Raw genomic sequence first — 57,671 nt, forward strand, 5'->3', positions numbered from 1 at the left:
CTATTGCTTCCTTCAGACCCAACATTGCTGTTACGCCCTTGCCGTTGGCTAGCGGTTTTCTTTCAGAACTGTTCCCGCAGTGGACTTTCACCACCAAGTTAATACTCATGCAGAGCAAACAAAAAAACAGCCCTCAATAACTGAGAGCTGCTAGTAAGTAGTTTAATACTATTACTTAGGCTGCTTACCGATATAAGCAAGAATACCACCATCAACATAGAGAATGTGACCATTAACAAAGTTAGATGCATCACTTGCGAGGAATACTGCAGGTCCCTGAAGATCCTCTGGATTTCCCCAACGAGCTGCTGGAGTCTTTGCGATGATGAACTGATCAAATGGATGACGTGAACCATCTGGCTGGATCTCTCTGAGAGGTGCTGTCTGAGGAGTAGCAATATATCCAGGTCCAATACCGTTACACTGAATGTTGAATTCACCATATTCTGAAGCAATATTCTTTGTAAGCATCTTGAGACCGCCCTTAGCTGCTGCATAAGCACTTACAGTCTCACGTCCGAGCTCACTCATCATTGAACAGATGTTAATAATCTTACCGTGACCATTCTTGATCATTGATGGGATAACTGCCTTAGCACAGATGAATGGAGCATTGAGGTCTACATCGATAACCTGTCTGAATTCAGCTGCTGTCATATCACACATTGGAATTCTCTTAATGATTCCAGCGTTGTTTACAAGAATATCAATCTTACCGAGCTCATTGATAATCTGAGCAACAGTTGCATTTACCTGCTCTTCGTTTGTTACATCACATACATAACCCTTAGCATCAATACCTGCATCTGCATATGCCTTGAGTCCCTTGTCTACAAATTCCTGCTTAAGATCATTGAATACAATCTTTGCACCTGCAGCTGCAAAAGCTGAAGCGATAGCGAATCCAATACCATAAGAAGCACCTGTAACCCATGCTACCTTTCCCTCTAATGAGAAATCTTTCATATTCATAAGATTTTTCCTCCATTTAATAACTATCTAATTCTTTAATAGTATACTTTCGTATTTATTATCTTTCAAGTTAATTATTGAAACATTGTTTCACTTTTTAAAAAATTATTCCCTTATACAAAGCTGTACAAGGGAATACTTATCATAGCTTATCAATTAGCATTGAACACTTACCAGAAGGAATAGGAAGAGTTTTCTTCTTATTCTCATCTAGAATTAATATTGTAAAGTAGTAAAGCTTTTCACTTTCCAACCTAATTTCCCAGCCTCTAATATTCTTATTAGATAGGATTGTAATATTATTTCTTTTTAGTGAGAGCTTCTCAATACCCATTGATTCAAGAGAGGTCATAGTCCAGTCAACGGTCTTTCTTGGAAGAGAGATTTCTAGACCAATGATGTTTTCGATCATTAGCGTGATAGTAATCAAACTAATCATTGCTAGATTTCTCTTTTGGTTAACAAAGTCACCATCAAGTGAAATAGAAGCACCCTCTTTATTTGGCTTATATGACTCCCATACATCACCAACTGTTTCTCCATCTGGATGAAGAGTATCAAGGATAAAATACATATGTCTTATTGCACATTCTCTTGCAAATACAAATGAATCATATTTATTTAATCCCTTGATAACCATATAGGTATAGAAAGGAACTACACCGCCCTTATATCCATTACCCTCTTCACTGAAGACAGGATTTGAAACAGGAACACAAGGGAATGGGTTATCGGTTCCAAATTCAGCTGGATCCTTTAGAGCATCAATTAGGAAGCCTGCATATTCGTCGTTAGGAATCTCTGCAAGCATGGTCCAATAGGAACCGATGTGCTTGTTTTTAATTATTACCTCATTTTCATCTATATCATAGTAGAAGTGATCCTCATCACTCCACATCATACTATTGATACGAGTTTTAAGAGAGAAATAAACTCTCTTATATCTAAAGCTAAGCTCCTTATCATTTAAAATATCTCCAATATTAGACATATAAAGAGCTGCTACTGCCATCATAGCATTGAAATCAACAGGGTAATAGGTATTGTATCTTGGAACATTTCCAAGATGACAAGCACTTATTGGTACATGAAAAAGACCATTAGCACACTGGAAATTACTAACAATATAGTTAAAGTACTTTTCAAGATAAGGTACTACTTCCTTAAGTCTCTTCTTATTACCGATTTTATGGTAGAAGCAAAATTCTACATATGGTAAAAGAGGAGGACAAATACCCTTAGGGTTATCCTCTGAAACTATTGGCTTTAAGGTAGTGCTGTCATAACGATCAAAGATTTGTCCATCTTCTTTTTGCTGCTTATAAAAAAAATCGACTAATGAGTAGGCATCAAAATTCTGATTACTATATGAAAGAGATATTGAAGCCATACAGTTATCGAACAAATTAATTTCATTACTTTTGCAACCAACAAAAAAACCATTAGGGAAGAGCTCTTCTTCCTGTCTTTGAATCCAGTTCTCCTCGATCCAAACCCAGGAGCGGTCATACATGTCTACAAAATCCTGATCATAAAAATGCACACAAGGGACTAAATCTTTAACCACGAAAAACTCCCAATTTTATATAGAAAATGACCATTTAAGGCCTAGAAATTCAGTTTATAGAATACCCCATCCCAAGGCGGAAGTCAACAAGAATTTTACTACCTATATTTATTTTTGAAATAAAGATTTATTTTTTATAAATTAATTTTTCTTACTTTTTACCTATTATAAAATAACCTCAACCCTTTTTTAACCATTTCTATACGACAAAAAGCCGCATCTCTAGAAATTTCTTCGCCATCAACATGGATTTTCATCTCTGCTCTAGCACTCTTTATATCTACTACGCTTTCTGCATTTAGCATATCCATGTATTTACTCTTTAATTGTGTCCCGGAGAAAAATCTTAGTGCTAATCTTGTAATTTTTAAGCGCTTTAATGGTCTGTTTGCATATACAACATCGAGCTTACCATCATTTATAATAGCTCTAGGTCCCATAATAAATGCACCACCCATTCTTCTACCATTACAAATAGAGATTTGCTGTGTTTTAAGGTTAATGTTTTTATCATCAACCCTCATCTCAATATCATATGGCTTTGGTATAAAGCAAAAGCAATGTAAAAAGGCTAATAAATAGCTTGTAACACCATTAATATGCTTGTATGAGGAGGCTTTAAAGTTTACCTCAGGCTCAAAGCCTATGCCTGCTCCATTAATAAAGAATCTACCATCAGCTGCATCCTTTCCATATAAAAGACCAACATCTATATCAGTTGCTGGTGAGGATAAAATTAAATCTACTGCCTTATCGACATCACATGGGATATTAGCTGTATATGCAAAGTCATTTCCTCTTCCAATTGGTATAATTCCAAAGCTAGGACTTTTATCAGATTTCAATATTCCATTTGCAACCTCGTTAACGGTTCCGTCCCCACCAGCTGCAATAATAACATCATAACCTTCATCTGCACCCTGTAAGGCAAGCGTAATAGCCTGCTTTCTTTGGCTTGTAAAAATAATATCTACACTTTGGTTCCTTTTTCTGAAGGATTCTTTTATTTTATCAACCTTTGTAATTGCCTGTCCTTTAGAAGCATTAGGGTTCAAGATACAAAGGATATTACTAGTTTTTTTCATATCTGTTTTATCGTACTTCAGTTTTTCTTATGAGTGCAACAAAAGGATATTGCAAAAAAAGCTTTTTCCTTTAAATATTACTCAAATGGAACAAAGCAAATCGTTTTATAAGACATTAATGCTAATTGCATTTCCAATAATGCTCCAAAACCTGCTATCTACATCACTTTCCTTAGTAGATACACTTATGATCGGTCAGCTTGGAGCTAATCAAATTGCTGCTGTAGGAATTGCAAACCAAATATTCTTTTTAATTAACCTATTTATATTTGGAATTGCATCTGGTGCTTCTATTTTTTTTGCTCAATACTATGGAGCAAAGAAGTATGAGGAGCTAGAAAAAATCACAGCTCTAGCACTATCAATATCTCTTATAGCGTCTATACTTTTTACAATTGTATCTTTAATTGCACCTAATTATATAGTTTACTTATTCACAACTCAAACAGATGTAGTTGAAATAAGCTCTCAATATCAAAGATGGGTTGCAATAAGCTATATATTTTTTGCAATTTCATTTACACACGGCATCGCCTTTAGATCTATCGGTAAGGGTAATATCCCTTTAATAGCAACCTTTATATCTCTAGGTTTAAATGCAATTGGAAACTATTTATTAATCTTTGGTATAGGACCATTTCCAGAGCTAGGCGCAGAGGGTGCTGCAATCGCAACAACCTTTTCTAGATTTATTGAGATGGTAATTCTTTTAGCTGTCACATATATCAAAAAGGAGGACTTTAGAATAAGAAAGCTTACAGCCTTCAAATGGAATAAGTCCTTTATCAAAATATATTTTGTTACCTGTTTCCCTGTACTATTAAATGAGATGCTTTGGTCTCTTGGTATGACAGCTTATAAAATTGGATATTCAAGACTTGGTGTAGATACTCTTGCTTGTATAAATGTATCAGAGGCAATTGCAAACTTCTTCTTTGTTTTTGTTATGGGCCTTGGAAATGCGACAACTATTTTCCTTGGACAAATACTTGGACAGGGAGATATAAACAGAGCAAAGCTAGGTGCTAGAAAAACATTACAAATAGCACTATTTATTGGAACTATAATGGGCTTATTTATAGCATTATCTGCTAGTAGCTTTACTTCTCTATTCAAGGTATCAGAAGAGATAAAGCAAATGGCTACTAGGTGCTTATATGTCAAAGCTATCTTCCAGCCACTTTGTAGCTTAAATATGGTACTCTTTGTAGGAATACTACGTTCAGGCGGTGATACTCGTTACTCTCTTATTGCAGAAACCTCATGTGTTTGGTTTATTGGAGTTACAATGGCCTTTCTTGGAGCGGAATTTCTAAAGCTACCTATATATATTGTTGTTGCTATGACATCATTAGAGGAGATAGCAAAAATAATAGCTGTATATCCTCGTTATAAAAGTGGAAAATGGGTAAAATCCCTCGCAAAGCATTAGTTTTAGTTGTATCATTTCCACATGAGTATAAAATATGTATTAATCAATGGAACTATTATATCTGGTGTTGCTAGTATCAATGACTGTGCAATATCGATTGATGATGAAGGTAATATCGATGACGTAATTAGAATGCGTCGCTTTGATAGTACTCAATATAATGATTCTACTACAAAGATAATCGATGTAAAGGGAGCTTATATTACTCCAGGTTTAATTGATACCCACCTACATGGTATTGGAGGATATGGTACTGAAGATTGCTCCCCTGATTCTATTTTAGGAATGAGTGAAGCTCTTGCAGACTTTGGTGTTACCTCCTTCCTACCTACAGTTTATACAGATACACTTGATAAAATGATAGCTTCAACAAAGGCTATTGTCGCTGCAATGGGTAAGGAAAAGGGAGCTATAATAGAGGGTGTAAACCTTGAAGGACCTTTTATCTCACCTGAAAGAATTGGTGCTCAAGCTCCAGAGGGCTTGCAGGCAGTTAATCTTGATGTCTTTAACAAGCTCTATGAAGCAGGTGAAGGAAAGATAGTTGCAATGACTATTGCGCCAGAGCTTAAGCATATGAGAACTCTTGCTCTTGAGGCTCAAAAAAGAGGCATCGTTCTATTAGCTGGACACACAAATGCCACCTATGAAAACATCATGGATGGTATGCAATGTGGAATCCTACATACAACTCACTTTTTCAATGCGATGAGTAGACTCCACCATAGAAACCCTGGATGTGTTGGTGCAATTATGATACAGCAGGATATGAAGGCTGAAATCATTTGTGATGGTATTCATGTACACCCAGAATTGATTAAGCTCCTTCTAAGAGAAAAGCCAGTTAGTAATATCGTTATGGTAACAGACTCTCTAAAGCCTACAATGCAAAAGAAGGGAGAGCTAACTGCGAATGGTGTTCCTGCCCTACTAAAGGATGGTGCTTTTGTAAGTAGAGATAACCCAGATTTATTCCTAGGCTCATCATTAACTCTATTAAAGGGTATTGAGAATATGGTTTCTTGGGGAATTCCTATAGACCAAGTTATCCAAATGGCATCATCAAACCCAGCTAGAATTTATAACTTTACTCATAAAGGTGCTTTGATCCCTGGATATAAAGCAAATATTACTATTATTAATAAGGACTTCTCTCTCGGTGGACTTTTCATCAATGGTGAATTGAAAAGAGGATTATTAAGTAAGGAATTTGTAAATGTGGTACGATAAATTAGAAGAAAAAAAAGTTTGGAAATACTTTCAGGAAATATCTGAAATCCCTCGTGAATCAGGAAATGAAGAGGGTGTAAGACAATATCTAATCTCTTGGGCTAAGAAGCGTAATATAGATGTACAAACAGATAAAATTGGAAATGTAATCATGTTCAAAGAGGGAGCTAAGGGTAAGGACTCTATTTGCTTACAGGGACATATGGATATGGTTTGTGTAAAGAGAGAGGGCTCAAAACACGATTTTACTAAGGATCCAATTGAAATTGTATTAGATGGTAACTATATCAGAGCAAAGGATACATCTCTTGGTGCTGATAATGGTGTTGCTGTAGCCTTTGCACTCGCTTTATTAGAAGAGGATGACCCTGAAAGACCTTCTCTTGAGGCTCTATTCACAGTATGTGAGGAATCAAAGCTACTTGGTGCAAATAATGTTGAAGCAGATAAAATCAAATCAAGAAAGCTCATCAATATCGATAGTGAGGAGGAAGGTATCATCTACATAGGATGTGCTGGAGGTCTTCAGATAAATGCAGAGAAGAAGGTTAAATATAAGGATGTTGAAAAGGATAGTGTTCATCTTAAGCTTTCAATATCTGGTCTTTTAGGTGGTCATAGTGGTGGCGAAATCCATAAGGAAAGGGCAAATGCCAATAAGCTTCTTGCTAGAATTATGCACCGCTTCCCTATTTATTCCTTAACAGATATCCAAGGTGGAACTAGAAGTAATGTAATTCCATCTAGTGCATATGCAACCTTTGTTGTTAATAAAGAGGATGTGCAAACAATTAAAATCATTGTTGATAACATTTCAAAGGATATTCAAAATGAATATAAGGTCCAGGATCCTGGTATCAAGATTACTCTTGAGGAGCTTCCTGATGTGCCTAAGCAAGCAATAAAGAATAAAATCTCAGTTTCATTTATCGAGGCTATATACCTTGCACCATATGGTGTACAGGCAATGAGTCAATCCGTAAAGGGAGTTGTAGAGACATCAAATAACATTGCAATCATAAAGCTTGAGGATGATAAGTTTAAACTCCTTTCATCTACTAGATCTTTAGTTGAGAGTGCAAAGGAAGAAACAGCACTAAGAGTTGGAGCTGCCTTTGAAATTCTAGGCTTTAAAGTAATCTATAACGATTCATATCCATCTTGGGCTCCAAATCCAAATAGCCAATTAACAAAGAAGGTTGTAGCTGAATATAAAAAATATTCAGGAAAGGCACCTGTTGTAACTTGCATCCATGCAGGTCTCGAGTGTGGTATCATCAACTCCCTTGTTCCAGGAATGGATTCTGTCTCAATTGGTCCAAATCTATTCGATGTTCACTCAGTTAATGAGCACATTGAATATGATAGTGCTGTAAGAACAATGGGCTTCTTAAGGCATTTAATTAAAGCACTATGAGAAAACCAATAATTGGCATTGCGGCAGAAAAGGCAATTGAGAAACCAGGTGTTTTTCAATATCCTTGGTACTTTACTATTGAATCCTATGTTAGGGCTGTCACCTTAGTTGGTGGCACCCCTATACTTTTGTTACCAGGGTCCCCAGCAGATGAATTAATTAACATTGTTGATGGACTATTAATGCAAGGTGGTATGGATGTTACACCCTCTGAATATGGAGAAGCTAAGCTTCCAGAGTGTGGACGTACAGATTTAAAAGAGGATTCATTTCATGAGTCATTAATTAAAGCTGCCATAAAGCAAGAAAAACCTATATTAGGTATATGTCGTGGTATTCAGATAATTAATGTTACTCTTGGAGGAACTCTATATCAGGATTTAGAGTCTAAATGGCATAGACACTATGAGAATTATGAAGATCCTTGCCATATAATTAATATCAAAGAGGGCACAAAGCTTCACTCAATATTTGGTGATACACTATTAGTAAATAGTCTTCATCACCAAGGAATTAAAGAGCTTGCAAAGGGATTAATTCCTTCTGCATATAGCGAGGATGGGTTAATAGAAGCTGTAGAAAATGATTTAATTATGGCTATCCAATGTCATCCAGAGGCATTAAAAGAAAAGGATGAAAAGTATCTAAGATTATTTGAATATTTTATTGAAAAGTGTAAAAATTGATGAAATGAAAAAGTTACTCATCCTTCTTTTACTTCTTTTAGTATCCTTACCAATATTCTCAAAAAGTATAATAACAAACGTAAGTATTAATAGTGGTAAGGATACAATAAATGATAACAAAATATATGGTTCTACTGCATTAAGCTATTCAACAGATAAGTATCTTGCAGTATTAGCTTCTGAGCTGAAGGAGCATGAAACTACAATTTCTTTGTTATCACGTTGGAAAATTGGTAAACAAACAGATCTTAGAATAAACCAATATGAAAACTTAAGATTTAGAGAAAGCAGAGATATGTTCTCAATACTAGCCTTCTCTAATATGTATTTCTACTATGGAATTTCATCAACATATTCATTAGGTGTTGCTATAGCCTTTACCTTCGAGAATAAAGGTAATATTAGACTAGGTACTAATTTATTTGGTGGTGCATATGTTAAGACAAGTAGAATTAACTATATCGATAATCTAGTAACAAGCTTTGCTCCTTTTGCTGTAATTAATTTATATCTATCCTTATACGATAAGGTATATCTACAGTCACAGATATCAACAGGCTCATTGTTTTACCTACCATCAAACTTTGCCTATGACTTTACACTCATGGCAAGTGTTGCCATTTCTAACTCTCTGTCTCTTGGCTTTAGCTTAAGAACTGGACTTGCTGATAGCTTTGCTGAAACCTTCTTCTCAAATCGCTACGATTACTCTGTATTTATCAACTGGGAGTACTTGCTATGAAAAAATTATTATTTTTATTACTAGTATTACTATTGCTAATCTCTTGTAATAACATCATTCCAATACCTAATATTGATCAATATTCAAATCCTGGTATTAATTACTTTGAAACAGATTTAACATCTATTGGCTCAAGAAATATTAATATAGATGGAGACTTTGAGATTCTACTTATTTCAGATACACACTTTGGAAAAACAAAGAGTGGAACTGTATTTAAGATAGCAGAGTTTGAGGATTATATTAAAAGTAACGGTATACTGAATAATATAGACCTAGTAATAAATCTTGGTGATGTCTCAGACAATAGTGAGCAGGCTCAATTTGATAGCTATCAAAATTGGAGTACAAATTTATTTTCGGTTCCTATTATCAATGTTATAGGAAACCATGATAATAGAAATGGTGGTGTTGAGCGTTTTATTAATACTGTTGCTGGTACCGCTTCAACCTTTTACTGCTTTAAAGCTTCAGACATACACTTCTATGTCGTTGATTCAGCATACAGAACTCTAGGTAGACAGCAGTTAGGATATTTTATTGATGCTCTAGAAAAGGATAGTTCTTCTAAAAAGATTGTACTTACACATATTCCGCTATATGGTTCAATAACAAATTTCTATGCTTCCTTTGCAGATGAAAAGGAAAGAAATTTCTTATTATCTAACCTTTCTAAATTTGGTGTTGATCTTTTATTAACAGGCCATAAGCATGCAGATGAATCATATTATTCATATACTCAAAGCTTTACAGAAGTCGTTGTACACTCCTTTCATGGAGATGCAATGAGAAACTCTAGACCTTCATTTTATACTTGTACATATAAAAAGAATGCTTCCCTATTTACAATTAATTCATATTCATACAATGGATCAACATTTGAAAAAATAGGAGAGCATTCTTATACATTAAAATGACCCATCATTTGATGGGCCATACTTAATTATTTAATTGCTTCGATAAGCTTCTTAAAGCCATCCTCAATTTTCTGTCTATCAGCAGGAGTTCCCTTACCTCTAAACTCAATTGAATCAATAACCTCAAGCTTCATCTTCTCTGCATATGCATTAAATTCCTTTGCAGCACCACCAGACCAAAGAGATGAACCAAAGTATAGAACCTTTCTACCCTTTACAGCCTTTCTGTTTAATAAATCTAATGTGTGTGCCATTGATGGGAAGAGCTCCATCTCATAGGTTGGAGCAGCTACAACAAAGGCTTCACTTCTCCATACCTTCTCTAAGGCATAGGAATCATTTGTATCAGGGATTCTAACTGTATTTACAACAATACCTTCTTTCTTTGCGATCTGAACAAGATTTGAAATATAAGAAAGAGTATTTCCATACATACTAGAAATAAGAATTGTAATTTCCTTTTCTCTTGGTCCCTCAAGATATGTAGCGAGCTTTTGGTACCAGGCAACAACATAACCAGGATCCTTTCTCCATACGATTCCATGGCTTGGACAAATTGTCTTGATATCAAGTGCTGAGAGAGCCTTAATACCTCTTAATACGAAAGGTGAGAAGGATGCAACGATAGATGCATAGTATCTCTCTGTTTCAGGCTTTAATAAAGCCCATTCCTTTTCTGTGAGCTCATCATCAAATACACTCTGATAAGAACCGAATGCACCAAAGGCATCACAGGAGAAGAGAATACCATCCTCCTTGATATATGTCATCATTGTATCAGGCCAGTGGATATTTGGTGTTGCATAGAATACGAGTGTCTTTCCACCGATATTTAGCTCTTCACCATTTGTGATAACATGTACATTCTTATGGCCATATAAGGTCTCTGTCTCTGTTGCACCTAATCTTGTAGCATATACCTCGATATTAGGGCATCTAGTAAAAAGTACATTTAGAGCACCAGTATGGTCAGGCTCCATGTGGTTAAGTACGAGTATATCGATATCCTCTAATCTAAGTCCCATATCTGCTAAATCAGAGTCAAAGGAAGCTCCAGATTCTGTATAATCGATAAGAACCTTTTTTTCTGTTCCACAAACACAATATGCATTAATTGAAACACCATCCCTAATAGGCCAACATCCCTCAAAAAGGTCATCATGACTCTTTTCATATCTAAATAAAGTTACGTTTTCATTTATTACTGCTTTCATATAACTAAAGATAATTTTTTAATTATTTAAAAACAAGATTATTATTGCTATATATCACTATTTTTTCTAACCTATTTTCATGATATTCACATTAAATTTATCACATGAAATTACATACAAAGAGGAAACTATTTACTTCGATACAATAGAAGGCTTAGATATAGGTAGTGAAACCTGCTTTTGCTATCATTTTTACTTCGATGATGTATGCTTAAGAACCGACTTAATTTGGTCAGGAAGTAGGAAGCCTCTAACTAAAAAGGAAAAGGATATTATAGAAAGTGGTTTTCCACCTCTACCAAGAGATGATGAAAATCTCTTTATTCCTGTGGGAAGATATAGTCTTTTGCAAACACTCCCTGTTAGTGATAAATCAAAGCTTACAAGAGTAATACTTCCATTTACAAGCAAAAAACAGGAGGGAAAGCTATATGTTAGGTTCATTAAGGAAAATGTATTAGAGTGCGTTATGCAGCTTTTTTTCCCAGAATGATACCTTGCCGATGGTAATTTATTAATATATAGTTTTTATCATGCAACTAATAAATATCAGTGATACAGTACATAAGCTAATCTTAGATGATCAAGAAATAATCCTCGTTGGCACTGCTCATGTTAGCCAAAACAGTGTTGAAGAGGTAAAAGGTATTATAGAAACAGAAGCTCCTGATAGAGTTTGTATAGAGCTCGACGATGGAAGAATGAAGTCAAAGACCGAAAAGAAAACCTATGAGAATATGGATATTCGAAAGGTAATTAAGGAGGGTAAGGGCTTCTTTTTACTTGCTAATACGGCACTAGCCTCTTTCCAACGTCGTATGGGTGCTCAAACAGGTACTAAGCCAGGTGAAGAGATATTAGGAGCAGCAGAGGTAGCAAAGCAGGCAAACATCCCAGTATCACTTTGTGATAGAGATATTCAAACAACCTTTAAGCGTGCTTGGGCTAAAAGCTCTCTTTGGAATAAGTGTAAGCTTCTTGCAACCTTAATTTCTGCAGCCTTTTCTAATGAAGAAATAACAGCAGAAGAGCTTGAACAGCTAAAAAGCCAAGATACACTACAAACTCTAATGCAGGAGATGGCTAAGGAGCTTCCTATGGTTAAGGAGGTTTTAATTGATGAAAGAGACCAATACCTAGGAAGATCTATATTTGAAGCTCCTGGCAAAAAGAAGGTTGCAGTAATTGGAGCAGGTCATACTAATGGTGTTATCTCAACAATTAAGAGTTTAAGTGAAAATAAGCAAACACCTTCTCTTGAAGAGCTAACAGTAGTTCCAAAAGGAAAACCTATTGGAAAGGTTATTTCCTATTTAATTCCAATACTAATAGTAGTTTTAATAGTTGCAAGCTTTATCTCTTCTGGATGGGATCAAGGACTAAGAACCTTTTTATATTGGATTTTAGTAAACTGTAGCTGTACATTTATTATGACATTAATATCCTTAGCACACCCACTAAATATTTTAGCTTGTACAATTACGGCTCCATTCTTTGCACTAAATCCAGTTTTAGGAGTTGGTATGCTAGGAGGAATTGCAGAGGCTACCTTCAGAAAGCCAAAGGTAAAGGACTTTGAGGGTATAAATGATGATGCTATGAAGCTAAAGGGCTGGTACAAAAACAGAATACTTCATGCACTTCTAGTTTTCTTACTCTCATCAATTGGAAGTGCTTTTGGAACTCTAGTAGCATTCCCAATATTAATTTCACATCTATGATAATAGGCTCTGGGAGACCGGAGCTTTTTACCACCTAAAGGATGCTAAAAATTCTCTAACCTCATTTTCATCTCTATTTGAATTATTAAACTCTCCCGCAATTGAACCATCAACTAGATATAGTATTCTATCAGAATAAGAAGCAACCTTAGCATCGTGAGTAACCATTAGAATTGTATTACCCATCTCCTTCAGGCTCAAAAATAGCTCCATAGTCTCTTTTGATGCTGTTTGGTTTAAGGCTCCAGTTGGTTCATCTGCTAATATTATATCAGGCATATTAATTAAAGCTCTAGCAATAGCAACTCTCTGCTTCTCTCCTCCTGATAAGTTGTTCACACTTCGATTTTGATATCCAGCTAATCCTAACTTAGCTAATAGCTCCTCACCTCTTTGCTTTATCTCTCTTTTATTTGATAGAGCAGGAAGTAATATGTTACTTATTACATTTACCTCGGGTATTAGCTCAGGATTTTGAAAGACAAAGCCGATATGCTTTCTTCTGATATCAGATAATTCATTTTTTCTTATCCTGCTTAGATCTTTTCCAGCTATAATTACTTCTCCCTCATCAAAGCTCTCAATACCAGATAAAATGTAAAGAAGTGTTGATTTACCTGAACCTGAGGGACCCATAATTGACACAAACTCACCTTTATTTATTTTAAGTGATATATTTTTTATTAAACCTTCCTTAGATACATTTCTTGATTCAAGTACAATCATAAAATACCTCCTCTTATATCGTAGGCCTTAACCTTATGTATATTCATAAGCCCCAAAGCAGTAGCAATAGCAGCAATTAATAACATTAAAATCGGTAGAGTAAATAAGGAGTAGAGTATTGAAAATATAAATTCAATATTACTACCTCCTAAGAAAGAAAGCATAAAGGAAAGAATATTTCCTCCTGTCAGCATAGATAAAACAATTCCTAAGATAAGCCCTATAAAAAGAGTTAATAGAAATTTTTTAATATAGTTAAATAAGATATTTCCTCTTCTAATACCTATAGCAAGCTTTAATGCAATAGTCCTTGAATCTCTTTCTACTGTTAATGCAGATATTAAAGTGATCAAAACTAATTCAATGAAAAGGCACACAAATAGAGCGATATATTTTGCTTTGTTTATGCTATTTATAGTATTTCCATATAAGCTTATTACATAGTCCTCTATCTTACCTGTTTTTGCCTTTGAAAAGGCTGTTAGTAAAGCTGAAACTAAACTATCAGGTGAATTAGAGTTTATATAAGCAATAGACCAAATTGGAGTATCCTTGTCAATAGAGGTTACTTTAGCTGTCTTTCCTCCATTTGTTATATCACCATAGATTCCTTTAACTATGTATTCTTTTCCCAAGATATTTAGCTTATCACCTATTGCTACGCTACACTCGTTAGCTAAAAGCTGTGATAAAGCTATTTCATTTTCATTTATAGGCTCACACCCCTTAATATATTTTAATTGAAATAGACTATGATTTCCCTTTTCTATTAGCATTAATAGGGTTTGTTCCTTAGCTTCTACCTTAACTCTATAGGTATCATAAATCTCATAGCTATCAACTAATGAGCTACTAGATAGATATTCTTCGATATCACTTCTATTTTCTCCCTTTAAGTCCATTCTAATATCTGCATTTCCTATTCCCATAGAGGATACAAACTCCTTAGATGCTAAGGTTGAGGCTGCGCTAGCTGGAATAAATGCTAAGCAATACATGATAGCTGTAAGAATTGAAACTAAAGCGAGAGAAATAATTCCATTACTCTTTTTATTACTATTTCTTATTTCATCGAGAATATCTATTTTTGATATCCTCCTCATTATTAAGTAATCCCAAAGCGTAAGAATTATAAAGATTATTAAATGTCCTCCTAAAAGGATTAATATTGAAGCATTTTCTAGCATCAATAGAAGTGTTATTAGGGATAAAGTACTACCTAATAGCAACAATATTAAATATTTAAAAGAATATAATAATATGAGTCTATCTCTTCTTATTCCAATAGCTTGTATTAGTGCAATTCTCTTTCCATCTCTTTCAATTGAAATGAGAAAAATATAACGTAAAGCAACTAATGAAATAAGCATTGCTAATATTCCTGATATGATAATAAGGATTATCATCAAGCCATCAGAAAGTGCATTCATTAGCCTAATTAAAGAGTATGTTACTGCAGGTCCATCCTTTGGAAGCTCTGATAGTGCATATAAATTGGATATTGCATTAATATCATCAACACTTATAGCCCTAGCTTCAATTAAAAACTCTTCACTACCTTTATCTCTTAGCTTTTGATAACTCTCTTCGTTTATTAAAAAGCGTTTAGAGGATGAAAGAGAAGAACCCATTTGAGAATCTATTAGATAGCCTTTAACAATGAAGTCTTGACCACAGATTGTAAGCTTACTTCCAAGCTCCACACTATTTTTGTAGTAGGTAGGAACATATATTCCATCATCTACATTTATTATAGAGCCATCCTCAGCTAGTAAGAAATCAAAGCTCCTTGATTGTATAGTTACTCCATTATCATCAGAGGAGAAGATAAAGGGCTCTCCATCTACTAAAAACTCATTATTATCTATATTTAAAAAGGGTTGTATTTGAAAGTCCTCAACCATAGGATTTGAAGCAAAGGATGAGAAATCAATATTATCAATGCTTCCTGCATGCATCTGTAAAAAGTGCGGTGTCTTTCCTCTCTCCATAGTATCATCTATCTTGTTTAATAGCTCATTGGAGAGCAAAAGTCCTAAGCAAATAATAAAGGATGAGATAAATGCAAACGCTATTATAGAGCTTGCAATTAAAAGCTGCTTTTTTAAGTCAGAAAAAATAACATTAAGCACTTTCAAGTCTCCTAATAGAGGAAAAGGAAAGCATTATTAATGCTAGAATAGCGAGTATAATTCCTCCAAAAGCAATTATTAATGAGCAGCCTCTTCCAACTGAAACATTTATCATTTTTGCTAAATAGTCAGATGCATACCCAGATATTGAATATGAAAATACATAGCCAAGCTGAGAAATAAATCCAATTGCACCCCAGATACTTCCCTCCTCACTTCTTTCAATATTTGATCTAACGAGATAATCAAGGGATGTATTAGCATATGGTATAGATAAAAAGAAAATAAAGCCAAAAGGCACAATGATAAACATATTTAAGGTTGAGCCAAAGCCAACCATTGCTACTCCAGCTATAAATAGGGATAAACAAAGCGCTACTCTATAGCTATTTTTAATTCCTCGTTTAGAAATTAATGCTCCTGATACTATCATACCTGATGCACACATTACTTCTGTAATCGATAGTATTGTGGCTGTAGAGAAGGATAGTATCATTGGTTCAGAGAGTATTTGAATAGTTCCCATAAAGAAGGTTAATAGTGATGTATATATCGTTAATACTAATAGCCCTTTATTCTTTCTTAGAGCTTTAAAGCCTGTAAGCATTGAATCTTTATTACTCTTTATATTCTTCCTACTAATTCTTTTTCGAATCATTAAGGCAGCAATAATTGTAGGTATGAATGAAAGCATATCAATTATTAATAAAAGTCTAATTGAAGAAAAGGATAGTAATAGAGCAGCTAATAAGGGTGATATTATAAATCTTGCGCCAGAGGATAGCCCATTTAAGCCTCCTGCCTTAGCATATTCCTCCTTCGTAAGTAGATCTGAGATTGTTGCTTTAAATGCAGGCTCTAATAGAGCTGAAAATGCAGAAGAAATAATAGAACCTGTAATTATATGAATAAAGGGTAGCTTTAATGCTATAGCAATTAGGATATATAGTACACCAAGAGCAGAAATGCCATCACCAATAACCATTAAGGCTCTCCTATCATGCTTATCTGCTAAAATTCCTGCCGGAACCGATATAAGTAAAAATGGAAGAAAGGATGCTAATGCAATTAATGATACATAAAAGGCACTTCCAGTCTCTCTAAAGATATAAACAGATAAGCCAAAGGATGTTAAACCACTTCCAATTGCAGATATCATTTGGCCAAGCCACAGTATAATAAATAGTTTCAAATTATTACTCCTAGACCGGCTGCCTGTCGGTCTTATTATAAAAAATTTTTACTCAAATATTTTTAGGATAGAATTAACTAAAGATCCTTCAGCTACACCTAAAAGTCTTTCAATATTTACAATAAAGCCCTTAATTAAAAGCTTCTTATCTTCTAAGGAAATTTCTCTTGTGATATCAAAAGCAATATATGAGTAGGTTATTATCATATCAGCTACTGCAAAAGGATAGGAACAATTAAATAAGCCCTGCTCATTTCCTTCCTTAATCATTTGTTCAAATATTAATGCAATATTAGAAATCATAATATCCTGAACCTTTTGATGTAGGAGTGCATTTTCACTCTTATGTATTTCAGATAATAGCTCACGTCCAAGAGGTGTATCTGAGGAAAGAGATTTCATAGTTAACGAGATTCTATCTAATAGAGGAATAGAGGTATCTTTTGAAACCTCTCTAGCTTTTTTTATTAAATTATTAGTAAAACGCAATACAACGGCATCAAGGATTTCTTCCTTTGACTTAAAGTGATAATAAAGTGTTCCTCTTGCTATTCCAACCTTCTCAATAATATCGTTAGTACTAGTAGATACGTACCCCTTAGAGGCAAATAGCTCTTCAGAAACATCTAATATTTGTGTTCGTCTTTCTGCTGAATCCTTTACTATCCTCATACCGACAACCTGTCGGTATTATGAACTATCTTATATCCAAATGTCAAGCTTTCTATTTTAAAGCACTACTAATCATAATTGCTTGCTTAATATTTTTGCATGTACTCATCTTTAAATCAGGAAGCTTTGTAGGAGATAAAATATTAATAAAGCCTAAATCATTGCTTGCCTTTACTCTCTTTTCTAAAAAGGAAACAGGCCTTACCTCTCCAGCTAAGGAGAGCTCTCCAAAGCTTACTAAATCAGAGGATAGAGGCTTTCCATTTCGAGCAGAATAAAGAGCTAAAGCAACAGCTAATTCAATTGAAACCTCATTAATTTTCATACCACCAGCAACATTAATATAGATATCCTGGTCAGATAGCCTTATGCCTGCATGTCGCTCTAATATAGCTGCTATTCTATTTATTCTTGCTACATCTATTCTATCTGAATAAACACGAGATAAACCACTCTTTGCCGGAACTGTTAGCGCCTGGATTTCGACTAGAAAGGTTCTTGAGCCCTCTACAACTGCAGTATACGCTATACCGGCGGGTAGCTCTTCTCCCCTTTTCGTTGAGATGAAAAACTCAGAAGGGTCCTTTACAGCCTTCAAGCCATCACTATCCATCCTAAAGATTCCAATTTCATCAACAGATCCAAATCTATTCTTTACAGCTCTTAAGAACCTTACACCAGTTTCTGCATGTTCGAAATATAAAACTGTATCCACTAAATGCTCAACAATTTTAGGTCCTGCTAGGACTCCTTCCTTTGTTACATGACCAATAAAGAACATTGCAATATTCTTAGTTTTTGCAACCATGCTTAATGCATAGCAGCATGCTCTCATTTGATTAGGAGAGCCTGCAATAGATGGTACTGTTGAAGTAGATAATGTTTGTAGCGAGTCTATTACAACAACGGCTGGTGATATTTTTTCTATTACATCTAAAAGAGCCTCTAGACGTGTATCACAAAAAATATTGATACTTTTTAAATCTAATCCAAGTCTAATAGCTCTAAGCTTTACTTGTGATGGTGATTCCTCACCAGAAACATACAGCACACTTCCTTGTACAGCAGAGGATGATAGCATTTGAAGCATGATAGTGGATTTACCTATTCCGGGCTCACCACCAACCAATACAGAGCTAGGTCTCATAATTCCACCACCAAGCACTCTATCTAACTCACTAATGCCTGAATCAAAACGTGTTGCTTCATCTACAGCTACATCAGATAAGCTCTTAATCTCTTTATCAATAATAGGCATAACCTGCTGTGTTTTATTACTACTTGAAGCTATTACCTTTTCCTCAACAAAGGAATTCCAAGAGCCGCAGCTAGGACATCTTCCTAGCCACTTACTCTCTTCTCTGCCACACTCACTACAAACAAAGCGTACTGTATCTTTCTTCATATTTTTTAGAAATCTAAGAGCTCAACATCAAAGATTAATGTTGACTTAGGTGGAATAACTCCTGGGTATCCGTGGATACCATATCCAAGCTGATAAGGAATAATTAGAGTTCTCTTTTCTCCCTTTTTCATTGTCTGAAGTGCTTCATTCCAACCCTCAATTACCTGTCCAATCTTAAATGTAGCTGGTTCACCTCTTAAGATAGAGGAGTCAAATATTTTACCATTTAAGAATGTACCCTGGTAGTGAACAGTAACATTTTGACCATATTTAGGAGACTTATCACCACTACCTTCTTTGAGTACTACATATTTAAGTCCAGAAGGAGTTTTAATTGCACCTGGATAGCGGTTATCAATTTCTCTATCAATCTTTTTCTGTTCTTCAGCTTCTTTTTTATTTGCTTCCTCTTCTACCTTCTCAACTAAATCAGAAAAGGCTTGCTTAGTACAAACAAATTTTTCAGCATCCTCACCAACTCTAATGATAGTTACGCTTTCGATTCTATCACCAGTTTTGATCTTATTTACAACGTTTTGGCCTTCAACAACATGACCAAATACAGAATGCTTTCCATCCAACCATGGTGTTGCAACATGTGTAATAAAGAACTGGCTACCATTAGTTCCAGGACCAGCATTAGCCATAGAAAGAATACCTGGGCCTGTGTGCTTTAAGGAAGGATCAAATTCATCAGGGAATCTATAGCCTGGGCCACCTGTTCCATCGCCCTTTGGACATCCACCTTGAATCATGAAATCAGGGATTACTCTGTGGAAATTAAGGCCATCATAGAAAGGCTCTCCCTCATCCTGAAGATTTAATACACCTTCTGCAAGTCCAACGAAATTCATAACAGTCATTGGAACCTTCTTATATTCAAGCTCTAATAAAATATCGCCCTTACTTGTTTTGATCTCTGCATAGAGACCATCTTTTAAATCACTTTTTTCCATCTTACTTCCTTTATTCAAATAGGTCTTCACTCTTTCCAAGTACTTTATAAAGCCTCTCTAAATCAGCTCTACTAGAATATTGAATAACGAGCTTTCCCTTCTTCAAATTACCTTTTACTTCTACTTTAGTTCCAAAAGCCTCAAGGAACTTATCTTCAACTTCTTGAACATATGGATCCTTTGCTCTTGTACTCTTTTTAACTTTTATTTTCTTTCCTTGATTAAGCTGCTCAGCCTCTAATTCTGCTTCTCTTACAGATAACTCATTTTCAATGATTTTATCTCTGAGTAGTGCTCTATCACTTGGGTTAACAAGAGAAAGAATAGCTCTTGCATGACCAGCTGATAATACACCTGAAATAACATCATCCTTCATAGAATCTGGAAGCTGTAAAAGTCTTAAGCTATTTGCAACTGTACTTCTTTTCTTTCCAACCTTTTCAGCAACCTCTTCTTGAGTTAATCCAGATTTTTGAATTAGATATTGATAAGCAGCTGCTTCATCGATTGAATTTAGATTTTCTCTCTGAATATTCTCTATTAAGGCTACTTCAATTCTCTCAACCTCAGAAAAGCTTTTTACAATTACAGGAACTTCCTTAAGACCTGCAAGCTTAGCAGCACGATATCTTCGTTCACCTGCAACGATAACATATTTATCATCATTAATTTTCTCAACTAAAAGAGGCTGTAATACACCCTGATTTTTAATTGATTCAGCTAACTCCTGCAATGTATTATCGTCAAAGGATTTTCTTGGTTGCTCCTTATTTGCTTCAATTTTATCAATTGAAATAGAAAGAATTCTATCCTTTACATCTTCATCAGACATAGAAACAGTAATCTTTTCTTTTGGCTTTGATACAACATCAGGAGTAATATCAAAATCAAAATTGCCAAGTAAGGACCCCATTCCCTTGCCTAATCCATGTGTTTTTTTAGTTGACACGATCTAAGACCTCCTTAGCTAGGCTATGGTACGCTTTAGTACCAGAATTTGATGCATCATAGATGTTAATCGGCATTCCATATGATGGTGCTTCTGCAAGTCTAATACTTCTAGGAATTATTGTTTTAAAAACTAAATCTGGAAAGAAGTTAGATATATCCTCAACAACCTCATTATTTAATTTAGCTCTCTTAGTATACATAGTAAATAAAACACCAAGTATCTCAAGATTAGGATTCAATGTCTTTCTTACAGATGAAATAGTTCTCATTAACAAATTAAGACCTTCCATTGCAAAATATTCACATTGCATAGGTATTATTACTTTCTCAGCCCAACACATTGCATTCATTGTTATAAGTCCTAGTGATGGAGGACAATCAACAAAGATAAAATCAAAATCTGATGAGATGGGATCTAATGCCTTAGAAAGGAAAAATTCTCTATTTTCTTCATCAACCAACTCAACATTTAAACCAGCTAAATCCAAGGAACCAGGAATAACAAATAGATTTTGAAAAGGTGTTACTTGAATTGCTTCTTGAACAGAAACCTTACCTACAACAGCATCATAACAGGTTGGTTTTCGACTATCACCAGAAACAGATCCAGTTAAATTACCCTGAGAGTCAAAATCAACAAGCAAAACCTTATAACCAAGAGCTGCAAGAGCAGACCCTAGATTAACACAAGTAGTTGTTTTTCCAACACCACCTTTTTGATTTAAAAAGATTAACTTATGTGCACTCATATTGTCTTTAATATATTAATTATCTCTAAAATTGTCGACAGTAAAAAACAGTTTGACCGATTATCATAATATGTAGTATTTTAAGTGTATCAATTATTCGGAGGTTCATTAAATGGCAGAAATGACACTTGAAGAAAAAGTAATCGATGCAATTAATCAAATTAGACCTTCACTCCAAAATGATGGTGGTGATATCGAATTTGTAAGCATGGAAGGTAAAAATATATCTGTTAAGTTACTTGGTGCATGTGCTGGTTGTCCAATGTCTCAAGCAACTCTCAAAAATGGCGTAGAAAAGTATCTAAGACATGTAGTTGATCCAGAACTCGTTGTCGAAAACTCACTTCAGTTTTAATAATACTTTAAAAAATTAATCTGTCCAAATTGGACAGATTTTTTTATTGTTTCACGTGAAACAACAATCTAATAAAACAAATTAATTATTTATAATACAAAGAGTTAAATAAAATAATGTATTATAAAATAATAAAAAATTTTATTTCTTTTCATAAATCAAAAAGAAAATAGAAACAAAGACCTTTCTTTAAATAATTATAAAAGAGTAAACAAAATTTCCTATATAACGTGGTGATACTTACTATTACACAAAGAGCACTGGGTGCAGTAATAACTACAGGACACTATTAATTCAAAGTATTATTCAATAAGAATAGACAGTATCCAATAAAGCTCTTTCTTTTATAATTGAAGTAGTAAACCTACGTACAATATAGAAAATAATAATATCTTCAGGATCAAACACAGGCTTAAGAAAAATATAAAAGTCTTTTTATACTTAATAAAAAAAATCAATCTAATTATTAATCCAGCTTTTTAGGAGGTAATAATATTAAAATAACCTTTAATTCCATATTCAATACTTATTATCGTATATTAGCTCTACTAGTATTTAAAAATAGAAAGCATTTTCGATGTATTTTATAACAACTTTAAAATATTTTATTTAAAAGCCAGAGTATAAAACTAAAAAAATATGTTTTTCTTTTTAAAGATCATCCAAAAAATATTCGATGCTAAGATGTTAAAGTAAAAAAATAAAGAACTAATATCAGATATAAAACTAAGTAAATATTCATAATATTTAATTTTTAATTTTATTTATTAGAAAAGATGTTATTAAAACAAATAATTTGATGTTTCACGTGAAACAATAGCAATATATAAACTATTATAATTTTATCAAATTCTTCTAACACTAACCTCTAATATTATCTAAAGTTGACAATTGGATATTAACAATAAAAAATAACATCTTTCTTTATAAATACAATTGTTTATTGAAATACTAGTAAGCATTGCTGCTTTTAATATAATCAATAACATATATAAGATAATTTATAATTAGCAAATCTGTAAGTAATAACCTAATTTAACATTTTATTTTTAAATGAATTCATATTATTAAAACATTTCACTTAATTATATTTAAACAGATGTATTCCAATTAAGTAAAATGTTTTCATAATAAGCTGACATTAAAAGCTTTACTTTACAACTATAGTATCAAGCAAAAAAATAATTTTCTTTTTCACTGATAATCTAACTTCTTCAATTTCTGGTTAAATAAAAGAACTATCTAATTATGGAAGATAAAGTTTTATTATTCTTACTAATAAAAAAGTTAAATCTTTATTATTAAATACCCTTTTTCTTCATCTTAAATTACTAAAGCTAAAATATACAACTATTATTACATCTTATGATTTCTAATCTAAAAAATTTTGCTAATCAAAATAAAACATCCAAATCGTTTATATTATTAATTACATTATTGCTTTGTTAAAGTGTATTAAGAATTCAGGGAAATTATTTTTTTATTGTACTGATTGGAAGTTTAAGTATTAAAGAAAAGAATATTAACTTTACTTTTTTTCTTAATCATAATTAATATTTAAACCTTTTATTATTCATAAACGATGTCTGCAAAAATTTTTATTAAAAAATATTACTGTTTCACGTGAAACACTGATAACCAGAATCAAAGTTAAGTCTATACAATTCTATATCAGCATAAATTTATCATTAGTATTAATTTTTCATGTCCCTTCAAATGCATTAGCAAATTATATCTTCTTCTATTCTTACATCTCTTTTTCACTGCTATTTCATTAAGATAAGAGCCTTGGTGGACTTGTCATCATCACTATATATATTCAGATAGTCAATTAATAACATCCTAGTACTTAGTTTTTTTTATCATTTTTTATTTTTTCTAAAAACCTCATTTAAACGCGTAAAACGCGGTTTTTTACTCTTAAATTACTATATATAGAAACAGTTACATGTAGGGTTATACCCTAGTTTTATTATATTAAATACAATAATAAACACTTTTATTTTAGGGTAAAAAAAAGCTGCCAGTAATAATTTTACTGACAGCAAATCAAATTATCGTTTATTTATTATTCTTCTGTTTGATTATCATTTGTAGCATCATTAGAAGCTTCTGTTTCTTCTGCTGTTTCAGGGATTTCAACTTCCTCATCAGATTCTTCCTGATAATTAGTTGCAGCCATTGCTACAATGTAATCATCCTTTTTCTTGAAAGTAGCAACCTTAACGCCATGTGCAGTTCTGCCTTGAATAGAAATATCCTTTACATGAACTCTTATTGTTTGACCATTAAGAGAAACAAATACTACATCGTTATCATCATTAACAGCTAAGGCATTTACAAGATAACTTGTCTTCTCATCAACAGAGTAAATTTTTTGACCCATAGTAGCTCTACCATGAGAATTGAATTCTTCAAATCTTACCTGTTTACCCTTACCATTTTCAGTAACCATGAGAATACGTTTATCTTCTTCAACTCTTACAAGACCGATAATTTCATCATCATCTAAGAGCTTCATTGCTCTTACACCACGAGTAGAACGACCCATAGTTCTAATTGAATCAGAAGAAGTTCTTAATCCTTTACCTGTTTTTGAAACGATCATTACATCATCGCCTTCGTTTACAAATATAGATTGTACTAGGCTATCACCTTCATCAAGAATAATAGCTTTTACACCTCTCTTCTTTGCATTAACAAAAGCAGAAAGCTCAACCTTCTTAGTGATACCATACTTTGTAATCATCATTAGGTATTCACCATCCTTGAAGTCCTCAAAACAGATAATTGATGTTACCTTTTCCTGGTTTTCAATCTGAAGGAAGTTTTTAATATTAGCTCCCTTAGAGTTTTTAGCTCCCTCTGGAATTTCATATACATATGTGTAATATGCCTTTCCAAGGTTAGTAACATACATAACTATATCATGGCTTGATGCAATAAATAGGTGCTCAATAAAGTCTCCATCTGTAAGCTTTGCACCTCTTACACCCTTACCACCTCTACTCTGAGCCTTATATTCTTCAGCAGAAAGACGCTTAGCAAAGCCCTTGTTTGAAATAAGAACTACTACCTGTTCTTCCTTGATAAAGTCAGCATCTGTTGTACTATCAAGCTCTCTCTCTTGAATTTCAGTTCTTCTTCTATCACCATATTTTTGGCCGATTTCTTGAATTTCCTTCTTAACAACAGCTAAGATTTTGTTTCTATCAGAAAGAAGATCCTTAAAGTAAGCAATCTGAGCTTCAATTTCAGCTAACTCATCTAGAATCTTTTGGGTCTCTAAATGAGATAATCTACCAAGCTTCATATCGATAATAGCAAAGGCTTGCTTAGCATCAAGACCAAATCTCTTCTGAAGCTCAAGAGATGCAATATTGTTATCTTCACTTGCCTTAATAATTTCAATTACTTCATCGATATTATCAAGACCAATCTTTAAGCCCTCTAAAATATGAGCTCTTTCCTCTGCCTTTTGAAGGTCATAGCGAGTTCTTCTTTCAATAACAATCTCTCTATGATCAACATAAGAAGAAAGCATCTCCTTTAGAGTTAAAACCTTTGGTCTACCATCCTTAAGAGCTAGATTGTAGATATTGAAGTTTGATTGTAATGCAGTTCTGCTGAAAAGCATATTAAGAACAATATTTGGTACTGCTCCCTGCTTTAGCTCAACTACTATTCTAATACCATCTCTATCTGATTCATCTCTTACCTGAGAAATATTAGGAATAGCATTATCCTTTCTTAAATCATCAATCTTCTTTACAAGCTCTGCTTTGTTAACCTGATATGGAATTTCAGTGAAAATGATTCTATCATGTCCCTTATCATTTTCTTCAATTTCATAGCGTGAACGTATAACAACCTTACCTTTTCCTGTAGTAAATGCATCAACTATACCCTTTTTTCCACAAATAATACCGGCAGAAGGGAAGTCTGGGCCCTTTACATAATCTATCAACTCAAGAGATGAGATATCAGGGTTATCAATAAGAGCACATATACCATCTACAACCTCATTAAGGTTATGAGGAGCCATGTTTGTTGCCATACCTACAGCAATACCACTGGAACCATTAGTTAATAAAAATGGGAATGCAGCAGGAAGTACTGTTGGTTCTTCAAGAGAGTCATCGTAGTTTGGTCCAAAATCAACTGTATTTTTACCAATATCGGTGAGCATTTCCTCACCAATTTTACTCATCTTTGACTCTGTGTATCTCATTGCTGCTGGTGGGTCACCATCAATAGAACCAAAGTTACCTTGAGGTGTAACAACTGGATATCTAAGTGAGAAATCCTGAGCAAGTCTTACGAGAGCATCATATACAGAAGCATCACCATGTGGGTGATATTTACCAAGTACATCACCGACGATACGAGCACACTTCTTATATGGACCACTGGCCTTAAGACCCATCTCATACATATCGTATAAAATTCTTCTATGTACAGGCTTTAGACCATCACGTACATCAGGAAGGGCACGACTGATGATAACTGACATAGCATAATTCAGATAGCTGGTCTTCATCTCAGTCGATACATCAGCTATTATTGTACGGCTGTTAATATCATCAGCCTTTGTTATTTCATCATCCATACTTTCTTCCTTTATACATCAAGATTAGCTACATAAGTAGCATTCTGCTCGATAAAATCACGTCTTGGTTCTACATCCTCACCCATGAGCATTGAGAATACTCTATCTGCTTCCTCAGCATCCTCAAGATGAATCTTACTAATTAATCTTGTTTCTGGGTTCATAGTTGTTTCCCAAAGCTGCTCTGGGTTCATTTCACCAAGACCCTTATAACGTTGAATAGGTATCTTTGCTTCATCCATTCCAGCACAATTTTCTTCGATAATACGCTTCTTATCTGCTTCATCATAAGCATAGAAAATCTTCTTACCCAAAGTAATTTTGTATAGTGGAGGCATAGCAAAATAAATATATCCTGCTTCAATTAACGGTCTCATATATCTGAAGAAGAATGTGAGTAACAATGTCCTAATATGGGATCCATCGACATCGGCATCGGCCATAATAATGATTTTATGATATCGTGCCTTAGTAATATCGAAAGTTTGTTCACTATCCTCAATCTGGTTATTATACCTTGTTAAGCCTGCACCAATAGTAGAAATAACAGGCTGAAGCTTATCATTTCCAAGAACCTTATATTCTTGAGCCTTTTCTACATTGAGCATCTTACCCCAAAGAGGAAGAATAGCTTGGAATCTTCTATCTCTACCTTGCTTAGCAGAACCACCAGCAGAATCACCCTCTACGATAAATACTTCGCACTTTGCAGGATCCTTTTCAGAGCAATCTGCGAGCTTACCTGGAAGGCCACCACCTTCGCTCTTTTTTCTAATTTGTTCACGAGCCTTTCTTGCAGCAATACGTCCAAGAGCTGCACTAATTGCTTTATCAAGTAATAGCTCAATATCACCAGGGAATTCATCAAAGTAGTTATTTAGCTTTTCATATACTAATGACTGCACAATAAATCTTACATTAGCATTACCAAGCTTCATCTTTGTTTGACCCTCAAATTGAGGATTAGGAATCTTTATTGAAACAACACCTGTTAAGCCTTCTGAGATATCTGCTGATTCAAGCTTATCATTACCAAATTTCTTTAGCATTTTAGCATTCTTAGAAAGCTGGTTATTAATTGCCATTAGAATAGCAGTTTTAAATCCAGTTAAGTGTGTACCACCCTCACGTGTATTGATGTTATTTACAAATGAAAAAACCTTTTCATCGTATTTATCATTGTATTGAAGAGCTATTTCAACAACTACATCATCCTTTACACCTTCAAAGGATATTGGCTGGAATAATGTTTTCTTATACTCATTTAAATAAGAAACAAACTCACTTAAGCCACCATCAGAGTGGAAGGATTCTGTTTTTATTTCTTCCTCACGCTTATCAACAATAGTAATTCTAATACCATGATTTAAGTAACTTAATTCCCTAAATCTATTAGAAAGTGTTTCATAGCTGAAGCTATTTTTCTCCATGACTTCAAAATCAGGAGAGAAGCTAATTGTTGTTCCATGCTTATCTGGATCACAATGTCCTATTATCTTCACATCTTCAACAGGAACGCCTCTATGGTATACTTGGTTATAAATATTACCATCTCTATAAACTGTAGCCTCTAAATAGCAGGAAAGAGCGTTTACACAAGAAACACCAACGCCATGGAGTCCTCCAGATACCTTATAAGCACCTTTTCCGAACTTACCACCTGCATTGAGCTTTGTTAAACATACTTCAAGAGTACTCTTACCAACCTGTGGGTGTATATCGACAGGAATACCTCTACCATTATCCTCTACAGTACAAACCTCACCATATTCATTGTGGTCAAATGTAATTGTAATTTGATCACAGAATCCAGCCATAGCTTCATCAATACTATTATCAAGGACTTCATATACTAGATGGTGAAGACCATCGATACCGGTAGTACCAATGTACATACCTGGGCGAAGACGTACATGCTCTAGTCCTTCTAGTACTTGAATTTCACTACTATCATACTCCTCAGACCCATTTACTACTGTATCAATATTTGGTTCCTCGGTAAGCATGGTTTGATCTTCGTTTTTCTTTGTTTCATCCATAAAATTGACTCACCTTATTTGAGAGCTTTTTATAAAAAGCATAATACAATATATATAGTAACAATTTTTAAAGTTATCTTCAATAAGTCACCTTAATTTTTTATTCTTTATATTTACATGTAATGTAAATAAATACTATATATATTGATACAGAAAACACAATATATACACAAAGAGTAATTAAAAACAACGATTGTGAATCATCAATCAATGTGATAAATTGAACAAGAAGGACTATCTTATGCTAAAAGACTATTATCTTGAGGCCCTTGAAGAAACACAAAAAAGCTTACAAAAGGGTAAACAAATTTGGCTTACTAATGCTTCCTTTTTAAAAGAAGGAAATAATTCTATTACATTAGCTTTTCCATCAAAAATGTATCTTACAAACTTCAATAACTTTTGTAAGAGCGAATTACAATCAAAAATTGATAGTCTAACTGGCTCACATATTGATATTGAAACAATCATTGGTGAAGCAGATTTTTCTTCTGTAGAGGAAGATGATAAAAAAGAGGTAGAAGAGGAAGAAATTCAGAGAAAAAATTCTTATTTAAACCCTATTTATACCTTTGAAAACTTTATTCCTTGTGAAAACACAAATTTTGCATATAACGCTGCTAAAGCTATTGCCATGAACCCAGGTATAAACTACAACCCATGCTTGATATATGGTGGTGTAGGCCTTGGAAAAACACACCTACTTCAATCTGTAGGAAACTACATTGAAAAGGAAAATCCAAAGAAAAAAGTTATTTATGTAACTGCTGAAACTTTTACTAATGACTTTATTAATTCATTACAGCAAAAGAACGCTTCCTCATTCAGAATCAAATATAGAAAGGCTGATGTTCTCTTAATTGATGATATTCACTTTTTACAAGAAAAAATATCAACACAGGAAGAGCTTTTCCATACCTTTAATGACCTTTATGAAGCTAACAAACAGATTATTTTTACTTGTGATAGACCTATTAGTGAATTGAAGGGCTTTACAGATAGACTTAAATCTAGATTTACTAGAGGACTTAATTTAAATCTTACTGCTCCTGATTATGAAACAAGAGTAGCAATATTAAAAAAGAAATGTGAAGCTCAAAATGTAAGAATCTTTGATTCTGTAATTTCATACATGGCTGAAAACATAAAAACTAATGTTCGTGACCTTGAAGGATCACTTACTACATTAATAGCTTACTCTAAATTAATAAAAACTAATATTACTCTAGAAATAGCCCAGGAACAGCTTAAGAACCTAATTTCTGCACCAATGGCTAGTGAACAGGACATTTCTATCAGTACAATTGTTAAAGAAGTTGCTTCCTATTACAACGTAGAAATTAGTGAAATTAAAGGTAAAAAACGAACTGCAATCATTAAAGATGCAAGAAATTTGGCTATCTATTTAACAAGAAAAATTACTCAATATTCTACAACAGAAATTGGTAATTATTTTGATAGAGACCACTCTACAATTACCCACTCTATAGATAAGGTTGATCAGGAAAGAAAGCAAAATTCTGACATTGCTGCAGCATTAGATAGTCTAGAAAACACTATAAAATCAAAATCTAAATAATTATTTTATTCAATTACTCTTCTAGTTAGGTTAATTTAATAAAAAAGTAGGGAAATTCTCTTCGATTTTTAATAGAACAAACAACTAAAATCAGAGAATCCCTACATCATACATAATTTATGATTATTACTTTTATAGCTGAAGACATCTTACTTTTGTTGAAAACTTTGTTGATTTCTTGTTGATAACCTGTTTAAAACTATCTTAAAAGCTGTTGATAATTAAATGGTATTTTGTTGAAACTTTGGAAAACTTTTTTAATTTCTAAAACTTTTCCTAGTTTTCAACAATCTTAAATTCTCTTTCAACAACTTTTTAGTAGAACTTTTCAACAATGTAATCTTATTCTATATAATAAATAAAAGTAGTTTTCAACAATTAAAATCTTTATAATATTACTATTACTAAAATGAAATATACTTTATAATAACAGTATTAATAATCGAAGAGGAGTAGATATATATTTATGAAATTCATTTGCCAAAAAGATACAATACTAAAAGAAGTAGAATATGCTAGTAGTTTTACAAGTCAGAGAAATTCTCTCTCTATTTCTTCTAATATTTTGCTTGAAAACTATCAGAATATTCTCACTATTAAGGGTACTGATAATAAAATGGGTTTCATGACCTCTTTCCCTGTTTCAACAGAGGTCCCAGGCGCTACTACTGTTACTTGTGATAAGTTTCTTCAGGTTTTAAAATCACTTCCTTCAATGGATATCGAATTTTTAGAGGAAGATGGAAAATTAAAGATTACACCAATAAAGGATTCTAAGAGTATTAACTTTAATATTAGAACTATTCCTGCTGAAAACTTTCCACCTCTTTCTACTTTTGATGAAACTCAATTCTTCTCACTTTCTCAAAGAGATTTCTTTGATATGATAGATAAAACTTCGTTTGCAGTTGGTACAGATGAATCAAAATTCTTCTTAACTGGTGTTTACCTTGATAAGAAGGATGATGATGTTATAATGGTTGCAACTGATAGTAAGCGTCTTAGCTTTATTAGAAAGAAATTTGAACAAGATATTCCTGATTTTAAATCAGCAATCATTCCTGTTAAATTTTTACAGATTTTATCAAATATAGGTATTGGAGAGGGTCTTTTCTCCTTAATGATTACAGATACTCAAATTTTTGCCCAAATTAATGGACATTTAATTTATTCATCATTAATAACAGGAACTTATCCTGCTTATCAGAGAGTAATACCAGAAAGCTTCAAATATGAATGTAAAGTTAAAGTATCTGATATGCTGGAGGCTTTAAACAGAGTATCTATCTTCGTTGAGAATAATTCTAAGAAGGTTTTCCTAGAGCTTAAGGAAGATGGTATTATGGCTAGTGGTGAAACTAGTGATGTAGGTGATGCAAAGGAAATTATTTCTTGTGAATATTCTGGTGAGGATGTAAATATTACATTTAATAATGCATTCTTAGTAACATCTCTTAAGAAAATAGATTCAGAATACTTTAAGCTATGCTTTAATTCTGCAACAACAGCTATGGAAATAGTTCCTGATCCAGAGAAGGATTATATCTTCATAATAATGCCAATGCATGGTTAATTATGAGATTTAAATCAATAAAATATTATAATTTTAGAAATATAGATAATGGTGTCGTCCTTTTTAATAAGGACGATATCATTCTTGAAGGGATAAATGGACAAGGAAAAACAAATATCCTTGAATCTGTGTATACCCTATGCTATGGAAATTCATTTAGAACGCAGCTATCAAAGGAAATGATAAAGCATGGTGAAAGAGTAATGAATCTTACAGCTGTGCTTGAGGATGAAGAAGATAGCTATGATGTTTCATACTCTCTTGATGGTAATAAAAGAAAGATTTTATTAAATGGAAAGGAAGTAAAGGATAGAAAGGATTTAATATATTTATTTCCTTGCATTGTATTTATTCATGAGGATATAGATTTTATTAAGGGTGAGCCTGAGATGAGAAGAAAATTCTTTGATCAAACTCTTAGTATGTATGACCCTATCTATTTAAATTACATAAGAGCATATAGAAATGTCTTAGCACAAAGAAATGCAGCGATAAAAAATAATCAAACAACACTACTAGATATATATGATAAAAAGCTTGCTACCTATGGTTTTGAAATCATGAATAGTAGAAGAAATATGGTTTATGAATTCAATGAGATATTTCCAATTCTTTATAAAAAAATATCAGGGACTAATAAAAATATAACAGTTTCATATAAATCCTCTTGGGATGAATTAAATGATGTTTCTTCAATAATAGAGCACTTAAAGGAAACTCATGAAAGAGATATAAGGCTACTTACAACAACATCTGGTATTCATCGTGATAGGTTTACTGTTAATGATGAGAATGGTCCTTTAGTTGTAACAGGCTCAACAGGTCAAATAAGATTAGCTTCTCTTTTATTTAGAATTGCAGAGGCAAGAATATTTAAAGAAAAAACAGGTAAAGATCCTATTTTATTATTAGATGATGTTCTTTTAGAGCTTGATGATATAAAAAGAGCAAGATTTTTAGAGGAACTCACCTCTTATAGTCAGGCTTTTTATACTTTTCTTCCACGAGAAAGCTATTTTAATGAAAGAAAAGATGATCTTTTAGATTATAATGTTGTTGAAGGTAAACTATATGAAGTATGAGGTTCCAATAGGTTATTACGTAAAAAGCTTTCAAAAGAAGGTTGAAGAGAGTCTTGGAGAGGAAGTAGTAGTTTTTAAATGGAAGGAAATAGTTGGTCCAGCTTTATATCCTCATGTAATGTTAGACACTATTGATGTTGAAAATTTAGAGGTAAGTATAGACCATCCTGCATATAAAAGTGCCTTTATTTTGAGGCAGAATTTAATTTTAAATAAGATAAAGGAATTATTTCCTAGATATGATATAAAAAATGTCAAGATACACCTAGTGTAGATATTGACCATTTTTCTTATCTCATATAAAGTTACTAATCGGACATTTTTGTCTGTGAGTTATAAAATCTGCGCTTTAATGCGAAAAATATTGGAGTATATTCATGAGTTACAAAGGAAAAAGAACCTATCAGCCAAGTAAAGTAAAGAGAAATAGAACTTTTGGTTTCCGTGCACGCATGGCTACTAAGGGTGGTCGTTTAGTTCTTGCTCGCCGCAGAGCAAAGGGCAGACACAGCTTAACAGTTTCTGATGAGAAGAAGCCTTTCTAAGACAGAGATAATTCGTAAGAAGCAGGATATAGATCGCATTTTCAAGCAAGGAAAAAATATTTCTTGTATGGGAATGCGATTAGCCTTTTTAGAGAACAACTGTAATTTCGATCGTTTCATCATTATTCCTGCAAAGCATTATGGCAACGCAGTCGAAAGAAATAAATTAAGGCGAAGATGTAAGGAATTATTTAGGTTGTATCCTAATAGGGTAATGCTAGATGCTTCAGAAAATAGAAAAAGTCATGATATCGCCTTAGTAGTATATCCTGGAAAGGTTCTCAGTTTTTCTTTGCTTGAGTCTAAATTTTACTCTCTTTTAGACAGAATAAATTGAGAATTGTTCCTTTTCCTCATCTTGCAGAGTTCATATTCCTATCTTTCCTATTATTCTACGGGCCATCATCAAAGGAGATATAATGGATAGGAATACTATCATTGCGATTATTTTATCTGTAATAGTAATTACAGTTGGTATGACAGTACAAACTGTATTTTTCCCAATGGAAAATACTATTACTCAAACTGAGACAACAACTGAAGAGGTTGTACCAGTAGAGAATATAAGTTCAATAATTACAGAACCAGTTATTTCAAAAAATCAAGTAACAGATACATCGCCATTTACAGTAGAAACAGATGCACTATCAGTTACTTTTGATCCATATGGTGCTTCTGTTAGCAGTATTAAGATGAAGAAGCATCTTGATACATCAAAGGAACCTGTAGAAATTCTTTTAAAGGATGGAAATAGGGGTAATGCATTCTTAATGTATCAATCAAATGATACTTCAAAGCCAATTACAGAGGCCTTTAGTCATAGCATTGAAGAAAGAGATGATTTAATTTTAGTAATATTCTCACAGGTATTTGAACAAAGTGGTAGAGAATATGAAATTATTAAGAAATATGCATTTGCTAAGGATGAGGAGTATCTTTTCCAAATTGCAGTAACATTAAATTCTCTAGATGGCAATGCTCTTCCATTTACTGTATATACAATTGGTGTTGAGCCACAGGTTGGACCAGAGTTTGAAAGCTTAAATGGTAACTATGACTATAGAAGAATGTATTACAAGCTTAGTGATAAAAACAGTAAGAAAAATGTAAGCTTTAAAAATGGTGTAGCAACAGTAAATGAAAGTGTTTCATGGGTAGCTTTAGCAAGTAAGTACTTTACTATTATGGGTATTCCAGCAAGCGAAGCTGATTATTCTGTTAAATTTACACAAAATACTGAGGAAAAGCAGGAGAACTCCTTCTACTTAACAAGAAATGGTATTTCCTCATCTAGTGTTACAGATCTTTATAGCTTCTATTGTGGCCCAAAGCTTACTTCTTACTTAAATAAGTATGATATTGCTAATGATAATACCTTTAAGCTTACAAACCTACACCTTGCAAAGGTAATGGATAGCTCTACATGGCTTGGATGGCTTGAGACAATTCTTAAGTGGGTATTAACATTAATTTATAAGGTTATTCCAAACTATGGTGTAGCTATTATTATCCTCACACTATTAATTAAGCTAATGCTACAACCAATAAGCAAGAAGGGTATGGAATCAACAGCAAAGATGTCTGCACTAAATCCTAAGCTAGAAGAGCTTAAGGCTAAGTATGCTGATGATCCAAATGCACTTAATGCAGCAATGGCTAAGCTATATAAGGAAGAAGGTATTAACCCAATGGGCTCATGTCTTCCAATGCTTATCCAGTTCCCTGTATTCATTGCACTTTACGGACTATTAAATAACCACTTCGAGCTTCGTGGTGCTATGTTTATTCCTGGTTGGATCCCTGATCTTTCAATTCCAGATACAGTATTTACATTAGGATTTAACATTCCTTTAATTGGTAATCAAATTCACTTATTACCTATCATCTATACTGTTTCAATGATCTTCTCTATGAAGATTACTCAATCTGGTGCTACAGATTCTTCTCAGGCAGGAATGATGAACTTTATGACATATGGAATGCCTATAATATTCTTCTTTGTATTGTATAATGCACCATCAGGATTGCTAGTATATTGGACTGTAACTAATGCTATTTCTATCATTCAGCAAATCTATGTGAATGCAAAGAAAAAGAAGCAATTTGAAGAAGAGATGATTACTAAAAATGAAAGTAAAAATGTTAAGTTCAAAAGCAAAAAGAGAAAGTAAAAAAGGATTATATAATGATAAGAGAATTTGAAGGAAAGACTGAGCAAGAAGCCATAGATATGGCTATTAGCGAGTTAGGTCTAGAAAGAGATGATTTTGATGTTGAAATCATCGATCAACATAAAAAAACACTATTTAAAAGAGGTAGTGTAAAAATAAGAGTACATATTCCTGAGCCTGTATCAGAGGAAACCTATTCAAATGAGGTTCTTTCAAGTGAAAGCGAGAATGAAGAAAAGATTCTTGAGTTCATTCAAAACTTAATTACCAAGATGGGCTATGAATGTAAGGTCAATATTAATTTTAGAAAGGATCTTAAGCTTGGCTTTAATATTGATAGTCCTAATTCTTCAATTATTATTGGTAGAAAGGGTAAGAATCTTGATGCTATTCAGCTTCTTGCAAATGTATATGCAGCAAAGCTTGATGAGGACTATAAAATCATTATTGATAGTGAAGACTATCGTATGAGGCATGAAGAGTATATTGTGAGAAATGCTTTTAAGAATGCTGAATATGTTAGAAAGACAGGAAAGAGTAAGTTACTCGAACCAATGAATCCTTTCGAACGAAGATTAATTCATACAGCATTAAATGATTTTAATGGTGTAGAGACAAAGAGCGAAGGTGATGGTCTTTATAAGCAGGTTAGAATTATTCCTGTTAAAAACAAATAAAGGATAGTACCGATCATTTGATCGGTATTTTTATAATTATTGACATCTAAAAAGTTTTAATAATATTATTAGTAATAATTATTGATAAGGATTTATATGAAGGATATAAGAAATACAAAGCAGAGAGAAGAAGTATTAAATGCAGTATATACCCTCTGTAATCATCCGCGAGCAGAGGATGTGTATAATTGTGTCATTGAAAATAATCCTAATATCAGTAAAGGTACAGTTTATAGGAATTTAAACCTACTATCTGAGCTTGATGAAATAAGTAAAATTCAAATGCCTGGAAATGAACCAGATAGATTCGATGTTAGAATAGATGAGCACCACCATGCATATTGTAGGGTTTGTAAAAAGCTTTTTGATATCGATTTAGATGATTCATTAAAGGTTAATTGTCATCTACAAAGGATGAATTTCTTAGTAGAAAAGAGTCAATTATTCCTTACTGGTATTTGTAAAGAATGTTATGAGAAGGAGAAGAAAAATGGAATTAAAGGGAAGTAAGACAGAAAAAAACCTACAATCAGCATTTGCAGGTGAGAGCCAGGCAAGAAATAAGTACACATACTTTGCTTCAAAGGCTAAAAAAGATGGTTATGTTCAGATTGCAAAAATCTTTGAAGAAACAGCTGATAACGAGAAAGAGCATGCTAAGATTTGGTTCAAGCTCTTACAGGAAAATGGTCAGATTGCTTCTACAGCAGAGAACTTAAAAGAAGCTGCAGCTGGTGAAAACTATGAGTGGACAGATATGTATGCAACATTCGCAAAGGAAGCAGATGAGGAAGGCTTTACTCAGATCGCTGCATTATTTAGAAGTGTTGCTAAAATCGAAGCTGAGCATGAAAAGAGATATCTTGAGCTTCTTAGCAATGTAGAAAATGGTCTTGTTTTCTCAAGGGATAATGAAATGGTTTGGAAGTGTTCTAACTGTGGTCACATTGTTATTGGAAAAAAAGCTCCAGAGGTATGTCCTGTTTGTGCACATCCACAATCATATTTTGAGATTGCAGCAAAGAACTGGTAATAATTAGTTTCTTAAGTAGGAGAGTATTTGATGATATCAGATACTCTCTTTTTTATTTACAATTAGGAATTAAATATTATATTTATTTCTAAGGAGTAAAGTAATGGCAGAATATTATTCAAATGAACCAGACAATAGAAGAAAAGGAGATGAAGGAACTCTTCCATTAATTTTAGGAATTCTTTCAATTGTATTTGCCTTCACCTTTTCTAGATTGGTAGGTTTTATTTTAGGTATCATTGCAATCGTTAAAGGAAATCAATACAGACATATAGATAATGATGCTAAGGTAGGATTTATCTGTGGCATAGTAGGATTATGTATTTCCTCTATTGCACTGATGTTCATCTTTTTTATATTTAGCATCTTTATTTGGCTTTAAAGGTAAGTTTTTTCTATATAGCTTCTTAATTCAGAGCTTTTTTCCTTTGTGAATTGAGCACCAATTTGACTTATTATTTCTCCTGCAAGGAAGGAAGCTATCATACCAGCTGTTTTGCTATCACAGCCTTTAGCTATACCATATAAAAAGCCAGCAGCATATGTATCTCCTGCTCCTGTAGTATCAACAGGAGTAGCTGATCCTTGTACATCAATTTTTGTTATAACTCTATTATCTGAAACGTAGGAGCCTTTCTTTCCATTCTTTACAATAGCAATATTTGCAAGCTTTCCCATGCTCTTACAGCATTCATATGCATCATAGTTATCAAAAAGATATCTAGCCTCTTCACTATTTGCAAATACAATATCACAGTAGTTTGTAATTAAATCTAAGAAATCAGCTCTATAGCGACCAACAGCAAAAGGATCTGCAATATCAAAGGCAACCTTAATGTTATTCTCTTTGCAAAAAGCTAAAACCTTTCTAATAGCTCTCTTTTGAGGTTCTGTATCCCACATATATCCAGTGAAATAGAATATATCTGAGCCTTTAACACTATCTAAATTAACATTAGGAGCATCAAAGCACTTATTTGCGCCTAAGAATGTATTCATTGTTCTCTCTTTATCATCTGTTAGCATGATAATAGAGGTACCTGTAGGCTCATCATATGAGATTAAATCATCCTTTACGCCTATTTCCTTTAATTTAGCTCTATAAACGTTTGCAAGCTCATCCTTACCAACTCCACCTGCTAGGGTAGTTGGAATACCAAGAGAACAAAGAGTTACCATGGTATTTGGACAGGAACCACCAGGTGAATAAACAAGCTGCTTACTCTTAAGATAATCAATTAATTCCCTATGTCTTTGCTTATCAATTAAGTGCATAGTGCCTTTATATAAATTAAGGGCATTTAAATCATCGTTAGTAATATTTGATAAAATATCAATTAGTGGGTTTCCAATACCATAAATCTTGCTCATGATGAAAAGTATAAAACAGGTCGAGTTATAAAACAACGACTTACCAATGCAAAAGAAAAGGATACATGATAAACTTTATCTATGAGTCAGTATGTTATAAAGGGTGGAAAGCCTTTAAAGGGTGAAATTAATATAAGTGGTAATAAGAATGCAGCACTTCCGTGTATTGCTGCTGCTTTATTAACAGATGAAAAAGTAACCTTGAGAAATGTTCCTAACATACTAGATGTATCTGTAATGCTATCTCTAACAGAGCAGCTGGGAACAGATGTTAAGAGAGTTGATAAAAATACAGTTGAGTTAAATTCAAATGTTAAGTTTAATGGCTTAGATCCAGCATTAGTTGATAGTGTTAGAGGATCAATACTATTTTCTGGACCACTTCTAGCTAGAGGTGAAAAGGTTATAATTCCACCTCCAGGAGGAGATGTAATAGGCTTAAGACGATTAGATACTCACTTTTTAGGATTATCCTCATTAGGTGTAGATTGCGCTGTAGATGAAAGAGGCTATTTAATATTAACTCCTCCAGTAAGATTGATGGGAGCCTCAATATTTTTAGATGAAGCATCTGTAACAGCTACAGAGAATGTAATTATGGCAGCAGCCTTAGCCTTTGGAGAGAGTACTATTTACAATGCTGCTTGTGAGCCACATGTTCAAAATCTATGTGAAATGCTTAATGAGATGGGAAGTGAAATTGAAGGAATAGGTTCAAACTTCTTAAAAATAAAGGGTAAGGAAAGACTATTTGGAACAGACCATACTATAGTTAGTGATCATATGGAGACAGGATCCTTTATTGGATTAGCTGCTGCTACAGATAGCGAGCTTTTATTAAAGCATGTTGATACTAGATTTTTAAGACCTCTACAGCTTGGCTTTGATAAGCTAGGTATTACCTTTGAGATATTTAAAGATAGCGTATACATCCCTAAAAATCAAAAAAAGGTGATGGCAAAAACTTATTCTGGAGTAACAAATAAATTAGATGATGCTCCATGGCCAGGCTTTCCTGCAGATTTACTATCAATAATGACAGTAACTGCAACACAAATGACAGGCTCTCTACTTATTCATGAGAAGATGTTTGAATCACGACTATATTTTGTTGATTATTTAATCAGAATGGGTGCAGATATTATTCTTTGTGATCCTCATAGAGCTGTTGTAAATGGAAAGAGTAGATTAAGACCTTGTAATTTAGTAAGTCCAGATGTAAGAGCAGGAATGGCTATGGTAATTGCTGCTTTAGCAACAGATGGAAAGTGTACAATAGAAAGAATAGATCAAATAGAACGTGGATATGAAGCTTTATTAGAAAAGCTAGTATCTATTGGTGGTGATATCAAACGAGAAGAATAAAATCAAATTAATTCCATTTAGAATATATTTATCCGTTTGAAAAATCAAAAATTGGAAAAACTTGATCATTGCTTTTACTTAGAGCTTTAAGTATAAAAAAACACTAGATATAGGTTTTCCACAAGTTTTCAACAAGTTTTCCACAAAGGCGTTGAAAAGGTTGTTGAAAACATTAAAATAACAAAATTTATTCGTTTATTAATACAGCTTTAAAATAAATGTTAATAATATATATTGTAAAGAATTAATTAAAATGGAAGGTTATAAAAAATACCCAAAAATTATATAATTTTTGCATTGTTTATATTGTTTAAAAGTTTTCAACAGGACCAATTTTTAACAGAGTTTTCAACAGGTTTTCAACAAGTAAAACTTTTGATGTGCAAAAGTAGTTAAATACTAGTTATTGTTGAAATTAGATATGGGGAAAACTATTTTTTCAAATAGTAATCCCCAAAATTGTATGCAATATACTTACATATCTATAGTGTAGTTTTTATATTAGTAAAAGTACTCTGGTAGAGCATAGATAAATTTATCACTATTCCTAGAGATGTAATGAACATAATCTACTACACTAAATAGTTGTCTTGCATTTCCATTCCATTGATTATCAAGAAAGAATGAATAATCATCGATATTCCTTTCATAGTTCTGTTTGTCTTCCCAGTATTTTACTAAAAGAGGAATATCTTCCTTTCTCTCTCTTAATGGCTTGATATAAATTATGTGAGAGCTAATTCTATGGTAAAGGTCTTCTCTTAGCTTTCCTTCTTGTATCAAAGAAATTGGTGACTTATTAGAAATCGTAATAAGCTTACAATTAGAATGATTTTGAATGAAAGAATAATCACCAATCTTTCTATACTTACCATCCTGAATAAATCTCAATAATTGAGATTGAGTTGGTTGTGAAAGATTTTCAATTTCATCTAAAACTAAGTATTTACCATCAGCATGCTCAACATATCCAGTAATATCGTGGTCAGCACCAGTAAATGATCCCTTCTTTGCACCAAAAATAGCCGATTCACTTAATGTAGAGTTTAGAAGACCGCAATCTACATAAACTGCATTATCTTCTCCTCCTGTTATGTAACGAGATATTATCTCTTTACCTGTACCAGTCTCTCCACATATGAAGATAGGCTTGCCAGATGCAGCATAGGCTCTTGCCTGCTCCTTTACTTGGATTGCATTTTCAGAGATACCAATAAAGTAATCATCAATATCATACTTTTTCTTATTTACTATTTTTGAAGGTTGATAGTTAATAGCGCTCAAAAATTCACCCTCTGCAAAAGGCTTTCTAAGATGTATGCAATTTCCAATCTTTAAAGTGATAGAATTATTCATCATCTTAGGTGAACAAAGAAAAACTATCTTTCTATCTTTGTCATCAAATAGTGCCGGTAATAATTGTGTGTATAATTCGCTTGAATCGATATCCACAACAATTATACTTCCGAATGCAGATTTATTTATCTCGGTGAGAATATTTTCACGAGATTTAATAAATCTACAGTTTGTCTGTAATGCTTTGTTAATGATTGTTCTGTAATGAACATTATTAGAAAATAATAAACAGTCATCCATCTTTTTTATCCTTTTTTATTAAATTTTTTTTTTATGAATGATGTTTAAGAGCTCCCAAACTTTAAAAAAATCCCCCCGAATATATTTTCAGAATAAAATCACTTTTACATTCTAGCAAGTAAATTTTTCGAATTAGTAAAAAAAATAGTAAAAATAACAAAAATAATCAAAAATCTATGACCAAATTGTTTCTATAGCGCCAACAGCAAAGATTCCAGCGGTTTCTGCTCTTAATATATTGGTTGATAGAAGAACAGGAGTAGCTCCTAAGCCTTCTAAAGCCTCGCACTCCTCGTCAGAGATACCACCCTCACTACCAATGATTATAGAAACCTGCTTTTCCTCAATTAGTGATAATGCCTTTGAAAGTGAAATTGTATCACCTCGGCTGCTTTGATGCAAAAAGAGAACCTTATATGGAGAATCCTTTACAACCTCACTAATATCGATAGTTCTTATAGGTTTAACTTTAGTTTTTGAACCACTTTGCTGTACAGCTTCTCTTTGAATATCATATAGTCTTTGCTTATCATGGTCGTTAAATGTTTTCTCTTGGCAAAAGGTAGAGGTAATAAAAATAGTCTCCTCTACACCTGCCTCAGTTAGCATTCTAATAATTTGTTCATTCTTTTTACCCTTACATATAGCCTGGTAAACTCGAATTGGTGGAAGCTTTTCACGATAGGAAGAAAAATGATCAAGTAGAGTTGCTTCTATATCCTCGCAGGGAGAAATAGTTAACATATCTTCAGATACTATAGTTGCACTATAATAATTATCTTTAGTGTCCCTACAAGTGAAAACATCACCAATTTTAAGACGTAATACCTTAATTAGGTAATCCTTTTCTCTTTTTCGTAGGATATAATCCTTTTCTCCTGAATATGCTTTATCGAGTATAAATATTCTCATTTACTCTACCTTCTCTAAGAAGCTTATAGCTTCAATAAGAGCACTATCATAAATTGTATCTACCTTAGGTCGTTCAGAATAAGGTAATGAGTAAATATATTCATTTCTAATTAGCAGTTTTAATGCAAGCTCAGGGAAATCAATATCAGAGTGCAGCATTACATAGTTATCCATATTTTCTTTAGTATATTCAGGATGAGCTTTAATATATGCACTAATATCATCTCTATTATCTTCAATAAACTTGTAATAAGCCTTTATCTCTTCATCTGTATATACATGATCTTCAATTAGAATATCTGGCTCAATTCCCTTTTCGTGGATATTATCTCCATTTGGTGTTAGGTAATATGCTGTTGTAAATTTAATATATCCATTTTTCCACATTGCAGAATCTTGAACGATACCCTTACCAAATGTCTTTGAGCCAATAACTGTAGCTCTATTATTATCCTTTAGAGCGGCAGTTAATATTTCACTTGCAGATGCTGTTCCTCCATTTGTTAAAATAACTATAGGGATGTTTAATACCTTTCTTGTATCATTTGATGCAATTGCAGAGTAGTTTTGCTTACCAGAGCCCTCCTTATGCTGAATTGACATAATTGTCGCTCCATCTGGAAGGAAGAAATTAGCTATCATAGTAGCTGAGTCAACAATACCGCCACCATTATTTCTTAAATCTATGATTAGCCCCTTAATATTATTATTCATTAGGTTTCTTAAATCCTCACTAAATAATTCATGAGTTTTCTGAGTAAAGGTAGAAATACTTATATAACCAATATTAGTTTTATCAATAATTAATGATGTTGTATTAGGTGTTGTTACTTCTTCAGGATATAGAGTGACATCAAATACAGCATTACCTCTATTAATTGTTAAGGTAATTGGCTCTCCTTTTTTACCTCTAATTAATTTTGATGCCTCAGTAGCGGTTAAATCATATACAGTTTCACCATTTACATGAGAAATTAAGTCTCCAGAACGAATACCCGCACGATCTGCAGGACCACCTGGAAATGGTGCAATGATTTCAACCATATAGGTTTCTTTTTTATCCCAATCAATATATGAAGGGGAGTATTTAGTTAGATAGGTTCCAATTCCAACATAGGTTCCTGTAATATCCTCTGTAAACTCCTCGCTTTCCTCTTCGGTTATATATTCAGAGTAAGGGTCATTAAGTGCTTTAAAAAGAGCCTTAGTAAGTTCCTCTTCCACCTTATCGATATCTATGTCATAAAGAAAGTTTTGATTTAAATATTGATAAAGAGTATTTAATCCTAGCAGAGTTTCTGAAATATTTGTTACTTGAACCTGAGCTAGAGGTGAAGAATAACTTGATGATTTGCTAGTGCTCTCATTGCTAGCACCTGCAAATAGTAGAGTAGCAGATATTAATATTATAATAAGTGATAATAAAGTCTTTTTTAGCATAATAAATATTGTAAATAAAATATGTTAATAATTAAAGTCTCCTTTCTCGATTGACTGATTATCTTTTGATAACTACACTTTTCTTATGTTTTGCTACGTAAATTATCCCACTTGGATAAGACCTGAGATATTTTCCTTTTTGCCTATAAGGTGGTATGCCTTAATGTATATCGTTGCTTTTGCTATTGCATATTTACTATTTAAATATCAAGTAAAGCATGATGGATTATTAGTGTTATCAAATGATGATACAGACTCTCTATTTATGTACTGTATTATCCTGCTATTGATATTTGCTCATCTATTTTCTGTACTATTTTATAGCGATGCAAAATACTATTTAACACATCCATGGCTGATATTCTGGCCATTTGAAAATGGATCCTTTGTTGGTCTTCCTGGAATGAGCTACCATGGTGGTGTTGTTGGCGCAATCCTTGGTGGAATATGGTTTGCAAAAAAGAAGAAGAAAAACTTCTTTTTACTTGCAGATACAGCATGTGCTGGTATTCCTCTAGGTTATACCTTTGGTCGCCTTGGAAACTTTATTAATGCAGAGCTTTATGGAAGAGTAACAACATCACCTATGGGTATGATTTTCCCTGGTGCAGAGAGATTTTCAACTAACTATGAATGGGTAAGAGAGCTTTGCGATAAGTGTGGCATTACATATACCTTAGGTGAATATGTAAATCTTCCACGACACCCATCACAGCTATATGAGGCATTATTCGAAGGTATAGTACTTTGGCTTATATTATGGTTTATTTGTCGTCCTTTGATCAAGAAAAGAGGGCTAAAACCAGGTTCTATGCTATCATTCTATTTGTTTGGATATGGCTTTTTCAGATTCTTTATAGAGTATATGAGACAGCCAGATAGTAATATTGGATATGTTATTGCACTGGGAAAGCAAAGTGATAACATTGCGATTTTCCAGTCGTTTTTAAATATCTCGAAGGGACAGATTTTCTGCCTCTTAATGATGGCTTTTGCTATCATTGTGTTCTTTATTGTTAATAGGAGAAAAGAAAATGTTAAGCATCGATGAGAAAGTTAAAGCATTAAGAGCATTGATGGAAGAGAAAGGATATGATGCCTACCTTGTCACAGGCACAGATCCTCACATGAGTGAATATGTAGCTCCTCGTTGGAGAACAAGAGCTTTTATTAGTGGTTTTACAGGCTCTGCAGGTACTGTTTTAGTTACAAAGACAGAGGCTATTTTGTGGGTAGATTCAAGATACTTTATTCAAGCAGCAGCAGAGATCAAGGGAACCTGCTTTAGAATGATTAAGCTTGATATTGATGATAATCCTGATGCTTATAAATATATTGAGGATAATATGGCTAATGGCTCCTGTGTCGCAACAGAGGAGTGTGGCATTAATATTGAATCCTTCAATACATTAAAGAAAAGATTTGCAAAGAAGGGTATTAGCTTTGTTGCAAGTGAAGATCTCTTAGATAAAATTTGGGATGATAGACCAGCAATTCCTAACTCAACACTAAGAAGTGTTCCTCTTGGATATTGTGGACTTGATAGCTGTGATAAGCTTAAAAAGGTTCGTGAGGAATTAAAGAAAAGAGGTGCAGATAATACATTTATTTCATCAATTGATGATATTGCATGGCTCACAAACCTAAGAGGTGATGATATTAAGTGTAATCCTGTATTTATGGCATTTGCTTACATTTCTATGGATAAGGCTTATCTCTTTACCTCTCCTTCAAGATTTACAGATGAAGTAAGAGCCATTTGTGAGAAGGATTTCATTATTAAGCCATATGAAAGTGCATATACAGATTTAAAGGATTTAATTAGCGGTGTTTCATATTATAACCCTGAAAGAGTTAATATGGCATTCTCATCTCTTTTAGATAAGGAAGAATCTATTAAAGGCCGTGATATCACAACAGATCTAAAGGCAAAGAAAAATGAAATAGAGCTTAGAGGTATGAGAAGAAGCCACTTAATGGATGGTGTTGCATTTATTAATTTCTTATCAAAGCTAAATACAACTCCAGATGGATCTTTAGATGAGATTGCAGTTTCAACATTACTTGAAAAGGAAAGAGAACGTCTTGAAGGCTATCTAGGACCATCCTTTAATCCTATCTCTGGCTTTAAAGAGCATGGTGCTATGTGTCACTATAGTGCAACTCCTGAGTCTTCAAAGAAGATTGATAGTGATGGCTTATTAGTTCTAGATACAGGCTCACAGTTCTACTATGGTATGACAGATATAACAAGAACTCTTTGCTTCGGTACTCCTACAGCTGAACAAAAGAAGGATTATACTCTTGTTTTAAAGGGACACCTTGCTCTTGCAAGACAGATCTTTTATAAGGGTACAAAGGGCTATCAGCTAGATGTTCTTGCTAAGCAATATATGTGGCAGGCAGGTATGACATTCTACCATGGAACCGGTCATGGAGTAGGCTTTAACTTAAATGTCCATGAGGGTCCAATGAATATTTCTGGAAAGCCAATCGATGTTGCTCTAGAAAAGGGTATGATAGTTTCTGATGAACCAGGTATATATAAGGAAGGAAGACACGGAATTAGAATTGAAAACCTTATAGCTGTTGATGATTATATTGAAACAGAGTTTGGTCAATTCCTAGCCTTTGAGGTATTAACAATGGTTCCTTATGAGAAAAAGCTAATTGATTTAAAGTATCTTGATGATAGTGAGATCCAGCAGATCAATGCTTATCATCAGTGGATAAAAGAGGAATTAATTGGCCTTGTAGATGAGAGTGCTAAAGCTTATCTTGAAAGTGCTACTTCTCCACTTGAGAGAGAATAGATAAATATATAGAATAAAGTAAATAAAAGGAAAGTCAAATGGTTGAAGCATTAAAGAAAAATGGCAAGATTACAAGAAAGGGTCCTGTCGTATTAGTCATCATGGATGGCGTAGGTTTCGGTAAATATTCAGATGGTGATGCTGTTGCTCGTGCAATGACAAAGAGCTTAGATGGATTATATAAAGACTATCCATGGACAAAGCTTAAGGCTCATGGCCTTGCTGTAGGACTACCATCAGATGCAGATATGGGTAACAGTGAGGTTGGTCACAATGCAATGGGTTGTGGTAGAGTTTTCGCACAGGGTGCAGCTCTTGTAAGTAACTCAATTAAATCAGGAGATATGTTTAAGGGTGCTACATGGGTTAAGCTTATTGAAAACTGCAAGAAGAACTCATCAACACTCCATTTTATCGGTTTGTTATCAGATGGTAATGTCCACTCCCACATTGATCACCTTAAGGCAATGGTAAAGGAAGCTAAGCAAGAGGGTGTTAAGAAGGTAAGAATACACGCACTATTAGATGGTAGAGATGTTGGTGAAATGTCAGCATTAGAGTATTTTGATCCTTTTGTTGAGTATCTTGAGAGCTTAAACGATGCATCCTTTGATGCTCAAATTGCTTCAGGTGGCGGAAGAATGGTAATTACAATGGACCGCTACAATGCTAACTGGGATATGGTTAGAAAGGGCTGGGAAACACACGTTCTTGGAGAAGGTAGACAATTTGCATCTGCACATGAAGCAATTGAAACTCTTAGAGCTGAAACAGGCGCTATTGACCAGGATTTACCTCCATTTGTTATTGCAAAGGACGGTAAGCCAGTTGGAACAATCGAGGATAACGACTCTGTAATTCTATTTAACTTCCGTGGTGATAGAGCCCTAGAAATCACAAAGGCTTTTGAAGCAGAGGATTTAAAAGAGTTCGATAGAAAGAGAAAGCCAAATGTAGAATATGCAGGTATGATGGAATACGATGGAGACTTACATGTTCCTGCACAGTACTTAGTTTCTCCTCCATCAATTGATAGAACTATGGCAGAGTATCTCTGTGCTACAGGTCTAAAGCAGTTCTCTATCTCAGAAACTCAGAAGTTCGGTCACGTTACATATTTCTTCAACGGTAATAAGACTGGTAAGTTTAATGAAGAGTTAGAAGAGTATGTTGAAATTCCTTCTGATATCGTTCCTTTTGAAGAAAGACCTTGGATGAAGTGTGCAGAAATTGCTGATAGAGTTATCAAAGAGGTTGAAAGCGGTAAGTGGGATCTTATCAAGCTCAACTTCCCTAATGGTGATATGGTTGGACACACAGGTGTTTTTGAAGCAGTAGTATGCTCAATGGAAGCTATGGATCTTCAAATTGGAAGAATTTGGGATGCAATAAAGAAAGCTGGTGGTGTAATGGTTGTAACAGCTGACCATGGTAATGCAGATGATATGTATGAGCATGGTAAGGATGGTTCCTTAAAGCTTAAGAAGGATGGAGAGCCAAAGAGTAAGACCTCTCACTCACTCAATCCAGTTCCATGTATCATTTGTGATTCAGCATATAACGGTGAGTATAGTAAGGAGTTAAAGAGTGGCTTAGGTATTTCTTCAATTCCTGCAACACTTATGAACCTACTTGGCTATGATGCACCAGAAGATTACGATCCTTCTGTAATTACATTAAACTAATAGGGTAATAATTTAATAGAACGGCACATAGCGTGCCGTTTTTTTTGAGGTACAGCATGTCATTTGAAAGCGCAAAAAAATATCTATCAGATAGAGGCTTTGGAGACAAAGTAATTACCTTTGAAGTCTCTACAGCTACCGTTGAGTTGGCAGCTAAAGCACTAAATACCCAAGAGTGTAGAATCGCAAAGACCTTAGGCTTTATAGTTAAGGATACTCCTATCTTGATAGTTATGGCAGGTGATGTTAGGGTAGACAATAAAAAGTATAAGCAAGTCTTCCATGAAAAGGCTCATATGCTATCCTATGAATCAAGTGTTGAATTAATTGGTCACGCTCCAGGAGGTGTTTGTCCATTTGGTATTAATGAAAATGTATCAATTTATCTTGATGAATCATTAAAACGCTTTGAGACAGTATTCCCTGCTGTAGGAAGTAGTAATAGTGCTATTGAGCTAACTATTAAGGAAATAGAGGAATTACTACCAAATGCTTCTTGGGTTGATGTAGCGAAAGAATAAGGGGTCCTTGACCCCTTATTTTTTTAATATCCATCTGGGCTTACAATACAGAGCATGATAGCTCCTGTAATACAGAATATCATTCCAAAAATATTAGTTATTGCATAGTTATTTGATAGAAGAATTAAAAACTGTCCAATAGATAAAAAGAAGCATGTTAAGAAACGTTTAATTTTATATAGCTCTCTTGTCTTTAAAAAGGCTAATAGATATGTAGCATTTGCTAATAAAATTAATATAAGCAGTGTTATTGTAAAGAAAATATTATGATAGTTTTTATTTGGATTTAGCTCATCAACTGGGATTATAAAGGATACAATAAAGGAAGCTACAATAGAGATAAATACATAGATATTTATCCTTGAAATTGAATCACTTTGTAAATTTAATATTGAACCAAAAAGCAATGACATTGCAGCAGAAAGCATAAAGCCTCTAGTTAATGTACTGCTTAAATAGTAGCTTACAATATAGATGCCATAATAATCATAAAAGGCTGGAAGTATTGTGAAGGTTTCTAGTGTAATAAATAGTAGAAACAATGGTATGAGTGAGCCTTCAACAGCCTCTGATTGATGTCTAACTCTAAGTACAATAGAAGGAACCAACGCAGAGAGTACTAATACTAATTTAGGTAATATTTCTAAATATATAAATAAGTAATCCCCTGCATTGTATAGTGCATAGCCCATTAAACCTAAAATAACGACCACTAAAATAGATGAACACAATTGAATAGTCGATATTATTTTTGTATTACTATTTGAGGTCACTATAAAATATCCTTATAAGGTGGTTTAATATCTGTCTTAATAAAGGTTGCTGCTACTACATTTCCGAGCATTGCTAATTGTGCATCTAAAAGAAGTGCAAGACCATTTATTAATGGAAGAATTCCCATAATAGTCATTTCAGCACCATATAAGGTTACATTTGCTAGCTTAAATACAATAATAGAAGTAAACATAACCTCAAATCCTGGAGCAAGAGAAGCTGCGAAGGAGGAAAGAGCACTAAATAGTGCTACTATTAAAGATGTCTTGATATCAAGAGAATTTCCTGTGACAGCTGTTAGTATTGATAATGTACTAATTGCTGTAATTGTAGCAGTACCACCTCTTGAAATAATTGTATAAAGAGGAGTTGCTGTTGCAGCTGTTCTCTTTTGAACACCATTATTATGTCTACTAGTAGATTCAATTACTGGAGCTGTAACTAAGATATTAGATGTAGTTAAAGCCATAAACATAGCAGATAAGGATCTGAAGGTGTCCTTATAAGGATTTCTTTTTCCTTTTGTTATAATTGCATAAATTATTGGAATTATAATTAAAGAGGTTAAAGCTGTAATAGAGGTAAATATAGCAACAAATTTAGGAGCTACAAAAACAGTCTTTTCTTGATATAGAGCTGTAAATGTCTGTGTTGATGCGATATAGACAATAATATATCCAAGGACTGTATATGCTCTTGAGAGCCTAAACATAACCTCACTAAATGAATTTACAATACTATAGGCAGGTTTGATTACATCTGCATTTGGCTTTAATGCATATCCTAAAATCCATGAAATAATTACTATAGGAAGGATAAAGCTAGAAGCAGTTGCTAAAGTATAAAATGGATTTCCACTTAGTAGCTGATTACCTGCAGATGAGAACATTGAAACTAATAAGGAATCAGAAAATGACTCTTGTCCTGCAGTAGAGGTTACAGGAAATGCAACTGGATATAGTGTAAATATCAAAGTAGCACATATAGGAAGAATTAATGCTGTTACAACAGACCAAAGTACAATTCCCTTTAGATTATTGCTCCCAAGGTTATCCTTTCTTAAGGATGCTACTCCTGATGAAAAACCTACTAAGACTAGAGGTATGAATAATAATAACCCAACGTTCATCACAATTTGTGATAATGTGGATATCAGTGAGCTAATATATATGCTATCACCCAAAAGAAGTGTTGTCGCTAGCCCCAATAATATGGAAGCTAGATAAGTTATCCAAGTCTTCATACCCTTAGCCTACTCCAATAGCCCCCGTAAGTCAATTTACGAGGGCTTTTATGATTTAGTCTTTAAGAAGTTTGTTGAGCTTATACTCTGCAAGACTTTCCTTTTGTAGTAGCTCTGCAATATATTCATCTGCAACAAACTTACCTTTTGAACCATATAATGTTACATAAGATAGTGCTGATAATACTATTAGGTTCTGCATGAGTTCCTTGTTGTACCATGTTACACCTTGATATTCATTACACTTAACAGCAGTACGAATTTCTTTATCATCCAGAATTGCCTTAAGCATACCAACATTACTCTTATCCTTACTCTTAGCCATTATATGACCGAGAATGTTAAATAGACTGCCGAAGTGAACAACCTGTAGGAACTCTTGGTCATTAAGCTTTAAGGATGACTTCTTTTCCTCAAAGAAATAGGTAGTTAGAAGTCTATCACATGCGCTTAGAGCATCGATTGCTTTAGCCTCTTCCTCATTAATAAAAGGCTTAAGAGTTATAGCTGTCGCAATAATCATTGGAAGCTCTGGAGCTATCTTAGTAAATGCTTCAAAGGCCTTTTTACCCTTTGTTCCTTTCATAGCCTTTGCTAAGTTACCAAGCTGCTTAATCATTACATCTGGTTCAATTTCTACAGGAAGCTGATATAACTGTGCTTGTAAAGCTTCGTCAAAGGTTTCTCTTTCACCATAGAGATGAGTGTAGGTCTCTGCAATCATCAATAGTAGAGTTCTTTCACTTTGAACAGTAGAAGTACCAAAGATGATTTGAGATATTCCCTTAAAGAATGCAGGTGATCTAAAACTTTCAAGTAGCTTATAAATAGGCTTAAGTCTAAATAGAGCAACTGCGATATTGATATTTGGAACACCACTACCATTTAAGAAGTTACAAAGCTTCTCATATGAACCATCTGTATCCTCAACCTCTCTAATATTCCATAGAACAATAGAGTCATATCCATCAATAGTAAAGCTATAGCCCTCCTCAAAGAACTTAATAGAAGGAACAATGTATGTAAGTCCATCTGAGAAGTTTTCATAGATTACAAATCTTCTACCACTGAAGGTTAAGCCAAGGTTCTCTGCAAGAGTAACAGTCTCAGTACGTTTATCTGAGCCCTTCTTAAGCTTAGGAGCTGATACCTTAATATTTGCACTTACTCTCTCAAATTGGTTGTTAACGATTACAAGGTTTCTTTCCTCTCTATCACCATTTGCATATGCAAATATTGATTCCTCGACACCATAATTTGAATAAGCATCATAGATATTAAAGTGCTCAACACCACTAAATAGATATCTTCTTCTTAAAAGAGGGAAAATCTTTCTGTAGTGCTCTGAAATAATCCAATCATTTGGTGTCTCATTCCAGTATGCTCTCTTATACTCCATTCCATACTTTTCCTTAAAGCCTTCAATTTGGCCATGACCAAACATTGGAAGACCAGGAAGAGTAGAAAGAATAGTACAAATACTGAAGTATCTATTTCCATCGCCAAATTGAGCAATAGCAGTCTCTTCATCTGGGTTATTCATGAAGTTTACATAGCGCTTTAGAATCTCTGGCTCATAAGCAAGAGTATTCTTAATTGCTAAACGATATTTCTGGTTCTCTTGGTTTTTAAGCATATTCATGAATGCTGAGTTATATACTCTGTGCATACCAAGAGTTCTTACAAAGTATCCTTCGAGCATCCAGAAGGCCTCTGCAAGTAGAAGTGTATCAGGAACCTCTTGAGCTATTCTATCAACAACCTCTCTCCAGAACTCCTGAGGAATTCTTCTGTTAAACTCCTCATCGCTCATTGCATAGATAAATCTTCCTGCGATATCACCACCTGTTCCTGGCTTTGGGTACCAGAGACGCTGAATATGACGTTTTGCAAGAGTCATTGCAGCATCAAATCTGATGATAGGGAAGTTGCGAGCAACGTGTAAAATTTTCTGAATAACAGCCTCACGAGTGATAGGATTGAGATAATCAAGCTGTGCAGTGTCATTCCAAGGCATCGATGTACCATCATTTCCATGGAATACATATTTAGTTTCACCAGTTCTCTTATCTCTTCTTCTAAAGGTTACAGCTGCATCTGTTCTATTATAATAGTGATCCTCAAGCTTAATCTCGATATTAGGATTTGTAGAAAGATCTGGTCCATTAAAGGTATATGATGGGAATGGAGAATAGTCCTGAGAAACGAAGTATTCAGGGTGCTCATACATCCAATTACTATCAAGACCTGTATGGTTTGGAACCATATCAGAAGCAAGTCTAATACCTCTTGCATTACATCTTTCTCTTAAATTCTCTAAAGCCTTCCAGCCACCGATACTCTGTGCAATTTCATAGTCCTTTAAGGAGTAAGCCGATGCATCAGCATCTGGGTTACCACATAAAATCTTAATTTCCTTAGACGCACTACTTCTTTCCCAAAGTCCGATAAGCCAAAGAGCTGTAAAGCCTCTTTCCTGTAATAGGTCAAGCTCATGATCAGGAATTTGATCAAGAGTTCTAATATCCTTATGGTACCACTTTGAAAGCTGGTCTAACCAAACTAAAGTACACTTTGCAATCATAACAACACGAGGCATCCAGTTTGTATCGGCACTGAAGGCTTCATATTCGTTATTTAAACCGGAGTAATCAGGAACCTCCATAACAGGTGCTGGACCGCCACCACCATTAAAGGTACCATGGTCCTTCTCTTCCTGAGCAATAAAATCAAGTCCTGATTGCAGTAATAGCTTAAGCTCCTCTGGAAGAATAAAGCTCCACTCTCTTAAAATAAACTTAAGCTGCTCAGATAAGCTATTTGGGAATAATCTTCCTGGACGAGTTAAGAATTCAAAAATATCATCCTCGTCAAAACCTGAAATCATTTTTCCCTTAGAATAGCTACCTAAAATAGATTGTAAGCTTTTGTATCCCATTGGGAATGTAATTCCATCTGGAGCAACAAAAGGTTTTGCTGCTTTTGTTAAAGCAGGGTTTTGAAGCATAATTTGGTGTATAAAGAAGCCTCTTAAATCCTCTTCAAGCTCATAAACACTATCTGGCTCAATAGATTTTAGGAGAGGAGAAGGGAAATTGTCTCTATAGTAAATAATGACATCCTTCATCGCTGAATCATCAACAACTAATGGAAGAGCTCTTGAGAATAAATCAGGATTATTCTCTTTAAGATAAGTGCTTAATACACTTTGATATAAAAGATGAAGAACTGCAACTGTGTGCAATTTACCTGCACTTATAAACTCACCCTCATTAGTTTTCTTTACTAACTCATTATATTTAAAGGCAATATCATTCGCTTCGTTATATATACGCTGTAAATCAAACTCTGTAACAAATACAGATTTCTTAATATCAAGCTTTTCTCTTATCTGCTTTGAGATACGAAAATCATGTTGTAGCATGCAATAACACCCCTTGTTTCCTAGATAATTTTATAATATCAGAAAATATATTAATTGGGTATAATTATTAAATATTTATTGTTTGTGCAGAAAGTGGAGGAAAGATAAAAGTATCCTTTGCTTTTGTTAATAATTGACTTAAAATTACAGCCTCGTCCTTTGTAAAATCACTTGTTACATATAGTCTGACATCTTTATGTACAGGTCTCCCAATACCAATCCTAAAGCGATAAAAATTGTCATTGCCTAAACGCTGTTTAATATCTCTAAGGCCATTATGTCCCTGTAATCCACCTCCCTGTTGGTATTTAGCACACCCTAAAGGAAGCTCAAGATCATCGTGTACAATTAAAATTTCATCACTTTTAATCTTAAAAAATGAGGCAGCTTCACTAACTGCAGTACCAGAAAGATTCATATAGGTCATTGGCTTTAAGTAAATCATGCTACCTTCTTTTGCATAAGCACTATGAAACTTTACTTGCCAACTTAAATTAGGAAAAAGTGTATCTGCAGCAATAAAACCAGCATTATGTCTAGTCTTTGCATATTCCTTAGTGGGATTACCCAAAAAAACTGTCATTTTTATCATGATATTAAGGATAGCAAAAAAGTAAGAATGAATGTACCAAATTTCCGGTTATATTCTATTTACCGCCTCTGAAAGGGATAGAAATTGAGTTACTTACTTTCAGCAAATAAATATGCTTCTTTTATCCAAGAAAGAAGCTCTTTAGCAATTTCTTTAGAGTCGAAGATTGGAATATGAACTGTCCAGCGCCCTGGATATGGCTCTGTCATAGCCTTGACTCTCAATGATGATAGAGCATAGGGAAGGCCTAATGTCAAAACTATATAAGGAGACCTAGTTTCACTCTTCTTAACTACTTTTAAAAAAGAAACACAACCAAAAACTCGAGTATTAGAGAAAGTAATTTGAGTTTTCTGCACTCTTATATTTACTACAGGAAAAGAAGAAATAAGCTTTTTCTTTAAATCATTATAGATATCTTCTGCCCACTCTCTATACTGAAAGAAGGCTTGTTCATTATTCATTGTTTTTCCCCTTAAGCTAATAAAAATTCTAGCATCAATAAAAGTATAGTTCATTATAAAAGCTATATAATAGAGATGATAAAAACGATATCAAAAAGGAGAAATGAATGTATCAAATATCCGTTTATATTCCATTACCTGCTTTAGAAAAGGTTAGAGATGCAATGTTTGAAGCAGGAGGTGGTTCTTTTGGTTTTTATGATAGCTGCTGTTGGATTACAAAGGGAAAAGGAAGGTTTCGTCCCCTTAATGGCAGTAACCCATATCTAGGTGAACAAGGAAATGTAGAGGAGGTTGATGAGTATAAGCTAGAGATGAGCTGTGATGATAAAGTCTTTGAAAGCGTAATAAAGGCAATGAAGAAAGCTCACCCATATGAGACTCCTGCTTTCAATTATTTCCATTTTAACGAGAATATTTAAGACCCTTCTTTGGACATTCTTTACATATTGGACACTCACTACAAAGAGGAGAGATGCTTAGACAAACATTTTGTCCATAGGCAACTAATAGCTCATTTAGAGGTATCCAAAACCTTCTTGGCATAATGCTTTCAAGAGCATCAACACTTTCCTCTGGGGTTTTAGTATCTATCCATCCAATACGGTTTGCTATTTGATGTACATGACAATCAACACAAATTGCATCGATATTAAAGCCTAAATTTAAGGTTAAATTAGCAGTTTTAATTCCAACACCAGGAAGTGCTAATAGCTCCTCCTGTGTTGAAGGCACCTTACCATCATATTTTTCTATTAAGGTTTTTGAGATCTCTTTTATGTTTTGTGCCTTTCTCTTATAAAAGCCAGCAGGGTAAATTGCCTTTTCTATCTCCTCATCACTTAATGAAAGCATCTTCTCTGGATTATCTGCCAATGAGAATAATCTTTCAGAGGCAGCAAGTGTAACATCATCCTTTGTCCTTAGTGATATTAGTGTCGAAATAAGAACTGTATAGGGAGTATTCATCTTGAGAGCAATTAAAGAAACAGATGGAAGATTTCTCTTCTTCTTTTTTAATGCCTCCTGAAATAAAGCAAAGATTCTATCAAAATAAGCTTCATCAAAATTCATAGTTATACTCCCATCTCTTAAATCCACAGCTTGAGGCTGCTAAATATTGAGGTCCTAGTACCTCCTCAAGAGCATTTGAAAAGCTTTGCTTATTATGCTCCTTTTTTAAATACAATCTTTCTTTAACCTCAAGGCTTGAAAAGTGGTTTTTTGATGTATTCATAAATACATCCATAAGCTTAGGATGCTTATGAATTAATAAATATGAGGTGTACTGTAAATCACAAAGTAGAGGAAAATAAATATTCCAATCTGGTAAATTATTACTTTTAGAGCTATTTATTTTCTTTGTTGTTGGATGTAAATTCCAAAACTCATCACTTACTGTATATGACCAAGGAATGAAGTGGTCTATAGAGATATCATTAGCATTAAGAGTCTTTTTGCTATATATCTCTCTAATAGATTTAAATGATAAGCATTCCTTCCAGAATTTAGATATATCTACAAGCTTTCTCTCTATTGGTGGTTCTATTTTATCAGGAATACCAGGTACTGCTGGGTTTCTCTTTTGTAGGTACTCAATTAAATTATATTTGTACCAGCCTTCAAAGAAAACACTATTTTGTTTTATATATTTTGCCCAATCATTATCGATGTAAATCTTAGTATTTAACCCATTATATGGGCCAAACTTGTAAATTAGGCCATCATTTCTATTAATCATCTCAATTCTAGCTTTACTGCCCTTTTTCCAATCATCGCTATTTAAATCGACCATTGTACTTAAAATTCTATATGGAACCTCGTTGATTAATACCTTTTTAGTTTTTTCAATAAAGTCAAATTGATTAGAATTAAGAAATGAAATAATACTACCTTTCTCTTCTGTAGGCTTTAATGTAGTAGAGTCCTGAAGCGCTAGAATAAATTTTTCCATTGTGTCACTTGGACCTAGATTAAGATGAAATTCACTAACCATGTACCAAGCAGTTGCAATCATATCATCTACTAGCTCATTGAATGTA

At 33.7% G+C, this 57,671-nt stretch carries 51 protein-coding genes (1 of these 51 running past the window's edge); 26 read left to right on the top strand and 25 right to left on the bottom strand.

What is annotated here, in order from left to right:
- Nucleotides 1-171: 171 nt before the first annotated feature.
- The 3 genes from FYJ80_RS05340 to FYJ80_RS05350 form a co-directional block, all read right to left on the bottom strand.
- Nucleotides 172-972 carry a gluconate 5-dehydrogenase gene (locus FYJ80_RS05340; RefSeq protein ID WP_235899592.1) on the bottom strand — a complete coding sequence of 267 codons (801 nt, stop codon included), beginning with the start codon at nt 970-972 and terminating at the stop codon, nt 172-174.
- 142 nt (nt 973-1,114) lie between these two features.
- A complete protein-coding gene (locus FYJ80_RS05345) occupies nt 1,115-2,539 on the bottom strand; it encodes an MGH1-like glycoside hydrolase domain-containing protein (RefSeq protein WP_276997835.1) in 1,425 nt (474 codons plus the stop codon).
- A gap of 158 nt (nt 2,540-2,697) precedes the next feature.
- Nucleotides 2,698-3,624 carry a diacylglycerol/lipid kinase family protein gene (locus tag FYJ80_RS05350; RefSeq protein WP_154425171.1) on the bottom strand — a complete coding sequence of 309 codons (927 nt, stop codon included), beginning with the start codon at nt 3,622-3,624 and terminating at the stop codon, nt 2,698-2,700.
- Between the two features lie 85 nt (nt 3,625-3,709).
- Between FYJ80_RS05350 and FYJ80_RS05355 the strand changes: the two genes are divergently transcribed.
- Genes FYJ80_RS05355 through FYJ80_RS05380 form a run of 6 tightly spaced genes read left to right on the top strand, consistent with a single transcriptional unit; the run spans nt 3,710 to nt 10,048 of the window.
- Complete coding sequence (locus FYJ80_RS05355) at nt 3,710-5,056, top strand: MATE family efflux transporter (RefSeq protein ID WP_154425172.1); 1,347 nt, start codon at nt 3,710-3,712, stop codon at nt 5,054-5,056.
- A gap of 21 nt (nt 5,057-5,077) precedes the next feature.
- Nucleotides 5,078-6,286, top strand: coding sequence for an N-acetylglucosamine-6-phosphate deacetylase (gene nagA, locus FYJ80_RS05360; RefSeq protein ID WP_154425173.1), 1,209 nt, complete (start codon nt 5,078-5,080; stop codon nt 6,284-6,286).
- Nucleotides 6,273-7,703 carry a beta-Ala-His dipeptidase gene (gene pepD, locus FYJ80_RS05365; protein ID WP_154425174.1) on the top strand — a complete coding sequence of 477 codons (1,431 nt, stop codon included), beginning with the start codon at nt 6,273-6,275 and terminating at the stop codon, nt 7,701-7,703. Before nagA ends, pepD begins: the two co-directional genes overlap by 14 nt.
- Nucleotides 7,700-8,389 carry a gamma-glutamyl-gamma-aminobutyrate hydrolase family protein gene (locus tag FYJ80_RS05370; protein ID WP_154425175.1) on the top strand — a complete coding sequence of 230 codons (690 nt, stop codon included), beginning with the start codon at nt 7,700-7,702 and terminating at the stop codon, nt 8,387-8,389. The genes pepD and FYJ80_RS05370 overlap by 4 nt, the downstream gene beginning before the upstream one ends.
- Before the next feature lie 4 nt (nt 8,390-8,393).
- Nucleotides 8,394-9,131 (top strand): hypothetical protein, encoded by a 738-nt coding sequence (locus FYJ80_RS05375; protein WP_154425176.1) that lies wholly within the window; start codon nt 8,394-8,396, stop codon nt 9,129-9,131.
- Nucleotides 9,128-10,048, top strand: a complete 921-nt coding sequence (locus tag FYJ80_RS05380; RefSeq protein ID WP_154425177.1) for a metallophosphoesterase family protein — start codon at nt 9,128-9,130, stop codon at nt 10,046-10,048. Before FYJ80_RS05375 ends, FYJ80_RS05380 begins: the two co-directional genes overlap by 4 nt.
- Before the next feature lie 26 nt (nt 10,049-10,074).
- On the opposite strand, the gene FYJ80_RS05385 is transcribed toward FYJ80_RS05380, so the two are convergent.
- Nucleotides 10,075-11,262, bottom strand: coding sequence for an FprA family A-type flavoprotein (locus FYJ80_RS05385; protein ID WP_154425178.1), 1,188 nt, complete (start codon nt 11,260-11,262; stop codon nt 10,075-10,077).
- Nucleotides 11,263-11,341: 79 nt separating this feature from the next.
- On the opposite strand from FYJ80_RS05385, the gene FYJ80_RS05390 reads away from it, so the two are divergent.
- The gene (locus tag FYJ80_RS05390) at nt 11,342-11,755 is read left to right on the top strand and encodes a hypothetical protein (RefSeq protein ID WP_154425179.1); all 414 of its coding nucleotides are present in this window, start codon (nt 11,342-11,344) and stop codon (nt 11,753-11,755) included.
- Nucleotides 11,756-11,795: 40 nt separating this feature from the next.
- Nucleotides 11,796-12,983, top strand: a complete 1,188-nt coding sequence (locus tag FYJ80_RS05395) for a TraB/GumN family protein (protein WP_154425180.1) — start codon at nt 11,796-11,798, stop codon at nt 12,981-12,983.
- Nucleotides 12,984-13,010: 27 nt separating this feature from the next.
- Here FYJ80_RS05395 and FYJ80_RS05400 read toward each other — a convergent pair whose 3' ends face one another.
- From FYJ80_RS05400 to FYJ80_RS05435, 8 genes are read right to left on the bottom strand one after another with little or no spacing between them, the layout of a single operon-like run.
- Nucleotides 13,011-13,709 (bottom strand): ABC transporter ATP-binding protein, encoded by a 699-nt coding sequence (locus tag FYJ80_RS05400; RefSeq protein ID WP_154425181.1) that lies wholly within the window; start codon nt 13,707-13,709, stop codon nt 13,011-13,013.
- A complete protein-coding gene (locus tag FYJ80_RS05405; RefSeq protein ID WP_154425182.1) occupies nt 13,706-15,841 on the bottom strand; it encodes an FtsX-like permease family protein in 2,136 nt (711 codons plus the stop codon). The genes FYJ80_RS05400 and FYJ80_RS05405 overlap by 4 nt, the downstream gene beginning before the upstream one ends.
- Nucleotides 15,834-17,033, bottom strand: coding sequence for an MFS transporter (locus FYJ80_RS05410; protein WP_206360979.1), 1,200 nt, complete (start codon nt 17,031-17,033; stop codon nt 15,834-15,836). Before FYJ80_RS05410 ends, FYJ80_RS05405 begins: the two co-directional genes overlap by 8 nt.
- 48 nt (nt 17,034-17,081) lie before the next feature.
- Nucleotides 17,082-17,705, bottom strand: coding sequence for a TetR/AcrR family transcriptional regulator (locus FYJ80_RS05415; RefSeq protein WP_154425183.1), 624 nt, complete (start codon nt 17,703-17,705; stop codon nt 17,082-17,084).
- Nucleotides 17,706-17,757: 52 nt separating this feature from the next.
- The gene (gene radA, locus FYJ80_RS05420) at nt 17,758-19,110 is read right to left on the bottom strand and encodes a DNA repair protein RadA (RefSeq protein WP_154425184.1); all 1,353 of its coding nucleotides are present in this window, start codon (nt 19,108-19,110) and stop codon (nt 17,758-17,760) included.
- A 5-nt stretch (nt 19,111-19,115) separates the two neighbouring features.
- Nucleotides 19,116-20,066: a peptidylprolyl isomerase gene (locus FYJ80_RS05425; protein ID WP_154425185.1), complete on the bottom strand. Its 951-nt coding sequence runs from the start codon at nt 20,064-20,066 to the stop codon at nt 19,116-19,118.
- A 10-nt stretch (nt 20,067-20,076) separates the two neighbouring features.
- Nucleotides 20,077-21,015, bottom strand: coding sequence for a ParB/RepB/Spo0J family partition protein (locus FYJ80_RS05430; protein ID WP_276984428.1), 939 nt, complete (start codon nt 21,013-21,015; stop codon nt 20,077-20,079).
- Nucleotides 21,005-21,766: a ParA family protein gene (locus FYJ80_RS05435; RefSeq protein WP_154425186.1), complete on the bottom strand. Its 762-nt coding sequence runs from the start codon at nt 21,764-21,766 to the stop codon at nt 21,005-21,007. Before FYJ80_RS05435 ends, FYJ80_RS05430 begins: the two co-directional genes overlap by 11 nt.
- 121 nt (nt 21,767-21,887) lie before the next feature.
- Between FYJ80_RS05435 and FYJ80_RS05440 the strand changes: the two genes are divergently transcribed.
- Entirely contained in the window at nt 21,888-22,121 is a 234-nt protein-coding gene (locus tag FYJ80_RS05440) for a NifU family protein (protein ID WP_154425236.1), read from the top strand.
- A 2,068-nt stretch (nt 22,122-24,189) separates the two neighbouring features.
- Here FYJ80_RS05440 and gyrA read toward each other — a convergent pair.
- Nucleotides 24,190-26,730 carry a DNA topoisomerase (ATP-hydrolyzing) subunit A gene (gene gyrA / locus FYJ80_RS05445; RefSeq protein WP_154425187.1) on the bottom strand — a complete coding sequence of 847 codons (2,541 nt, stop codon included), beginning with the start codon at nt 26,728-26,730 and terminating at the stop codon, nt 24,190-24,192.
- Nucleotides 26,731-26,741: 11 nt separating this feature from the next.
- On the bottom strand, nt 26,742-28,736 hold the full coding sequence (gene gyrB, locus FYJ80_RS05450; RefSeq protein WP_154425237.1) for a DNA topoisomerase (ATP-hydrolyzing) subunit B: 1,995 nt from the start codon (nt 28,734-28,736) through the stop codon (nt 26,742-26,744).
- A 274-nt stretch (nt 28,737-29,010) separates the two neighbouring features.
- Here gyrB and dnaA point away from each other — a divergent pair, with 274 nt between their 5' ends.
- The 11 genes from dnaA to FYJ80_RS05505 all read left to right on the top strand — a co-directional run bounded on the left by dnaA (nt 29,011) and on the right by FYJ80_RS05505 (nt 37,811).
- The gene (gene dnaA / locus FYJ80_RS05455; RefSeq protein WP_154425188.1) at nt 29,011-30,348 is read left to right on the top strand and encodes a chromosomal replication initiator protein DnaA; all 1,338 of its coding nucleotides are present in this window, start codon (nt 29,011-29,013) and stop codon (nt 30,346-30,348) included.
- Nucleotides 30,349-30,814: 466 nt separating this feature from the next.
- Complete coding sequence (gene dnaN, locus FYJ80_RS05460; RefSeq protein WP_154425189.1) at nt 30,815-31,921, top strand: DNA polymerase III subunit beta; 1,107 nt, start codon at nt 30,815-30,817, stop codon at nt 31,919-31,921.
- 2 nt (nt 31,922-31,923) lie between these two features.
- Nucleotides 31,924-33,003, top strand: a complete 1,080-nt coding sequence (gene recF, locus FYJ80_RS05465) for a DNA replication/repair protein RecF (protein WP_154425190.1) — start codon at nt 31,924-31,926, stop codon at nt 33,001-33,003.
- Entirely contained in the window at nt 32,993-33,277 is a 285-nt protein-coding gene (locus FYJ80_RS05470) for a DciA family protein (protein ID WP_206360981.1), read from the top strand. Before recF ends, FYJ80_RS05470 begins: the two co-directional genes overlap by 11 nt.
- A 103-nt stretch (nt 33,278-33,380) precedes the next feature.
- Nucleotides 33,381-33,548 carry a 50S ribosomal protein L34 gene (gene rpmH / locus FYJ80_RS05475; protein ID WP_154425192.1) on the top strand — a complete coding sequence of 56 codons (168 nt, stop codon included), beginning with the start codon at nt 33,381-33,383 and terminating at the stop codon, nt 33,546-33,548.
- A complete protein-coding gene (gene rnpA / locus FYJ80_RS05480; protein ID WP_154425193.1) occupies nt 33,529-33,885 on the top strand; it encodes a ribonuclease P protein component in 357 nt (118 codons plus the stop codon). Before rpmH ends, rnpA begins: the two co-directional genes overlap by 20 nt.
- A gap of 82 nt (nt 33,886-33,967) precedes the next feature.
- Complete coding sequence (gene yidC / locus FYJ80_RS05485) at nt 33,968-35,719, top strand: membrane protein insertase YidC (protein ID WP_154425194.1); 1,752 nt, start codon at nt 33,968-33,970, stop codon at nt 35,717-35,719.
- Nucleotides 35,720-35,733: 14 nt separating this feature from the next.
- Nucleotides 35,734-36,396, top strand: coding sequence for an RNA-binding cell elongation regulator Jag/EloR (gene jag / locus FYJ80_RS05490; protein ID WP_154425195.1), 663 nt, complete (start codon nt 35,734-35,736; stop codon nt 36,394-36,396).
- A 96-nt stretch (nt 36,397-36,492) separates the two neighbouring features.
- Complete coding sequence (locus tag FYJ80_RS05495; protein WP_154425196.1) at nt 36,493-36,906, top strand: Fur family transcriptional regulator; 414 nt, start codon at nt 36,493-36,495, stop codon at nt 36,904-36,906.
- Nucleotides 36,887-37,429: a rubrerythrin gene (gene rbr, locus FYJ80_RS05500; protein WP_154425197.1), complete on the top strand. Its 543-nt coding sequence runs from the start codon at nt 36,887-36,889 to the stop codon at nt 37,427-37,429. Before FYJ80_RS05495 ends, rbr begins: the two co-directional genes overlap by 20 nt.
- A 103-nt stretch (nt 37,430-37,532) precedes the next feature.
- Nucleotides 37,533-37,811, top strand: a complete 279-nt coding sequence (locus FYJ80_RS05505; RefSeq protein WP_154425198.1) for a hypothetical protein — start codon at nt 37,533-37,535, stop codon at nt 37,809-37,811.
- Here the strand turns inward: FYJ80_RS05505 and FYJ80_RS05510 are convergent.
- Nucleotides 37,808-38,800: an adenosine kinase gene (locus FYJ80_RS05510; protein ID WP_154425199.1), complete on the bottom strand. Its 993-nt coding sequence runs from the start codon at nt 38,798-38,800 to the stop codon at nt 37,808-37,810. The genes FYJ80_RS05505 and FYJ80_RS05510 overlap by 4 nt on opposite strands.
- A gap of 81 nt (nt 38,801-38,881) precedes the next feature.
- Here FYJ80_RS05510 and murA point away from each other — a divergent pair, with 81 nt between their 5' ends.
- Nucleotides 38,882-40,165 (top strand): UDP-N-acetylglucosamine 1-carboxyvinyltransferase, encoded by a 1,284-nt coding sequence (gene murA / locus FYJ80_RS05515; protein WP_154425200.1) that lies wholly within the window; start codon nt 38,882-38,884, stop codon nt 40,163-40,165.
- Between the two features lie 501 nt (nt 40,166-40,666).
- Here the strand turns inward: murA and FYJ80_RS05520 are convergent.
- The 3 genes from FYJ80_RS05520 to FYJ80_RS05530 form a co-directional block, all read right to left on the bottom strand.
- Nucleotides 40,667-41,761 carry a sigma-54-dependent transcriptional regulator gene (locus FYJ80_RS05520; protein WP_154425201.1) on the bottom strand — a complete coding sequence of 365 codons (1,095 nt, stop codon included), beginning with the start codon at nt 41,759-41,761 and terminating at the stop codon, nt 40,667-40,669.
- 174 nt (nt 41,762-41,935) lie between these two features.
- Nucleotides 41,936-42,673, bottom strand: coding sequence for an RsmE family RNA methyltransferase (locus FYJ80_RS05525; protein WP_154425202.1), 738 nt, complete (start codon nt 42,671-42,673; stop codon nt 41,936-41,938).
- On the bottom strand, nt 42,674-44,113 hold the full coding sequence (locus FYJ80_RS05530) for a S41 family peptidase (protein WP_154425203.1): 1,440 nt from the start codon (nt 44,111-44,113) through the stop codon (nt 42,674-42,676).
- Nucleotides 44,114-44,198: 85 nt separating this feature from the next.
- Here FYJ80_RS05530 and lgt point away from each other — a divergent pair, with 85 nt between their 5' ends.
- The 4 genes from lgt to FYJ80_RS05550 are packed head-to-tail and all read left to right on the top strand — an operon-like array spanning nt 44,199 to nt 49,132.
- Nucleotides 44,199-45,164 (top strand): prolipoprotein diacylglyceryl transferase, encoded by a 966-nt coding sequence (gene lgt, locus FYJ80_RS05535; protein WP_154425204.1) that lies wholly within the window; start codon nt 44,199-44,201, stop codon nt 45,162-45,164.
- On the top strand, nt 45,148-46,926 hold the full coding sequence (locus FYJ80_RS05540; protein WP_154425205.1) for an aminopeptidase P family protein: 1,779 nt from the start codon (nt 45,148-45,150) through the stop codon (nt 46,924-46,926). The genes lgt and FYJ80_RS05540 overlap by 17 nt, the downstream gene beginning before the upstream one ends.
- A gap of 38 nt (nt 46,927-46,964) precedes the next feature.
- Nucleotides 46,965-48,611: a 2,3-bisphosphoglycerate-independent phosphoglycerate mutase gene (gene gpmI, locus FYJ80_RS05545; protein WP_154425206.1), complete on the top strand. Its 1,647-nt coding sequence runs from the start codon at nt 46,965-46,967 to the stop codon at nt 48,609-48,611.
- Between the two features lie 56 nt (nt 48,612-48,667).
- Entirely contained in the window at nt 48,668-49,132 is a 465-nt protein-coding gene (locus tag FYJ80_RS05550) for a YbaK/EbsC family protein (RefSeq protein ID WP_154425207.1), read from the top strand.
- A gap of 23 nt (nt 49,133-49,155) precedes the next feature.
- Here FYJ80_RS05550 and FYJ80_RS05555 read toward each other — a convergent pair whose 3' ends face one another.
- From FYJ80_RS05555 to FYJ80_RS05575, 5 genes are all read right to left on the bottom strand, one after another.
- Complete coding sequence (locus tag FYJ80_RS05555) at nt 49,156-49,824, bottom strand: hypothetical protein (RefSeq protein WP_154425208.1); 669 nt, start codon at nt 49,822-49,824, stop codon at nt 49,156-49,158.
- Between the two features lie 80 nt (nt 49,825-49,904).
- Nucleotides 49,905-51,149 (bottom strand): cation:dicarboxylate symporter family transporter, encoded by a 1,245-nt coding sequence (locus FYJ80_RS05560; protein ID WP_154425209.1) that lies wholly within the window; start codon nt 51,147-51,149, stop codon nt 49,905-49,907.
- A gap of 55 nt (nt 51,150-51,204) precedes the next feature.
- The gene (locus FYJ80_RS05565; RefSeq protein WP_154425210.1) at nt 51,205-54,573 is read right to left on the bottom strand and encodes an alpha-amylase family glycosyl hydrolase; all 3,369 of its coding nucleotides are present in this window, start codon (nt 54,571-54,573) and stop codon (nt 51,205-51,207) included.
- Nucleotides 54,574-54,640: 67 nt separating this feature from the next.
- A complete protein-coding gene (gene pth / locus FYJ80_RS05570; RefSeq protein ID WP_235899594.1) occupies nt 54,641-55,156 on the bottom strand; it encodes an aminoacyl-tRNA hydrolase in 516 nt (171 codons plus the stop codon).
- A 98-nt stretch (nt 55,157-55,254) separates the two neighbouring features.
- Nucleotides 55,255-55,629: a DUF5655 domain-containing protein gene (locus FYJ80_RS05575; protein WP_154425212.1), complete on the bottom strand. Its 375-nt coding sequence runs from the start codon at nt 55,627-55,629 to the stop codon at nt 55,255-55,257.
- Between the two features lie 107 nt (nt 55,630-55,736).
- On the opposite strand from FYJ80_RS05575, the gene cutA reads away from it, so the two are divergent.
- The gene (cutA, locus tag FYJ80_RS05580; protein WP_154425213.1) at nt 55,737-56,051 is read left to right on the top strand and encodes a divalent cation tolerance protein CutA; all 315 of its coding nucleotides are present in this window, start codon (nt 55,737-55,739) and stop codon (nt 56,049-56,051) included.
- Here the strand turns inward: cutA and FYJ80_RS05585 are convergent.
- Nucleotides 56,035-56,703 (bottom strand): endonuclease III domain-containing protein, encoded by a 669-nt coding sequence (locus FYJ80_RS05585; protein ID WP_154425214.1) that lies wholly within the window; start codon nt 56,701-56,703, stop codon nt 56,035-56,037. The two genes, cutA and FYJ80_RS05585, sit on opposite strands and share 17 nt — an antisense overlap.
- Nucleotides 56,693-57,671, bottom strand: partial view of an HNH endonuclease domain-containing protein gene (locus tag FYJ80_RS05590; RefSeq protein ID WP_206360982.1) — the 3' portion only. Its footprint extends 137 nt past the window's final position; 979 of the gene's 1,116 nt are visible here — the last part of the coding sequence; its start codon lies off the right edge, out of view — the gene reads right to left on this strand; its stop codon occupies nt 56,693-56,695. Before FYJ80_RS05590 ends, FYJ80_RS05585 begins: the two co-directional genes overlap by 11 nt.

This window comes from Bullifex porci, from assembly GCF_009695635.1.
Lineage (GTDB): Bacteria > Spirochaetota > Spirochaetia > Sphaerochaetales > Sphaerochaetaceae > Bullifex > Bullifex porci.

Excerpts from the sequence above, each read along its gene's own strand:
- FYJ80_RS05340 (WP_235899592.1), bottom strand. The coding sequence starts at position 972 with ATGAATATGAAAGATTTCTCATTAGAGGGAAAGGTAGCATGGGTTACA.
- cutA (WP_154425213.1), top strand. The coding sequence starts at position 55,737 with ATGTATCAAATATCCGTTTATATTCCATTACCTGCTTTAGAAAAGGTT.
- FYJ80_RS05525 (WP_154425202.1), bottom strand. The coding sequence starts at position 42,673 with ATGAGAATATTTATACTCGATAAAGCATATTCAGGAGAAAAGGATTAT.
- dnaA (WP_154425188.1), top strand. The coding sequence starts at position 29,011 with ATGCTAAAAGACTATTATCTTGAGGCCCTTGAAGAAACACAAAAAAGC.
- lgt (WP_154425204.1), top strand. The coding sequence starts at position 44,199 with ATGTTTTGCTACGTAAATTATCCCACTTGGATAAGACCTGAGATATTT.
- FYJ80_RS05555 (WP_154425208.1), bottom strand. The coding sequence starts at position 49,824 with ATGGGCTATGCACTATACAATGCAGGGGATTACTTATTTATATATTTA.
- FYJ80_RS05425 (WP_154425185.1), bottom strand. The coding sequence starts at position 20,066 with ATGGAAAAAAGTGATTTAAAAGATGGTCTCTATGCAGAGATCAAAACA.
- FYJ80_RS05415 (WP_154425183.1), bottom strand. The coding sequence starts at position 17,705 with ATGAGGATAGTAAAGGATTCAGCAGAAAGACGAACACAAATATTAGAT.
- FYJ80_RS05575 (WP_154425212.1), bottom strand. The coding sequence starts at position 55,629 with ATGAATAATGAACAAGCCTTCTTTCAGTATAGAGAGTGGGCAGAAGAT.
- FYJ80_RS05565 (WP_154425210.1), bottom strand. The coding sequence starts at position 54,573 with ATGCTACAACATGATTTTCGTATCTCAAAGCAGATAAGAGAAAAGCTT.
- FYJ80_RS05395 (WP_154425180.1), top strand. The coding sequence starts at position 11,796 with ATGCAACTAATAAATATCAGTGATACAGTACATAAGCTAATCTTAGAT.
- murA (WP_154425200.1), top strand. The coding sequence starts at position 38,882 with ATGAGTCAGTATGTTATAAAGGGTGGAAAGCCTTTAAAGGGTGAAATT.
- FYJ80_RS05370 (WP_154425175.1), top strand. The coding sequence starts at position 7,700 with ATGAGAAAACCAATAATTGGCATTGCGGCAGAAAAGGCAATTGAGAAA.
- FYJ80_RS05520 (WP_154425201.1), bottom strand. The coding sequence starts at position 41,761 with ATGGATGACTGTTTATTATTTTCTAATAATGTTCATTACAGAACAATC.
- recF (WP_154425190.1), top strand. The coding sequence starts at position 31,924 with ATGAGATTTAAATCAATAAAATATTATAATTTTAGAAATATAGATAAT.
- gyrA (WP_154425187.1), bottom strand. The coding sequence starts at position 26,730 with ATGGATGATGAAATAACAAAGGCTGATGATATTAACAGCCGTACAATA.
- FYJ80_RS05435 (WP_154425186.1), bottom strand. The coding sequence starts at position 21,766 with ATGAGTGCACATAAGTTAATCTTTTTAAATCAAAAAGGTGGTGTTGGA.
- rbr (WP_154425197.1), top strand. The coding sequence starts at position 36,887 with ATGGAATTAAAGGGAAGTAAGACAGAAAAAAACCTACAATCAGCATTT.
- pepD (WP_154425174.1), top strand. The coding sequence starts at position 6,273 with ATGTGGTACGATAAATTAGAAGAAAAAAAAGTTTGGAAATACTTTCAG.
- FYJ80_RS05380 (WP_154425177.1), top strand. The coding sequence starts at position 9,128 with ATGAAAAAATTATTATTTTTATTACTAGTATTACTATTGCTAATCTCT.
- FYJ80_RS05385 (WP_154425178.1), bottom strand. The coding sequence starts at position 11,262 with ATGAAAGCAGTAATAAATGAAAACGTAACTTTATTTAGATATGAAAAG.
- FYJ80_RS05375 (WP_154425176.1), top strand. The coding sequence starts at position 8,394 with ATGAAAAAGTTACTCATCCTTCTTTTACTTCTTTTAGTATCCTTACCA.
- FYJ80_RS05540 (WP_154425205.1), top strand. The coding sequence starts at position 45,148 with ATGTTAAGCATCGATGAGAAAGTTAAAGCATTAAGAGCATTGATGGAA.
- FYJ80_RS05510 (WP_154425199.1), bottom strand. The coding sequence starts at position 38,800 with ATGAGCAAGATTTATGGTATTGGAAACCCACTAATTGATATTTTATCA.
- FYJ80_RS05350 (WP_154425171.1), bottom strand. The coding sequence starts at position 3,624 with ATGAAAAAAACTAGTAATATCCTTTGTATCTTGAACCCTAATGCTTCT.
- gyrB (WP_154425237.1), bottom strand. The coding sequence starts at position 28,736 with ATGCTTACCGAGGAACCAAATATTGATACAGTAGTAAATGGGTCTGAG.
- FYJ80_RS05550 (WP_154425207.1), top strand. The coding sequence starts at position 48,668 with ATGTCATTTGAAAGCGCAAAAAAATATCTATCAGATAGAGGCTTTGGA.
- FYJ80_RS05495 (WP_154425196.1), top strand. The coding sequence starts at position 36,493 with ATGAAGGATATAAGAAATACAAAGCAGAGAGAAGAAGTATTAAATGCA.
- FYJ80_RS05585 (WP_154425214.1), bottom strand. The coding sequence starts at position 56,703 with ATGAATTTTGATGAAGCTTATTTTGATAGAATCTTTGCTTTATTTCAG.
- FYJ80_RS05400 (WP_154425181.1), bottom strand. The coding sequence starts at position 13,709 with ATGATTGTACTTGAATCAAGAAATGTATCTAAGGAAGGTTTAATAAAA.
- rpmH (WP_154425192.1), top strand. The coding sequence starts at position 33,381 with ATGAGTTACAAAGGAAAAAGAACCTATCAGCCAAGTAAAGTAAAGAGA.
- FYJ80_RS05440 (WP_154425236.1), top strand. The coding sequence starts at position 21,888 with ATGACACTTGAAGAAAAAGTAATCGATGCAATTAATCAAATTAGACCT.
- yidC (WP_154425194.1), top strand. The coding sequence starts at position 33,968 with ATGGATAGGAATACTATCATTGCGATTATTTTATCTGTAATAGTAATT.
- radA (WP_154425184.1), bottom strand. The coding sequence starts at position 19,110 with ATGAAGAAAGATACAGTACGCTTTGTTTGTAGTGAGTGTGGCAGAGAA.
- gpmI (WP_154425206.1), top strand. The coding sequence starts at position 46,965 with ATGGTTGAAGCATTAAAGAAAAATGGCAAGATTACAAGAAAGGGTCCT.
- FYJ80_RS05470 (WP_206360981.1), top strand. The coding sequence starts at position 32,993 with ATGAAGTATGAGGTTCCAATAGGTTATTACGTAAAAAGCTTTCAAAAG.
- FYJ80_RS05530 (WP_154425203.1), bottom strand. The coding sequence starts at position 44,113 with ATGCTAAAAAAGACTTTATTATCACTTATTATAATATTAATATCTGCT.
- jag (WP_154425195.1), top strand. The coding sequence starts at position 35,734 with ATGATAAGAGAATTTGAAGGAAAGACTGAGCAAGAAGCCATAGATATG.
- FYJ80_RS05505 (WP_154425198.1), top strand. The coding sequence starts at position 37,533 with ATGGCAGAATATTATTCAAATGAACCAGACAATAGAAGAAAAGGAGAT.
- pth (WP_235899594.1), bottom strand. The coding sequence starts at position 55,156 with ATGACAGTTTTTTTGGGTAATCCCACTAAGGAATATGCAAAGACTAGA.
- rnpA (WP_154425193.1), top strand. The coding sequence starts at position 33,529 with ATGAGAAGAAGCCTTTCTAAGACAGAGATAATTCGTAAGAAGCAGGAT.
- FYJ80_RS05560 (WP_154425209.1), bottom strand. The coding sequence starts at position 51,149 with ATGAAGACTTGGATAACTTATCTAGCTTCCATATTATTGGGGCTAGCG.
- FYJ80_RS05390 (WP_154425179.1), top strand. The coding sequence starts at position 11,342 with ATGATATTCACATTAAATTTATCACATGAAATTACATACAAAGAGGAA.
- nagA (WP_154425173.1), top strand. The coding sequence starts at position 5,078 with ATGAGTATAAAATATGTATTAATCAATGGAACTATTATATCTGGTGTT.
- dnaN (WP_154425189.1), top strand. The coding sequence starts at position 30,815 with ATGAAATTCATTTGCCAAAAAGATACAATACTAAAAGAAGTAGAATAT.
- FYJ80_RS05355 (WP_154425172.1), top strand. The coding sequence starts at position 3,710 with ATGGAACAAAGCAAATCGTTTTATAAGACATTAATGCTAATTGCATTT.